The organism is Serratia proteamaculans (genome assembly GCF_013337185.1).
Classification (GTDB): domain Bacteria; phylum Pseudomonadota; class Gammaproteobacteria; order Enterobacterales; family Enterobacteriaceae; genus Serratia; species Serratia proteamaculans_D.
In genome coordinates this window covers 283222-340892 of record NZ_SWDE01000001.1, presented here as the reverse complement: position 1 = coordinate 340892, position 57671 = coordinate 283222, and the positions used below count along the sequence as shown (strand labels likewise).

Here is a 57671-nt window from a genome sequence, read left to right as displayed (position 1 = left end):
GCCAGCGGTAAATACCTTTCGACGTCGCTGTCCGGGCCTTTTTCACCCAACAGATTATCGGCGGCGTCATACACCAGCCGGTTACCTGGCTTGCCGAGGCTCTGCTCGCGGTGCTGCAACAGACGCCCTTCGGCATCATAACCGTAGTGCACCTCGCCGCGCAGCGCATCACTGACGCCCTCAATCTCACCCCGACCGGTATAACGGAATACCCGCCACAACACGCCGTCTTCCGGTTTGGTTATCTGACCGTGGCTGAAGGTGCTGCTCTGCCAGGTTCTGCGCCCTAACGCATCATACTGGCGATGTTGCTGCAACGCGCCCTGCGTGCGGCCGGTTTCCCGGTGCAGGCGGTCACGGGTGAATTCACTCACCAGCTGCTGGTTAAACTTTGCGGCACTGGCGTGGCCGGAACCATAGTACAACCACTGCAACTGGTCTCCCTGTGGCAGGGTCAGCGTCTGCAGGTTGGCCAGCGCATCCCACTGATACTGCAACTCGCCGTTGACGCCCTGTTCCGTCAGCAGATTGCCGGCAGCATCGTATTGCAACTGCACGCGGTCGGTTTCAATACCCAACGCCGCGCCGACGGCGGTTGGCGTACGCGTCAGCGTATTCAGCCTGCCCGCAGCATCATAGTGATACTGCCATTGGGCGCTGTCATTCCCGCGCCAGACCAGTTGGCCCGCTTCGTCATATCGGAGTTGGTGCAGGCGCTGAACTGGAGATACCGACGTGTCCAGTGGGCCGGTTTCCCGATGCTCGGTCAGTTGGCCATCGGGGCCATAACGATAAAAGTGGTCGGTATTGTCTGGACGCCTCTCACCCATTATCCGGCCGACGGCATCGTGGCTGAAGTGATAGTTCCCACCGTTGCCGTTCTCAATGTTCGTCAACCAGCCCCGGTTATTGTAATGGTAGTGGCGCGTCCGGTTGATGCGGTCAGTGATGCTAACGGGTTGGCCCAGCAGGTTATACGCCCAGCGGGTTTCGCTGCCGAGCGAGTCCTGATGGCGAGCCAACTGGCCTTGCGCATTCCAGACGAACCGCTCTTCGCTGCCGTCCGGATGAAGCAACGCTTGCAGGCGACCGGCAGCATCCCAACGGTATTGGGTCAGGTGGCCTTCCGCGTCGGTACGCTGTGTCAACTGGCCGAGCACGTCATACGCATAGGCGGTGACGCTGCCGGAACAGTCGGTATAACGCGTCAACAGCCCCTGACTGTTCCAGTCAAGTCTCACCACGCCCCCCAGAGCGTCAGTGATGCGCACCGGCAAACTTTCTTCCGTATCGGGGTAGTCGTAGGAAGTTGTATTCTCCAGCGCATCAATCTGTCTGGTTAGCCGACCCTGAGTATCCCAATGCTGAAACGTCTGGCTACCGTCTGGGGAGATCACAGAGAACAAGCGGCCGCTGTTGCGGGAATACTGGTAGGTCGTTTTACGGCCGAGCGGGTCGGTTTCACTCAGCAAGCGACCATAGTTATCCCATTCGCTGTATCGTTGAGCGCCGCCCGGCAATACCACGCCACACAACTCACCCCGCTCATAGATAAATGCCGATTTACGGCCGTCAAAATCCGTAAACTGCGCCACGTTGTTGTCGTCATCCAGTTGCCACAACGCTTGTTTACCGTCATCCCGTACCGCTCGCCGCACACCACCGACAAAATCGTAGTGCAACGTCAGTTCTTCGCCGGCGCTGTGACGCCAGGCGGTGACCCGGGGTAATCCTTCAATCTCCTGCCACAGGTATTCATTGAGCAACCCATTTTGATCCTGATGGCCGGCCATCAGCCCATCACGCCAGCTAAAGCGCCGGGTGATTTCACCGGCACCATTGGTCACTTTGATCAGTTGTCCTTCATCGTCGTAGCCGTAGCTGACCAGCGACCGTTCGCCGTTTGGGGTATGCAGCAATACGCCGCTGAGGCGCAGCAGACCGTTAGCGGTAGTCAAATAGCGGCAGGTTAAGCGCTGGCCGGCACTGTCGACCAACTCAATCAGTTGGCCGTGGTCATCATAAAACAGCGAAGTGGTGTTACCGGTGGCATCGGTCAGCATAGATAACCGGCTCGGCTGTTCACCGTCCAGGCGCGGGTAGTGGTAGCTTTGCTCGCCAACATCGAACAGTTGCCAACTGCCGTCGGAGTTGTGCATCAGCCAGCATTTTTCGGCTTCGCAATAGGTTTTGTGCCCGCGCGGCACCATAGGGAAGGAAACGTAATCACCGGACGGCGCGCGCCACACCAGGCCGTCCTGGTACGGCTGCAAACTGCTCTCCCAGAACAGACTCCAGCCGCGCCCCAACACGCTGTCACCGGGGTTGCCACTGCGCCAGTAACGTTGCCAGGTTACCGGCAGACGTGATGGCAGCACAAAATCCAGTTCGTCATCGCCGGATAAAAACTTCTGGCCACTGATGATATCCACCGGGCGGGCAATGATGCCTGCGGCGGCCGTGGCGGTCATCAAGGTGCCAAAACGGCAGGCAATCCGCCCCAGTTTGTTGATGCCGGGCAGCTTGCTCAGCATTTTACCCAGTGCACCCAGTTTGCCTGCTGCACCACCGACGCCACCAACCAGTCCGGCAAACAGCAGTGTCAGGTCAGAGGCTTTGTACAGCCAGTCCGGCACTTCGGGTTTAATTGGCAGCGTGGTGACGGTTCCGCCACCAATCAACACATTGGGCGAACCCTCCATCACCTGCGCGTCGCAGTTGGTTTTGTCGCCCACGCGGGAAGCAGGTTGGTCGTTGATACTGACCTTGTCGGAGCCCTGCGCCATCTGCATGCTCGGGCCGTCATCGCTGCAGGCGACCTGGCTAAGGGTAGCGATCGCGGCAGGTTTGCCGTTGATAAATACATTGGGGGAACCGGTAACGATCTTGCCTGTCGGCGACAAGCTGCCGGCACCGGCATCGGCAATGCCGTCTCGGGCCGCGGTGGCCGCCTCCCCGGTGAGATAACCCACCGCCAGGCTGGCACCAATCAACAACACACCGACTCCGATACAGGATGCGGCCAGCCCGGCGACGAACAGGGCACCGGCCGCTACCGCTCCGGCGGCGGCGATCAGGCCACCGACTATTGTGCCGCCAATCATACCGGCCAGGGCATGAGAATGGCCGATGGTATCGCCGACGCGTGCCGCTTCACTCATAAATGTTCCTTATGGCTGACCGCTTACGTCCGGTGTCTGCTGATAGCTCTCCAAAACCTGGAGCAATAAGGTTTCATCTTGAGGAGCCAGTTTACGGGGTTGCGCAAGGGTAAATACCAGTACGCGCCCATCCGTCAGCGCGAACACCGCCTGTCGTTGCCAGATACGTTTGCCATCACGCAGATAGCTGGCATGCACAGACTCTCCAGGCAAGCCATTGCGACCTAAAGTCACAGGCTCCCGCCCCTTCAGCACCCAGCCTTTCAGGCTGAGGGACAGGGTTTCAAGCTGACGCGTAATGTAACCGTTCAGGGTTTCATCAGGTTGCAATGCATCACGGGAAATATTCAGAGAGGGGGAGATATCATCACCGGCCAACAGCACGTTGACGGTGCGATCGCTGTAACCTTCCGGCAGAGCAACGCTGCCTTCGGTAAAGGTACAACGGGAATAATCAGGCATCACGCAGAGTCCTTTTGCTTAACGAAGTCTTAAGCATCGCATAACAAAAGGACAAATGAAAATTCAATATTAATCGGCACGATTAACATTAATAGAGGGGGAGAGGATGAGGTTCCGCACCATGCCAGACCGAGTCTGGGCATCGGAACCCCTCTGGATACTGCGTTTAATGAAAGGAGATGGTAAACGCAACGCCGCTTATCAGCGTTTTTTCTTTTTATTGAAATCCAATTCGAAAGCAAACACCGCGCTCTGAATTTTTCTTTCCATTGCCAGGCCCAGCTTCATAAAACGGCACGACAGGCGCGAGAAGTGCACCATGTTGTCGTCTTCATCGAGTTCGTGATCTTCGTTGATCACCACCAGTTCCATATTAACCTTGAAGCTGCCGTAGCTGCCGAGATCCAACATGGCCTTTTTAAACTGAAAACCGGGCTGGAGGTTTTCCGGCAGTGGGCCGTCAACTCGCAAACCAACGCCACCGGCGGACAGGTCGTGGATCCTCAACTGGTACTCACTGCCATCGGCATATTCGCCGCTGCAGAGAAACTCACGCCAGTGGGGAGTGGTGACACGAAATTGACGACGACGCTGGATGTAAACCAGTTCTTTCGGCAATCGGGTTGAACAGGCGTTAACCCCTTGATGGTCGGTAAACTCGGCCTGACCTACGGAGAACTCGATCTTCGCGTCATGACTTTCAATCACAATGGTACATTCGCCGTCGACCGTCGTGTCCGCCTCATCGCCGCTGAACACAATGTTATCCGGTCCGACGCTCAATAGCACACTTTGAAACTGCTGCTGATCATTGACCACCTTCAGTGGCGTGCGCTGTTTACAAATTTCACGCAGTATCGCCAGTACTTCGAAACGCTCCTGCTTGATAAACAATCCGTTATCATTCTGCTCCACTCGTCGCTCCTGACTCTTCCCAATGACGCTTTACACGTTCCTTACAGTTATCATCACTGGGAATATTCCTAAAGTCAAATTTGCCAGCGATGCCAGGCCTGTGGCAGCAGCCTGGCGAAGCGTTTTGCCCAGGCTTGCTGCCCCTGTTGGTCGGCGATTAAATCCTGACGGATCTCAATGCCAACGTAAGGCAGCTGGCGGCGTTCCGCATGCACCGGCAGAGTGTAATCGGTGGCGTCGGTCATGGCATAAGGCTCATTGACGCCGACCTGCAAATCCCCTTCTTCCCGCAGCAGTTCTGCCAGCAGCAAGGCAAACTCCGGCTGACGGTTAAACAGCAACCCCACCTGCCACGGCCGTTCGTTACCTTTAAACACCGGCGTGAAGCTGTGCATGGCGATAATCACCGTAGGCAATCCGCTACGCTGCCGTTCATCCAGATGGTCGGTTATCGCCTGATGATAAGGCCTGAAAATAGCGTGCTCACGCGCCTGCGCATGATTCCCATCAATACCGATATTGCCGGGAATCGGTGTCAATTCCGACAGCGGCGGGATAGAGCTGGCGATACCCGGCGTGCGGTTACAATCAATCACTAACCGTGAGTAACGCTGATGAATCAACGTACTGTCCAACTGGCGGCCAAGATGGCGTGAAACATTTAATGCGCCAATGTCCCAGCCGATATGACGGTCAATTTCTCCAGGCGGCAGGCCGAGATCGCCCAACTGCTGGGGTATCGCCTGGCCGGCGTGATCGCAGAGTAATAGAAAGGGTGCGGCACCCCTGGGCGTTTCAATCGCCACGGCAGCGGGATCTTCGGCGGATAACAAAGGCGAGACAAACGACTGTGGCATGAAAAACTCCGGCGGTGGAACAAAGCCTTATCTTAGGCCATACCCCACCACCGTTGCCAAGCTTCAGGTTAGATCAAAAAGGCATGAAGGCCACGCCAATCATTCTATACAGGCATCCTGTGGCTGATGCACCGCAATATAACGCTGGAACCGCGCCGGTTTAAGCCGGGAAAGATCGACCAGCACCAGGCCGTCAATACAGTTGTTGAAGGCCGGATCGGTACCGAAATCAATAAACTGCACCCCGCCGGGCTCACACAACTCGGTATATTGTTTATACAACGTAGGGATTGAACAGCCGATGTTGCTCAGCAGGCTTTTCAACCTGACCAAATCTTCCTGATAGTTATCGCCGGCAAACTGCGCCAATACCTGCGGTAACGAGGCAGGATAAGGCTGACGCGACTGCGCCAACGCATGATTAGGCGAGAAGTACAGTCGGTAGAAGGCAATCAACAGGTCACGCGCCGTCACCGGCATGCCGCCGGAAATGGAAACCGGACCAAACAGATAGCGATACTGCGGATATTTTGCCAGGTAAGCGCCAATCCCCAGCCACAGGTAATCCAGACCGCGTTTGCCCCAATAGGCCGGCTGAATAAAGCTGCGTCCCAGTTCGATGCCTTGCGCCAGAATCGGTGCCATATCGCGGTCATAGTGGAACAGGCTGTTGCTGTAGATGCTCTCCAGGCCCTTCTGTTCCAACTGTTCGGCCGTAGGAATAAAGCGGTAAGCGCCAACAATCTCCAGCTCATCCGCATCCCACAGCACCAGGTGGTAATAGTCGTCGTCATAGCTGTCCAAATCACGACGGCGACCGGAACCTTCACCCACCGCGCGGAAAGCAATCTCACGCAGCCGACCGAGCTCACGCAGGATAGGCGCTCGCGCCTCACCCTGACGGCGATACAGGAAGATAATTTTCCCGTCCGGCGTCACCCCAAGACGCTCACAGTTTGCCAGCGCCTTCTTCAATTCCAACCGGTCCTCTGGCAAGGCAATCGGTGACTCACTGGCAAACAATCCTTCTTTGCCCTGGCCCAGACGGTAAACGTGACGGCGGAAACGCTCGGCCAAATCTTTGGCGCTGGTGTGGCCATCGTGCCAGTTGGTAAACGGAATACGGCCGCCCACGCGGATTTTGATACGTCCACCCTGCTGCTGGAACATTTCACGTACCAATAAGAGTGTGGAGAGCGGTCGGTAAACCAGCGAGGTGAAATAGAACAGGTTGCTGTTACGCGCGCTAATGTGGATCGGCACAATGGGCGCCCGGGCCTTGGCCGCCAGACGCAGGAAGCCGGTATGCCAGTGGCCGTCACGAATGCCTTTCGGGCTCATGCGCGACACCTCTCCGGCAGGAAACAGGATCAGAGCGCCCTGCTTGTCCAACTGGGCCTGCATGCCTTCAATTTGCTTGCGGTTGGTCTTGTTGCCGACGTTGTCCACCGGCACAAACAGGTTGCGCAGCGGCTCTATGTAGGTCAATAGTTGGCTGGCGACCACTTTGACATCCGGGCGCACTGCCGCCACGGCACGCAGCAGCACCAGACCGTCCAGCGAGCCAATCGGGTGGTTGGCGACCAGCACCACCGGCCCCTGGCTCGGAATATTTTCCAGGTCACCATCGACCAACTCACAGCTGAGGTTAAAGTAATCCACCACCTGCTCAATCAAATCCAGCCCCTTCAGGTGCGGATAGTCGGCGGCAAACTGTTTGAATTCTTTTTCGAAGAGTAAAGTTCTCAGCAGGCTACGCTGCCAGGCAGGGGTCTTGCGGTGTGGAAATGCATCATGCAACAGAGAGTCCAAGCTAAACATCGCGTTATCTCCTGGCTTAGTCGCTGCAAACTTAAGCCAGCGCTATGACCCTAACATGTCAGAAACATGACAGAAAAATGAAATCCCTCAACTATCAGGTATAGCAAATTATTGAAAACTTGGTGGCGAAGAGAGGCCTGTCGCCACCAAAGCCGCATTTTATGCCACCGAAATTAAGGTTTCGATGCGCTGATTCACCACTTCCCGCAACCGCAACAGCGGCTCCGCCTGATGCGGATAACGTTTAAAAGTGATGTCCATCCCCAACTGTTGTTCAATCAAAGCCTCCACCGTCGCGCGGTCAGTCAGGCTTTCCAGCAACTGTAAGGCACGCATGTCCTGCAGGCCCTGGTGCAGTACCCGCAACCGCAGTGACTCCACCGGCATCAGCTTCTCACCGGGGTAAACCACGAAGGCATCGCCGGAGGGAAAGGCATTGCGGCAATCCGTCACCGCGTAGGGGTTGAGTCGCTCCCGCGAATGGCCGCTGTTATAAAAATTGAAGCCCCAATGCAAAAAACCGGTGATGTTGTAGCGGTATAATTGGATCCCCAAAATGCGGTTGCGCGCAGAAGGCTGGGCAAAGAAGCGGTTGGCCACCTCGGTTTTTTGTACACAGCAGTAATAGGCCCACAGGCCGGGCACCTGGTTCTCAATAAAAGGCTCGATATGATCGGTGGCAGCCACCGGCGTTTCCACCAGTCCCTGTTGGTAAAATGCATAATCAGATAGCGCATCAAAAGTACGAAACCCGGCCAACAGCGGGCGCAAGGTAGCGCTGGCACGCTGGTAAACGCCGATATTGTCCAACGTCGGCTCGTCAGAGATATGGAACCACACCCGCTGTTGCAGCTGTCGCTCGCGAAACCAGTCGGTCAATGCAGGCAACAGTGCCTGTAGAAACTGTTGATACTCTTCGCCGTGGGCGTCGGTATGCCAGCCGAACAGCGGACTCAGCGTGCCGTCTATTTCCACCATGATTTTCGGTGCGTGTGCCGCCCCCCACTGGGTAAACAGCGGCGCTATCTCAAAATGTTCAATGCCCTCTTCCTGCGCCATTGCCACCCATTGCGCCAGACGTTGGAAATCAAACCGGTAACCCTGCGCTGACCGCTGTACGCCCACCAGTTGTACGGTGGTACGCTCGCCGCCGATGGCGGTATCCAGCGGCGGCGTGAATATCGGCGTCAGCAACATGTTTACCCCACCGTTAACCGCAGTACGGACAAAGTTGCGTACCGCCAGCCAGTATTCCGGGCTGAACACCGCCAGCTGGTAATAATCCGCCAGACAGTCGGAATGCAGCCATTCGGTGTGCAGCAGGGTTTGCGGTGGCAGCGCGGCCGGGACGATATGCAGCGTCAATGTAGCACTGGCCAGCACTTCCTCGCTGGTCACATCAAACAGCGTCAGCTCAAGTGGATAGTCCCCGCCCGCCACTGGTATTGCCGGTGGGGTTAAGGTCAACCACAGGCTGCCGTAATAATTGCAGGCGGCAAAGAAACGCTCATCGACCAGGGGCATCAGCGGATCGGGAAATAACCCCGGTTCGGTGCGCAGATAGTTCTCGTCGGTCTCGGCATAACAGGGGAAGTGGCTGGGTACTGATTGCACCTGACGCACGCTGATATACTCCGCCAATGGCCCCTCAATACGATAGCCTAATTCACGGCGCGTTTCGTTCCCGCGCCGTTGCAGGCAATAAATCCCCTGCCATGAAACAGTTTCATTATTAAGACTACTGAGTTTATTTATCTGTGCAATCTGCGGTGAATTATGGCTGTGGAATATCTTTTCCAGGCAATGGGTAAAGGTCAATGAAAGGCGCATAACGGTGAGCTCTCTTTTATTGGGAAATACCGACGAGTGATTTTCAGGCTAAACCCTTTTATCGCTGCAAACAATAGAGTCCATTCAAAAATCGGCAATACGCCGTGACAAAGGCTGCCCTATACGATTTTTTTGTTTATTTGCATCACAAAAATGAAAGATAACCCGGCATGCACAATAAAAATGTTTTTAATCCCCATTATGGTGCAAGGGTTATCATTTATTCCTATGCCCCCAGCAGCCCGGAATTGCTGCATGGCAGGGCCAAAACCGGCCCAAAAGGTTAACAGATTGTGAACGGGTAACGCTTTCAGTTTAGGCTTCAACCCTTTCGATTTTAACAACAACGAAACATTCCTGCCCCTTTTTTGGGCAGATCGGGGCGTATTGACACATTGAAAGTTAAGGGATAGAAAGAATTCACGTTACGAAAATATTTATTCGTCGTTCACCGAGGGGAAAGCAATGTCACCGATAAAAAATACCGGCCGTCTTCTGGCGCACTCTGCCATTGCGGTTGCATTATTATTGCCGACCATGTTATATGCCGCCGATCAAATAACTTTGCGTTACGCCGTATGGGACAGAAATCAATTACCTGCCGAGCAGGAGATTGCCAAGCGATTTGAAAAAGAAAACCCTAACATTAAAATCGCCATAGAATTAACCCCATCGGCACAATACTTCGTTAAATTGGATTCCGCTGCTGCGGGTGGCGTCGCACCAGATATATTCTGGATAAACATGCCTTATTTTGTTCAATACGCCAAAAATGGCATCATGCAACCCTTAACGCCATATATTACCGGCAGCAGCGTGCAATTAAATAATATCGTCGCCAGTTCGGTTAAAGCCTATCAGTATGATGGACAGCAAATGGCCATCCCCCGCGACGTTGACTCGATCGCCGTGTGGTACAACAAAAAACTGTTCGACCAGGCCGGCGTCAGCTACCCGACCAACGACTGGAGCTGGGATGACCTGAAAAACAAAGCCACTGCGCTGAAAACCGGCTTGAAAGGCAGTGCCTTCCCATTGGTGATGGATCTGAGCATTGACGGTCAGGACAGCTATATGAACCTGCTGTTCCAGAACGGCAACCACATAGTCCCGAAAGACGGCCAACCCACCGACATTGCTAACGATAAATCCATCTGGGTCTATCAACAACTGCAAGCCATGATGAAAGATGGCTTGATGCCCAGCGCCCAACAGATGAGCGAAGTCAAAACCGAAAACATCTTCCAGTCCAACCGCGCGGCGATGGTGTATGCCGGTTCATGGTTGGCCGCCCCCTTCGCCAACAATCCGCTGATCAACGACCATATCGGCGTGGTCATGATGCCGAAAATCGAGCGCCAGTCCGGCGTGGCACACAGCCTGGCCTTTGCCATGTCCGCCAACAGCGCCCACAAGCAGGAAGCCTGGAAATACATCGAGTTTATGAGCTCCGAAGCCTCGCAAACCGAGCTGGCAAAAGCGGTGATCCCGGCCAACAAACTGGCGGCTAAAGCCTGGGCGGCGGAGATCAAAAAAGTCGATGTCACGCCTTATATTGACACCCTCAACGTGACCGAAGCCTACCCTACGGCCGGTACCAATACGCCGAAATGGCAAAACATGTGGATTGCCAGCCTGAAGAAAATCTTTATGGGCGCGGATGCCAAAGCCGAGATGGACAAATCGGTCAAGAAGATCGAACGCGTGATGGAGCAGTAATCACCCCGAGCCGGTAGCGCCTGCCCGAAGGCGCACCGGCTGCGGAATACCGCAGAGCAGTTACCGGTGAGGAAAGGCAACATGTCGCTGGCAGAAACAACCAGGGTCCCCCTACAACAAAAAAGTGTCCCACGCCCGGCACTCAGCCGCCTGGAGCGCGCCGAGCGTTTCTGGGGCTGGGTAATGATTTTACCGCTGTTGATTGGCTTGACGGTGTTTTATCTGGTCCCCTTTTTACAGAACATCTTTTACAGCTTTACCGATCTTAACCAGTTTATGCGCTGGAGCACCCTCAGCGTCGATAACTACGTCAATCTGTTTGAAGACGACGACTTTTACACCGCCGCCGGAAACACCCTGTTCTACGTGGTGGTGTGCGTACCCATCAGCCTGAGCCTGTCGCTGCTGCTGGCGATTGGCCTGAACCAGAACATCCGTGGCAAGGCAGTGCTGCGCACCCTGCTGTTCTTGCCGGCCGTCACCATGCCTGCCGCAGTGGCGATGGTCTGGCAATGGCTGTTCAACAAGGATTTCGGTCTGATCAACCAGGCGATTGGCCTGCTGGGGATTTCGCCGGTGGCCTGGCTGTCCGATCCGGACGTAGTGCGCATCAGCGTTTCCATCATCATTATCTGGTCGTCGCTGGCGTTGAAGATCATCATTTTGCTGGCCGGGTTACAAAGCATTCCACGTCAACTGTATGAGGCCGCCGACATTGACGGTATCAGCACCCTGCGCCGCTTCTTTTGCATCACCCTGCCGATGATGGTGCCAACGCTGTTCTTCGTTTCGGTGATGAGCTTTATCGAGATCCTGCAAATATTCGACGTAGTGTTCCTGATGTTCGACCGCGCCTTGGTGGAAAGTGACGTGATGACCGTCACCAACCTGTTCTACAAGTATGCCTTTTACCTGCAGGAGAAAGGTTACGCCTCCGCCATCACCGTGGTGCTGTTCGCCGTCACCCTGCTGATCACCCTGATTCAAATGATGATTGGCAAACGCCTGAAAGTCAGCTGAGGAGCCACGACGATGAGCATAAGTAAAAGAACGCTGGTGTATCTGTTTATGGTGTTGGCGGCGCTGGCCTCGGTGGTACCTTTTATCTGGATGCTGGTGACCTCGCTGAAAACCCAGGCTGAAAGTATCCAGATCCCGCTGACGCTGCTGCCGACCCACCCCAGCCTGCAGGCCTACGGCAAGATCATGCATGAAATTCCGTTCACCGACTTTTATCTGAACTCGCTGCTGGCGACCTTTTTCACCGTCACGCTGCAAATGGTGGTCGCCACCATGGCCGCCTATGGCTTCTCGCGCTTGCACTTTCGCGGCCGGGATGCGGTGTTCCTGGTGTGTATCTCGATCCTGATGGTGCCTGGACAGGCCTTTTTGATCCCGCAATTTTTGGTGGTGCAGAAACTGGGGTTGGTGAACAGCATCACCGGGCTGGTACTGCCGGGGATTTTCAGTATTTACGCCACCTTCCTGCTGCGCCAGTTCTTCCTGGCGGTGCCAAAAGAGATGGAAGAAGCGGCGCTGATTGACGGCTACAGCTACTTCGCTATCTTCTGGCGCATCATGCTGCCGCTGATCCGTCCCGGCATTATCGCCTGCATCATCATCAACGGCCTGTGGAGCTGGAATAACCTGATGTGGCCGCTGATCGTCAACACCACCACCGAGAAACTGACGCTGCCGGTCGGGCTGGCATCGCTGTCGAGCCGTGCCGGGGTGGAATATCCGCTGCTGATGGCCGGTGCACTGATGGCGGTGATCCCGATGCTGATGCTGTTCATTCTTTTCCAACGCTACTTCATCCAGGGCATCGCCAGCGCTGGGGTAAAAGGCTAACCGCGTACACAAGGTAAATAATATGGCCGGTATACAGTTAAACAGTGTGAAGAAGGTTTATCCCAACGGGTTCAATGCGTTGCACGGGATCGATCTGGATATTAAAGACGGCGAATTTATGGTGTTTGTCGGGCCATCCGGCTGCGCCAAATCCACCCTGCTGCGGATGATCGCCGGGCTGGAGAGCGTCAGCGAAGGCCAGATATTAATCCACGATCGCTGCGTCAACGACACCATGCCGAAAGATCGCGGTATCGCCATGGTGTTCCAGAACTATGCGCTGTATCCGCACATGACGGTCTACAAAAACATGGCGTTTGGCCTGATCGGCAAGGAAAGCAAAGCCGAAATTGACCGCCGGGTGCGGGATGCGGCCGAAAAACTGGAAATCACCAACCTGCTGCAGCGCAAGCCGGGCCAGCTATCCGGCGGCCAGTGCCAGCGTGTAGCGGTCGGCCGCGCCATTGTGCGCAAACCCAAGGTGTTTTTGTTCGATGAACCGCTGTCCAACCTTGATGCCAAGCTGCGGGTCTCGATGCGCGTTCAACTGATCGAACTGCATAATCAACTCAAGCAGGAAGGTGCTGCCGCCACCATGGTCTACGTCACCCACGACCAGGTGGAGGCCATGACCATGGGCGATCGCATCTGCGTGATGAACCGGGGGGCCATTATGCAGGTGGATAAACCGATCAATCTCTACCACCAACCGGCCAACCGCTTTGTCGCCGAGTTTATCGGCAGCCCGTCGATGAACCTGCACGATATGGCGATTACCCGCAGCGCGCAGGGTATCGGGCTGCGCATTGGCGACGAACATCCGCTCGAACTGCCGGCGACGCTGCAAGGGCAGTTGGAAAATTACCCGCACCCACGCGTTTGCCTTGGCATTCGCCCGGAGTCTCTGCGGCTGTGCGCGCCCGGCAGCAGTAATTGCTTCCCGGCAAAGATTGTCACCATCGAACGCATGGGCAATGAAGAGTTGTTGCACTGCGAACTGGCCGGACTGCGCTTTGTTTTGCGCATGGCGTCGCAGCCTGACTGGGAGCCACGCCTGGGGGAACAGATCCACCTGGCTTTCGACCTGTCCCGCGCTCACCTGTTCGACCAGATCAGCGGCCAAAACCTCAAATAATTAGATCGGAGAATGTGCAATGTCGTCAGCTCAACAAAATGGTTTTGCCGGTCGTCCGGTTCGGGTTCTGGTGATTGGTGCCGGGGCGCGTGGAGAAATTTATTCGCGCTACGCGTTGGCACACCCGGATTTAATGCAGGTGGTGGCCGTGGCCGAACCGCGTGATGTCTACCGTCAGCAATTTGTCGAACAACATGCCATCGCGGCGGATAAGGTGTTCACCGACTGGCGGCAGGCCGCCGACGCAGGAAAATTGGCCGATGCCGTGCTGATCTGCACCCAGGATACTCTGCACCTCGAACCGGCACTGGCCTTCGCCAAACAGGGTTATGCCATGCTGCTGGAAAAACCGCTGTCGCCGGACGCCAGTGAATGCCGCACCATCGTCGAGGAAGTGGTGCGCCAGAAGCTGATTTTCTCTGTCGGCCACGTACTGCGCTATACGCGCTACACCCAAAAGCTGAAACAGCTGCTGCGCGATAACGTGGTTGGCGACATCGTCAGCCTGCAGCATCTGGAACCGGTGGGCTACTGGCACCAGGCCCACTCCTTCGTGCGTGGTAACTGGCGTAACGACGGCGAAGCCGCTTTTATGCTGCTGCAGAAGTCCTGTCACGATATCGACTGGATCCGCTACATCATGGAGTTGCCCTGCGAGCAGATCAGCTCATTCGGCGGCCTGCGCCATTTTCGCCAGGAAAACCAACCGGCCGGGGCCGCGGATAACTGCCTGGACTGCGCGGTGGAAGCCAGTTGCCCCTACTCTGCCAAACGCATCTACCTGGGCGACAACCACAAGGCGACACCGGGTTTCCTGCGGGTGTTAACTCCAGAAGTCAGTCAGCAGCATCTGCAGGCGGCGCTGCGTGACGGTCAATATGGCCGCTGCGTCTATCGCTGCGACAATAACGTGGTCGATCATCAGGTGGTCAACATGCAATTTGCCGGTGGCCGCACCGCCTCCTTCACCATGACCGCCTTTACCCGGCTGGAAGATCGCCAGACCCGTATTTTTGGCAGCCATGGCTGTCTCGAGGGAGACGGACGCTACATCCGCATTACCTCATTCGTCGACGACAGTGAAAAGGTCTACGACGTCGATGAGGCCGAAGATCTGCACGCCATGTCCGGTCATGGCGGTGGCGATTACTACCTTATGCAGCATTTCATCGACGCCATTCGCACCAACGATCCTTCACAGGTGCTGTCCGGACCGGCAGAAACGCTGGAAAGCCACCTGATGGTATTTGCGGCGGAACGCGCACGCCGCGAATCTGCGGTGATCACCCTGAGCGGAGCCTGAAAACGTGGAAATATCACAGATGCGCTACGGTTTCGATATCGGTGGCACCAAGATCGAGATGGCGGCCTACGACCGGCAGCTCAGGCAGGTCCTGTGCCAGCGAGTCACGACTCCCACCGGCGATTATCGCGAGTTTTTGTCCTGCATCCATCAATTGGTCAACAGTGCCGACAGCCAACTGCACACCCAGGGCAGTATCGGCATCGGTTTACCGGGCGTGACGGATCCACGCAGCCGCCGGCAACTGGCGGTTAACGTCCCCTGCCTGACCGGACATTGCCTGGCAGACGATTTGGCACAAGAGTTGGCGCGACCGGTTGAAATTGAAAACGACTGCCGCTGCTTTGCCCTTTCCGAGGCCAGTACGCCGCAAACCGAGCATCTGGCGCTGGTGTTCGGCGCCATTATCGGCACCGGGGCCGGCGGCGGCCTGGTGATGAACAAGCAGTTGCATAAGGGCCGCAATGGGCTGGCCGGAGAATGGGGCCACACGCCGATCTCCGCCCAGTTGGCGCAGCGCTACGACTTGCCGTTATTCACCTGTAATTGCGGGCTGACTGGCTGCTTTGAACGCTATGTTTCCGGCAGCGGTCTGCTGGCATTAAGCCGCCATTTCGGTCATCACGCCGACCACGTACCGGCGTTGATCGCCAGTTATCGACAGGGCGACCCGCTGGCGCGGCGACTGATGTCCATGTACGTCGATATTCTGGCCAGCGCACTGGCCAGCCTGCAACTGTTGCTGGATGTTGATGCTTTCGTGCTGGGTGGCGGGCTGTCCAACGTTGGCGAGCTGTATTCACTGCTGCCCCCGGCCATGAGCCATTGGCTGTTGCCCGGTACCGAACCGGCGGCAATCTACCCGCCGGTTCACGGCGACAGCAGCGGTGTACGAGGAGCTGCGTTATTACGCCAAAGCTGGCAATAAAAAATAGTGAAAAGACCACCAGGAAAAAATCAGTGGCGCAGCTTTCATCCTGCTTTTGACAAATTAACCCAGGCGGCAAGTTGTCGCCTGATAAATAACGGATTACGGCTTTTCACTTTATTCCCCAACGCCTTTCGATTGAGGGGCAACCGAAAGGCATTTTAAATATAAACAACTGATACATATGGATTTTTATAAAATAACCGATTGCATTTCACTGTTTCGTTTGCTGTAATTCGCCACGAACAACTGAAAGCACTCCTGCCAGATTAACTGCGACGCATAGCGCCGCGGCCGGGTATGGCTACAGCTAAATCAGGAGTCACGCGTTAATGATCAATACCCTAAAACGACGGGAATTAATTATCGACCAGCTTTGTCGCGAAGGCTCAGTGCGCGTCGAGCAACTCAGCGCCCAGTTTTCGGTTTCCAGCGTCACTATCCGCAGCGACCTGCGCCAACTGGAGAAAAGCGGCTGTGCGGTCCGTGCCTATGGCGGCGCGATGCTCAATAAACAGTTCGCCTTCGATCGCCCGTTACAGGACAAGGGACGTCTCAATCGCGACGTGAAATACGCCATTGCCTGCGCGGCTGCGGGACTGGTCAACGACGGCGATGCCATCATTCTCGACTCCGGCTCGACCACCAGCCAAATGGCGCAGCAACTGGTCGGTAAAAAGGATCTGGTGGTGATGACCAATGCGTTGAATATCGCTTTCGAACTGGCCAATAACGAACAGGTTGATCTGATGGTGGTCGGCGGCAGCGTACGACGCAAATCCTGGTCACTGTATGGCCCGGCCGCTGAGCAACACATGCGTCAGTTCCGTTTCGACAAGCTGTTTCTTGGCGTCGACGGTTTTGATTTGCAAAGCGGTATCACCACGCCGGATCCCGGTGAAGCACAACTCAATCGCGCCATGTGCGACGTAGCGCGTGAAGTGATCGCAGTGGCGGACGCCAGCAAGTTCGGGCGCACCAGCTTTTGCATGATCCGTGAAATCGGCCAAATCCAGCGTTTGGTCACCGACAGTCGCATCCCGGAAAGCTACCTGCATGCGCTGAACCATTTAGGGGTCGACGTGCTTATCGCCGACCGTTAACCGAGGTTTTTAAGGAGTTTCAACATGAACGGTTATTTTGCTTACGATGCGGGCTGGCTGGAACAACGACATGCGCTGCATACCGCACGTGAGATCTGGCAGCAGCCGGACTTATGGGCCGCCCTGCACCGGCAATTGCAGGAGCAACAAACGCTGTGGCAGCCTTTCCTGGCCCCATTGCTGGCTAACCCGCGCCTGCAGATTATACTGTGCGGCGCAGGCAGCTCCGCCTTCGCCGGCCGTGCATTGGCACCCTGGCTACGCGAGAAAACCGGCCGTGACGTAGTGGCCTACGGCACCACCGATATTGTCGCCAACCCGCACCAATATCTCGACCTGACTCGCCCTACGCTGCTGGTGTCTTTCGCTCGCTCCGGCAACAGCCCGGAAAGCGTGGCAACGGTGGAACTGGCCGATCAATTGCTGCCGGAAAGCTATCACCTGATGCTGGTATGCAACCCGGACAGTCAGTTGGCGCAATACGCCCATCAGCGCGATAACGTCTGTTCGCTGGTGATGCCGCTGGGATCCAACGATCAAAGCTTCGCCATGACCTCCAGCTTCAGTTGCATGATGCTGTCCGCCGCGTTGTTGCTCGGCCCCTATTCCCTTGCCGAGGCCCAGCGGCCACTGACGGCAATGGTAGCGCGCTGCCATGAACTGCGTGACAGCCTGCAACCTCAGGTGAAGGCGTTGGCTGCCAGCGGTTTCCGGCGGTATATCACGCTGGGCGGCAGCTGTTTTACCGGGCTGGCGGAAGAGGCTTCGCTGAAGATGCTGGAGCTGACGGCCGGGCAGATTGTCACCCGCTACGACTCGCCGCTCGGCCTGCGTCATGGGCCAAAATTTATGGTCGACAACCAAACGCTGGTACTGCTGATGTTCTCCAGCGGCGACTATGCCCGTCAGTACGATCGCGATCTGTGGAACGAGCTGCAACGTGACGGCCTGGCAATGCAGATGATCGGCTTGGCCGGCAGCACCCAACCGCTGTGTGAACAAATGCTGAACCTGCACCACGCCGAAGATGACGTCTGGTTGCTGTTCCCTTACCTGTTATTCACCCAGATGCTGGCATTTGAAAGTTCGCTGGCACTTGGCCTGACGCCGGATAATCCGTGCCCGACCGGTGAAGTTAACCGGGTGGTGAAAGGCGTCACCATTTACCGTTACCCGTCTTCTGTGGCGTAAGGAATCTCTATGTACCTGATATCCAATCGCGAAATGCTGCTAAAAGCACAGCGCCAGGGTTATGCCGTGCCGGCGTTCAACGTCCATAATCTGGAAACCGTACAGGTGGTGGCAGAAACCGCCGCCGAACTGGGCTCACCGGTGATTATGGCCGGCACGCCCGGCACCTTTAGCTATGCCGGTACCGACTATTTGATCGGTATCTGCCAGGCAGCCGCCCATCGTTACGATCTGCCATTGGCGCTGCACCTGGACCACCACGAAGAAATGGATGACATCGAATATAAAGTCAAAAGCGGTATCCGCTCGGTGATGATCGACGGCTCACACCTGCCATTCGCGCAAAATATTGCCAAGGTGGCCGAGGCTGTGGCGCTGTGTCACCGCTACGGTGCCAGCGTGGAGGCAGAGCTGGGCCGGCTCGGTGGCCAGGAGGATGACCTGATTGTCGATTCTACCGACAGCTTCTTTACCGACCCGGCCGCCGCACGCGAATTTGTTACCGCGACCGGCATCGATTCACTGGCGGTGGCGATTGGCTCCGCCCACGGACTGTATCACGGCGAACCCAAACTGGATTTTGATCGTCTGGCGCTGATCCGCGAACAGGTCGATATCCCGCTGGTACTGCACGGCGCTTCCGGCATTCCTGAAGCCATGGTCAAACGCGCCATTTCACTGGGTGTCTGCAAGGTCAACGTAGCTACCGAACTGAAAATCGCCTTTGCCGATGCGGTAAAAAGCTATTTCTCCCAGCACCCGGACGCTAACGACCCGCGCAAGTATATCGTGCCCGGAAAACTGGCGATGAAAGAGGTGGTAGCCGAGAAAATTCGCATCTGTGGCAGCAGTGGCATGCTGTAACTCAGGATAAAGCACCAGATTTGGCCGCCGTTTTAGACTCAACTGCGGCCACAACCCTCTTTTTAACGTGACGTAGCTCACAGTACATCCGCTACATTCGCCTGCTAATCATTAAGCCACCTTCACCATGATCTAAATCATAGTTTTTCCCACCTCCCTCCCTATTATCAAATCTATCGGCGATAAGAATTAAGAATAGTATATAAACCATTTAAGACGGAGATTCGGAAGTTTTTGTTTACGGATAACGCCTGGCATATCTGTTGAACTTTATTTAATTGGAAACACTTATTTTATCACTTCATTTTAAAAAGGAATTAATAATGAACTATTCTCGCATAGCTTTGGTACTCCTGGCCCTTCTCCCCGCGACCCTGCAGGCAGCACAAAGCCCCAGCGGCCGTGTAGCTTCTGGTACCATCCGTTTTACCGGCGAAATCACAGCGCCAGCCTGCACTATCAAACACCAGAATGAAGGGATCATTTCCAATTGTTATGGCGTAAATTCGGCACACAGCAATGCTCTTGTCACCACATCATTAAAAAATATGCCACCAGAACTGGTTTCCAGCGTGACAACTGAAATGATTAATAATAACGAAAATCTAAAGAACGTCACAATAAGCTATAAATAACCTGCGTTATCTTTATTAATAACCCAGGTTACTTTTATTAGTCACCTGCGGTATTTGTTTAGTATTAATTTTGACTCAATTAAATAAATTTATTGAAGATTTATAAATTTATTTTATACATTTGAGGCATAAAGCGACACACCACATTCATGCTCACAGTATGGGCAACCTCAGGTTGCTCATCTTCATGTCCGGAATCCGCCATCGTTCACACGCATTTCATGTAATAATCCGCTCATCAAACGAGAGGAGTGTTCACATGCAAACTTTTTTTATTGACCGTATGGCGACGCCAGTGGGTGAACTGGTGCTGATTGCCGATGAGCAGGACCGGTTACGCGCCATTGACTGGACAGAGCATGAAGCGCGTCTGATGAAGCTGCTGAATACCCACTACCGTGCCGATCGCTTCCAACTGGTAGACAAATCCAACCCTGGCGGTCTGACCGATGCCATGCAGCGCTATTTTTCAGGTGAGCTGGATGTCATTAATCAATTGCCGGTGATGACCGCCGGTACCGAATTCCAGCGTAGCGTGTGGCAGCAACTGCGCCAGATCCCCTGTGGGGAGATCATTACCTATGGCGAATTAGCGAAACGCATCGGTCGCCCAACGGCATCACGAGCTGTGGGTATGGCCAACGGCTCCAACCCCATCAGCATCGTGGTGCCCTGCCACCGGGTGATTGGCTCGCAAGGCGCATTGACCGGCTATGCCGGTGGCGTCCAGCGCAAACAGTGGCTGTTGAAACATGAAGGGTATTTACAGAACGAACTGCTTTAATCCCCTACCAGCCGGGGCATCGCAAAGATACCCCGGCTGCGGTAAGCGTTACGTATTGATGTAAGTGGTAAAGAAATCAAAACATTTCAATCAGCTACAGAACAATCGGCGGTATGATTGCACAAATTTCGCACAGAATGCCCCCGTTGTTATTAATGCTACCCTTATCACCTGCCGGAAAAGATGTTAAAATTGACGCATATCAATTATTGAATGAGCGTAATCTATGATCCCGGAAAAACGCGTGATTCGTCGTATCCAGTCTGGTGGTTGTGCGATCCATTGTCAGGATTGCAGTATCAGCCAGCTGTGTATTCCTTTTACTCTTAATGCTCATGAGCTGGACCAGCTCGACAACATTATCGAAAGGAAAAAGCCTATCCAGAAGGGCCAGACCCTGTTCAAGGCCGGCGACGAGCTGAAATCGCTGTACGCTATCCGCTCCGGGACCATCAAAAGTTATACCATTACCGAGCAAGGTGATGAGCAGATCACCGGTTTTCACCTGGCGGGCGATCTGGTCGGTTTTGACGCCATTGGCGGCCTGAAGCATCCAAGTTTCGCCCAGGCGCTGGAAACCTCCATGGTTTGCGAGATCCCGTTCGAAACCCTGGATGACCTGTCCGGTAAAATGCCTAACCTGCGCCAGCAAATCATGCGTCTGATGAGCGGCGAGATCAAAGGCGATCAGGACATGATCCTGCTGTTGTCGAAGAAAAATGCCGAGGAGCGCCTGGCCGCTTTCGTCTATAACCTGTCGCGCCGCTTTGCGGAACGCGGTTTCTCACCACGTGAGTTCCGCCTGACCATGACCCGTGGCGATATCGGCAACTACCTTGGCCTGACGGTAGAAACCATCAGCCGTCTGCTGGGCCGCTTCCAGAAAAGCGAAATCCTCAGCGTCAAAGGCAAATATATCACTATCGAAAACGTCGACGCCCTGTCGATGCTGGCCGGTACGCCACGCATTAACGTGACCGTAAACGCCTGATCCCAAGCTGGGTTAGTAATTCAACAGAATTATTGACCCGGCTCATCTCTGCTGCTGTTCTGTTTTTCAATGTTGGGTTACTCTGTAAATTGACAGACTGTTGATTTTCAGCTGTAAGGAGGCCCTATGGCGAAGTATCAGAATCTTCTGGTGGCTATTGACCCCAACCAGGATGACCAGCCGGCGCTGCGCCGGGCGGTGTACCTGATTAAACGAAATGGCGGGCGCATTAAGGCCTTCCTGCCTATTTACGACTTCTCTTACGAGATGACGACCTTGCTTTCCCCGGACGAAAGGACGGCGATGCGACAAGGTGTTATCAGCCAACGTGCCGCATGGATCAACGAGCAATGCCGTTTTTACCTCGACGAAGGCGTTCCTATTGAAATCAAAGTGGTCTGGCATAACCGCCCTTATGAAGCGATTATTCAGGAAGTGATCGCCGGCAAACACGATCTGCTACTTAAAATGGCGCATCAACACGACCGGCTGGAATCCGTTATTTTCACCCCAACCGACTGGCATCTGTTACGAAAATGCCCTTGCCCGGTGTGGATGGTCAAGGACCAACCCTGGCAGGAAGGCAGCAAAGCGGTGGTGGCGGTCAATCTGGCCAGCGAAGAACCCTACCATGACCCATTGAACATCAAGCTGGTACAGGAAACCGTTGAACTGGCGCAAAACGTCAACCAAACCGAAGTTCACCTGGTCGGCGCCTACCCCGTTACCCCCATCAATATTGCTATCGAACTGCCAGACTTTGACCCTAGTGTCTACAACGACGCCATTCGCGGGCAGCACCTGATCGCCATGAAGGCGTTAAGGCAGAAATTCTGCATTAAAGAAGAATTTACCCACGTTGAAAAAGGCCTGCCGGAAGAGGTGATCCCCGATTTGGCCGAGCACCTGCAGGCGGGTGTGGTGGTATTGGGCACGCTCGGTCGTACCGGCATTTCGGCAGCGTTTATCGGCAACACGGCAGAACATGTGATCGACCATCTGAAATGTGACCTGCTGGTGATTAAGCCGGAAAACTTCAATTGCCCGATCGAAGCCGACGAAGACGATGAGCATGACGACGAGGATTGATGTTTGACGCATAAAAAAACGGGCCTTATTGGCCCGTTTTTATTTGTTGGCGTTACGCCTGCAGCGCACGCAGTATCGCTTCCACACTCTCTTTGGCATCGCCAAACAGCATCTGGGTGTTCTCTTTAAAGAACAGCGGGTTCTGCACGCCGGCATAGCCGGTGTTCATCGAGCGCTTAAAGGCAATCACGTTCTGCGCTTTCCACACTTCCAACACTGGCATACCGGCGATTGGGCTGCGCGGATCTTCCAGTGCGGCCGGGTTCACCGTATCGTTGGCGCCGATCACCAGCACGGTGTCGGTATCCGCAAAATCGTCATTGATTTCGTCCATCTCCAGCACCACGTCATATGGCACCTTGGCTTCGGCAAGCAACACGTTCATGTGGCCCGGTAAACGCCCGGCAACCGGATGAATGCCGAAACGCACCTTGATGCCGCGTGCCCGCAGTTTCTCGGTGATTTCCGCCACCGGATACTGCGCCTGCGCTACCGCCATGCCATAGCCTGGGGTGATGATCACCGAAGTGGAGTTCTTCAACTGCTCGGCAACTTCTTCCGCGGTGGTTTCGCGATACTCGCCCATTTCTTCCGCATTACCGGTCGAAGAGCCATCGGTACCGAAGCCGCCGGCGATCACGCTGATAAACGAACGGTTCATCGCCTTACACATGATGTAAGACAGGATGGCCCCCGAAGAACCCACCAACGCACCGGTCACGATCAGCAAATCGTTGCTTAACATAAAGCCCGCTGCCGCTGCTGCCCAACCCGAGTAAGAGTTGAGCATCGACACCACTACCGGCATGTCGGCACCCCCGATGGAAGCCACCAGATGCCAACCAAACGCCAGTGCGATAACGGTCATCAGCACCAGCGCCACGGCCTGCCAACCCACGCTGTCGGCGCGAATAAACACCACCAGCAGCAGGAAGGAGACCACCAGGGCCGCCAGGTTCATTTTGTGCCGATTTGGCAGTGCCAGCGGTTTGGAGGAGATGATGCCACGCAGCTTGCCGAACGCAACAATCGAACCGGTGAAGGTGACCGCACCGATAAAGATGCCGAGGAACACTTCGGTCAGATGGATATTCTCCATCACCGGCTCCATTGGCGCGCCGTGATCCAGGTAGCTGTTTAACCCCACCAGAACCGCCGCCAGGCCAACAAAGCTGTGCAGCACCGCCACCAGTTCTGGCATTTCGGTCATTTCGACCTTTTTCGCCAGGTAAACCCCGATGGAGCCCCCGATAATCATCGCGATGATGATCCAGCCCACGTTGCCGGAATCAGGCCCGAGGATGGTGGCAATCAGCGCAATCGCCATCCCGGCAACGCCAAACAGGTTGCCCCGTTTGGACGTTTCATGGCGCGACAGGCCGGCCAGACTACAAATGAACAGGATAGCGGCAACAATGTATGCAGCTGTAACTAATCCTCCAGACATATGCTACCCCTTAGTTCTTGCGGAACATCTTCAGCATGCGCTGAGTGACGGTGAATCCACCAAAAATGTTGATGCTGGCGATCAGCACGGCGATAAAGGAGAGGAAACTCACCCAGCCGCCATGGCCAATCTGCAATAACGCACCGACCACGATAATCCCTGAGATCGCATTGGTGACCGACATCAACGGGGTGTGCAATGCATGGCTGACGTTCCATACCACGTAGTAACCCACCACGCAGGCCAGCGCAAACACGGTAAAGTGAGACAGAAACTCTTTCGGTGCGGCGTTGGCCAACCAACCAAACAGGATAATGGCCAGCGCCATCAGGCCATATTTCAGCCAGGGTGAAACCGGTTTTGCTGCCGGTTTGGCAACCGGCGCTGCGGCCTGTGCCTGTTTAGGCTGGGCAGAAACCTGGATTGGCGGTGCCGGCCAGGTGACTTCGCCACTGCGCACCACGGTAACGCCGCGGATTACGGTGTCTTCAAAATCAACGTCAATTTCGCCGTTTTTCTCTTTCGACAGCAGCTTCAGCAGGTTAACCAGGTTGGTACCGTAAAGCTGTGAGGATTGAGTCGGCAGGCGGCTTGGCAAATCGGTATAGCCGATGATTTTCACGCCGTTGTCGGTAACGGTCACGCGGTCGGCTACGGTCAGCTCACAGTTGCCGCCGTTTTGCGCCGCCAGATCGACGATCACGCTACCCGGTTTCATCGAAGCCACCATCTCTTTGGTGATAAGCTTCGGTGCCGGCTTGCCCGGGATAAGCGCCGTGGTGACAATAATGTCGACCTCGGCCGCCTGGGCGGCGAACAGCGCCATCTCGGCCTTGATAAAGGCTTCGGACATGACTTTGGCATAGCCATCGCCGCTGCCCGCTTCTTCCTCAAAATCCAGCTCGAGGAATTCCGCGCCCATGCTCTGTACTTGCTCTTTGACTTCCGGACGGGTGTCGAAGGCGCGAACAATCGCCCCCAGGCTTCCTGCAGCACCGATGGCCGCCAGGCCCGCTACGCCGGCACCGATGATCATGACCTTGGCGGGTGGAACCTTGCCGGCAGCGGTGATTTGCCCGGTGAAGAAGCGGCCAAACTCATGCGCGGCCTCAACAATCGCACGGTAACCGGCGATGTTGGCCATTGAGCTCAGTGCGTCCATGGATTGTGCGCGTGAGATACGCGGTACAGAATCCATCGCCATTGCAGTGACGTTGCGAGCGGCCAGCTGCGCGATCAGCTCCGGGTTTTGCGCCGGCCAGATAAAGCTGACCAGGGTGCTGCCCTCGCGCATTAACGCGATCTCGTCCTCAAGCGGTGCGTTAACTTTTAAAATCAGATCCGACTGCCAGACATCAGCGGTGTCGGTGATTGTTGCCCCAGCGGCTTCATAAGCGCTATCGTCAAAACTTGCCAGTTTACCCGCCCCGCTTTCAATCGCGACGGTAAAGCCCAGCTTCAGCAGTTGTTCCACCGTTTTCGGCGTTGCTGCGACCCGGGCTTCATTGGCCAACCGTTCTCTTGGTACACCAATACGCATAATGTTCCCTTCTCACCTGTCTATGATGATGTTTATTATCTTCCTACCCATAGCGATGGCCCCGGCTGACAGATTTTTATTAACCTTGTCGGCAACGAATTAAGGCGCCATCTATAACCTACTGAAAATATGATCGATGATCCATAATTGCTTACGCATTCAGGTCTGTTTTTACATAAAAACTCAGACAGTGACATGATAAATCGCAAATTAAAGTTAAAAACCCCAGTGGAATGCCGTTTTTGCGGCCATATTGGGGCTGACGAAGGTTGGCGACTTTCCAGTGACACACGGCCAAAGCGCATAAAAGTTATAAAATTGTGAATAATTAACACTTATGACATCAAAGGCTTTATTATTGAAACTTATGGCGATTCTGCGCAGAATATCGGGCACAATCCTTCTGGGGGGTTGTCTCACGGGATGACATAAAATGCTGAGACACTGGTCGAGATTACATGTAATAATCGGCGGCTGAATTACACCTAAACAGTTCAGCACGTTATAAACGTTAATGCGCTAGGCGAAAGGATTTTTTATGAAGCTGAAGAACACGATCATCGCATCAGCCTTGTTATCACTCACTGCGCTGTCTGCTCAGGCGGCACAAGAGTTAACTCCTGAAAAAGCAGCGGCGTTGAAGCCGTTTGATCGCATCACGATTACCGGCCGCTTTAATGCCATCAATGAAGCCGTTGATGCCGTATCCCGCCGTGCAGACAAACTGGGTGCAGACTCCTTCTATATCCAGGATAGCAACAACAGCAACAATGGCGGCAACTGGCGCGTCACCGCAGATCTTTATCATAAAGATGCGCCGGAAGTGAGCAAAGACCCGAAATACCGCGTAATTAACGGGGTGACCGAGCTGCCGAAAGAACAGGCCTTCCTGCTGGAGCCGTACGATACGGTGAGCGTCAGCGGTTTCTACCGCAGCCAGCCGGACATCAACGATGCCATCAGTAAAGAAGCGAAAAAGAAAGGCGCAGCCTCTTTCTTTATCGTGCGTCAGGTTGATGCCAACCAGGGCGGTAACCAGTTCATTACCGCTTATATCTATAAAGCCGATGCCCCTAAACGTGTCGTTCAGAGCCCGGATGCCATTCCGGCCGACTCTGAAGCCGGTAAAGCCGCACTGGCTGCCGGTGGCGCTGCTGCTGCCAAGGTTGAAATTCCGGGTGTTGCCTCTTCTGGCTCACCAAGTCGCGACGTAGGCCGTTTCTTCGAAACCCAGTCTTCTACCGGCAAACGTTATACTGTCACTTTACCGAACGGTACCCAAATTCAGGAAGTGAACAACGTGACTGCCGCGCAGATGGTGCCGTTTGATTCCGTGACCTTCACTGGCCACTTCAACAGCATGACTGACGTTTCCAGCGAAGTCGCTAAACGCGCAGCCGAGAAAGGCGCCAAATACTATCACGTGACCCGCCAGTGGCAGAACAAGAGCGGCGGCAACCTGACCGTCAGCGCCGATCTGTTCAAATAAGTTTCAATTTGCGGTTTACCATCGGGCAGCCATTGAGCTGCCCGTTTTTTTGTCGTTCACCGCCCTGCCAGTTGAATAGTTTTTTGTAAATCACGCATAGTTAATCATTGCATCCACACGCATCCAGCCGTAGAATTTGCGCCAATTTTTAGGGCTATTGTCTACTCGTTCAGTAATTGTCATTAGGTTATTACTGCCAAGCAGTTCCCTTCCAGTTGTTTATTCTGCGCTCAGGATCCGTCATTGGAAAAAAAACTAGGTCTTACCGCGTTAACCGCATTGGTGCTGAGCTCAATGCTGGGCGCCGGGGTTTTCAGCCTGCCACAAAACATGGCGCAGGTTGCCAGCCCGGCTGCCCTGCTATTGGGTTGGGCGATTACCGGCGTTGGCATCCTGTTTCTGGCTTTTGCCATGCTGTTGCTTACCCGCCTGCGCCCCGATCTGGACGGCGGCATCTTTACCTATGCGAAAGAAGGTTTTGGCGAGCTGGTGGGATTCTGTTCCGCCTGGGGTTACTGGCTGTGCGCGGTGATCGCCAATGTCTCTTATCTGGTGATCGTATTCGCCGCACTGAGTTTATTCACCGACCGCGGCGGCAACGTCATTCTGGGCGATGGCAATACCTGGCAGGCACTGCTGGCGGAGTCCGTATTGCTGTGGATCGTCCACGCGCTGGTGTTGCGTGGCGTGCAAACCGCAGCCAGCATCAATCTGGTGGCGACCCTGGCCAAGCTGTTGCCGCTGGGGATGTTTGCCGTGTTGGCGGCAATGGCGTTCAACATGGACGTCTTTACGCTGGATTTCCACGGCGTCGCTCTCGGTAAACCGGTGTGGGAACAGGTAAAAAATACCATGCTGATTACCCTGTGGGTATTTATCGGTGTGGAAGGCGCAGTGGTGGTTTCAGCGCGGGCGCGTCATAAAAAGGATGTCGGCCGTGCCACCATGCTGGCGGTGATCTCCGCACTGGCGGTTTACCTGCTGGTGACTTTGTTGTCCCTGGGGGTGGTACCGCGCAGCGAATTGGCCGAAATGCGCAATCCTTCCATGGCGGTGCTGATGGTCGACCTGATTGGCCCCTGGGGTGACGTGATTATCGCTGCCGGGCTGATTGTTTCGGTCTGCGGGGCCTATCTGAGCTGGACGATTATGGCCGCCGAAGTCCCGCTGCTGGCAGCACAACACGGCGCCTTCCCAAAGATTTTCTGCAAGCAGAACAAGAATCACGCGCCTTCGGCTTCACTTTGGCTGACCAATATTGCCGTGCAGTTCGCCCTGGTGCTGATCTGGCTGACCGGCAGCAATTATAATTCTCTGCTGACCATCGCCTCGGAAATGATCCTGGTGCCTTATTTCCTGGTCGGTGCCTTCCTGTTTAAGGTGGCGATCCGTCGTCAGGACAAACGGCTGATGTTCGCCGCCACAGGTGCCTGCCTGTACGGTATTTGGCTGCTCTATGCTTCTGGGTTAATGCATCTGCTGATGTCGGTGTTGCTGTATGCACCGGGGCTGCTGGTGTTTATCTATGCCCGAAGCGGACATAATGACGTCAAATTGCTGAATCGGCTGGAAAAAAGCAGTATTTTTCTGTTGTTGATGGCCACGGTCCCGGCCGGCTGGTTTATGCTGCAGTAAGTGAAGAATGGCCGGGTGGGATCACCCGGTCAGTTACTTTGAGATGTGCGCAGGCTGATGGTCATGCGTTCCCCAACCTGAGAGATAATCACTCCCTCGACGCACTCTTGTTGAATGGTCGCCAACTGCTGCGAGTCCAGAGCGTAAGGCAGCTTAATGTCGAATACTGCCAGCCCCTGCTGCTGGGCCAGATCGATCAGGCGCACGATGTTGGTTTCGTCGCTGACCTGGGTGGAAACCACCTGCAGCGCCAACGCTTTCAACTGTTCTTTCCGCGTTTGCGAAGCGGAAGCCTGTGATTTCAATACCATGCCAAAAAATGGCATCACGCCATAAATTGCATCAACAAAGCGCCAGTGCTTCTTGCACGATGCGGACAGAAAATCCATGTAATCAAAACAGATTTTCTCACTGCGGGCGACGGGTGCAAGGTGACTGCTGTTCATCCCTTCCTCTCATTGCCGTGTATTACATCCTGAAATGGATAATCGATGCGAAGCTTTAACGAATTTCCGCCGTATAATGGCATAATTCCCCTATTGTTTGCCAGTCTGTCCAGGAGCTTTAATCAATGGAACTTCACAACTCTGCACCGGTGCTGATTACCGGCGGCGCACGCCGGATTGGACTGGCGTTGGCAAGGTCATTCCTGCAACGCGATATTCCCGTGATCATTGCCTATCGCAGCGACTACCCGGCGCTGGGCGAACTGAAAAGACTGGGAGCAACCTGCATTCAGGGCGATTTCTCAACGCACGACGGTATCTACCGTTTCGCCGAGCAGGTCCGCCAGGCAGCGCCCAAACTGCGCGCGGTGATCCACAACGCCAGCGCCTGGCAGGCCGAATCGCCGGAAGTACCGCCGGAGCAAGTGATGGCGGCCATGTTGCAAATTCACGTTTATACGCCTTATCTGCTCAATCAACTGCTGGAAGCTTGTCTGTTGGGCCAGGGGCAAGCCGGCGCGGATATCATCCATCTGACCGACTATGTGGTAGAGAAAGGCAGCGACAAACACATTGCCTATGCCGCCAGTAAGGCCGCGCTGGACAATATGACCCGCTCATTTGCCCGCAAGCTGGCGCCCGAAGTGAAAGTCAATGCCATCGCACCGGCGCTGATTATTTTCAATCCGGGCGACGACGAGCATTATCGGCAACAGGCGTTGGCAAAATCCCTGATGAAAATCGCCCCTGGCGAGAGCGAAGTGGTCAATCTGGTGAACTATCTGCTGGACAGCCGCTATGTCACCGGCCGCACCCATGGTGTCGACGGCGGACGTCCGCTGCGCTAACGCACAGATCTGCATGGCGTATCGCGGAGCCCCGCGTTATGCTGAATTTCGTTATTCTGATAAAACCGCTGAATATGCATAAAATTGTTTTTGTAGAAGACGATCCCGAAGTCGGCAAACTGATTGCCGCCTATCTGGGCAAGCACGACATTGAAGTGTTGATTGAGCCACGCGGCGACAGTGCACAGGCACGCATCGAGCTGGAACAACCGGATCTGGTGCTGCTGGATATTATGTTGCCCGGCAAGGACGGCATGACGCTGTGCCGTGATTTGCGCCCAACCTTCCCCGGTCCGATCGTGCTGCTCACCTCACTCGACAGCGATATGAACCATATTCTTTCGCTGGAAATGGGTGCTAACGATTACATCCTGAAGACCACGCCACCGGCAGTGTTACTGGCGCGACTGCGTTTGCACCTGCGTCAGCATGGCGGCCAGCCAAAGGAAGAGTCGACGCAACCGCTCACTCAACACAACGCCCTGCACTTTGGCTTGTTATGCATTGACCCGGTCAACCGGCAGGTGACGCTGGGTGAAGAGGTCATCACCCTTTCCACCTCAGATTTTGATCTGCTGTGGGAACTGGCTACCCACGCAGGCCAAATAATGGATCGCGAAGCCCTGCTGCAAAACCTGCGTGGCGTGAGTTACGACGGCCTGGATCGCAGTATCGACGTGGCGATTTCCCGCCTGCGCCGCAAGCTGTACGACAATGCCCTGGAGCCTTTCCGCGTCAAAACCGTCCGTAATAAAGGCTACCTGTTCGCTCCAAATGCCTGGGAGTTCGTGCAGCAATGAGAAAGCTCTTTGTGCAGTTCTTCCTGCTGCTTTTCGTCTGTTTCCTGGTGATGGCGATGCTGGTGGGCCTGGTGTACAAAGTCACCGCCGAACGCGCCGGCCGCCAGTCGATGGACGACCTGATGAAAAGCTCGCTGTACCTGATGCGCAGCGAACTGCGGGAAATTCCGTTGAAAGACTGGAACAAGACCATCGCCACGCTGGACCTGAACCTGTCATTTAAACTGCACATCGAGCCGCTCGGTAAACAGGACTTGAGTGAAGATTTGAAAAAACGGCTGCGCCTTGGGGAGATCATCGCGCTCGACGACCAATACACCTTTATGCAGCGCATCCCACGTAGTCACTACGTACTGGTGGTCGGCCCGATCCCTTATCTGTTCTACCTGCACCAAATGCGGCTGTTGGATTTGGCACTGCTGGTGTTTATCGGCATGTCTCTGGCACTGCCGGTATTTCTGTGGATGCGTCCGCACTGGCAGGACTTGCTGAAGTTGGAAAATGCGGCCCAACGCCTGGGGGCCGGGCATCTCGATGAGCGAACCCATTTCGACCCTACCTCCAGCCTGAACCGGCTTGGCGTGGCGTTTAATCAGATGGCGGATAACGTCAATACGTTGATCGCCAGCAAGAAACAGTTGATCGACGGTATCGCCCATGAACTGCGCACCCCGCTGGTCCGGCTACGTTACCGTCTGGCGATGAGCGATAACCTTTCCGACAGTGAACAGCAGGCGCTGAATCGCGATATCGGTCAGTTGGAGTCACTGATCGACGAACTGCTGACCTATGCGCGTCTCGACCGTCCGCAGGTCGCGCTCAATATAGAACCGCTGGATTTACCCAAGTGGCTGGAAGACAAGGCTGACGACCTGCGCCTGATCCACCCGGAACGTGAAATCGAATTGAACATCCCGCACGTCGGTGATTTTGGCGGCGTCGATTTACGGCTAATGGAGCGGGTGCTGGATAATCTGGTGAACAATGCGCTGCGTTATAGTGAACAACGCTTGCGCATCGGCCTGTGGTTTGACGGTGACAACGCCTGCCTGCAGGTAGAAGATGATGGCCCAGGTATTCCACCGGAAGAACGTGAGCGGGTATTTGAGCCCTTTGTGCGTCTGGATCCCAGCCGCGATCGCGCTACCGGCGGCTGTGGACTGGGTCTGGCGATTGTTCATTCCATTGCCGTGGCCTACCAGGGCCAGGTCTACGTTGACGCCAGTCCTCTGGGCGGTGCCAGCTTCCGCTTCTGTTGGCCGCTCAAGCCCACTTTCAATTTAAAAGCAGACCCGGTGTAACCCCGTTGACGTAGCAGCATAAAAACGCCAAAGAGTTATCCGGTTTACAAAAAATGGAGCTAAACGATGACATCTGCACATTCCCCTTCTTCCTACGACGAGCTGCGTGCCATTTTCACCCGCCTGTCACGCTTCGGCCACCTCTCCGCCATTGCCGGCTGGGATATGCAGACCATGATGCCACCGGGCGGCAGCAAAGCACGCTCCGAGGCACTGGCTGAGCTAAGCGTATTGCAACACCAGATTTTAACCTCGGATAAAACCGGTCGTCTGTTTGAACGCGCGCAGCAAGAAACGCTGGACGACGTGGACCAGGCTAATTTGCTGGAAATGCGCCGCCAGTATGACAATGCGGTACTGGTACCAGAATCATTGGTCGAGGCTAAATCCCTGGCCGGCGCCCGCTGCGAGCACGCCTGGCGCTCCCAACGTCCCGCCAACGACTGGGAAGGCTTTGCGGAAAATCTGCGTGAAGTGGTCAAGCTGAGCCGTCAGGAAGCGCAGATCCGTGCCGAAGCGGCAGGTAGCAGTCGCTATGATGCCCTGTTGAACCTGTATGAACCGGGGATGCGTAGCAGCGACATTGACCGCATCTTTGGCGATTTGAAAACCTGGCTGCCCGACCTGCTGCAGAAGGTAGTGGCCAAACAGGCTCAGGAACCTTGTCTGGTTCCCCAGGGGCCGTTCAATGTGGAAACTCAACGTCAACTGAGCCTGAGCGTGATGAAGCTGCTCGGTTTTAACTTCGACGGCGGTCGCGTGGACGTCAGCGCCCACCCATTCTGCGGTGGCGTACCGGAAGATGTTCGCATTACCACCCGCTACAACGACAAAGAATTCCTGACCGCGTTGCTCGGTATCGTGCATGAGACCGGCCATGCTCGTTACGAACAAAATCTGCCACGCGAATGGTTGGGGCAGCCGGTAGCCCAGGCACGTTCTACCGCGATCCATGAGTCACAAAGCCTGCTGTTTGAAATGCAACTGGCACGCGGCAGCGATTTCCTGAAGATCCTGCGTCCACTGGTGATCAAACAATTCGGCGAGCAACCGGCACTGGAAGAAAGTAACTTCATCCGACTAAATCAACGCGTGAAGCCAGGTCTGATCCGCGTAGACGCTGACGAAGTGAGCTACCCGGCGCACGTGATCCTGCGTTATGAAATCGAGAAGGCTCTGGTCGAAGGCGAGATTGAGGCAGAAGATATCCCGGCGCTGTGGGGCGAGAAAATGCACGGCTACCTGGGCCTCGATACCATCGGCAACTACCGTAACGGCTGTATGCAGGATATTCACTGGACCGACGGTGCCTTCGGCTACTTCCCGACTTACACTCTGGGTGCCATGTATGCCGCACAACTGTTCCACAGCGTACGCAAAGCCCTGCCAACGCTGGACGCTGACATTGCCGAAGGCAACCTGGCCCCGTTGTTCCATTGGCTGAAACAGAATATCTGGCGTCACGGCAGCCGTTTCCCTACCGCAACCTTAATCACCAATGCGACCGGCGAAACCTTGAATCCTGACTATTTCCGTAAGCATCTGGAAAGCCGTTACCTGTAAGAACCCCAGGCACGGCTAACCCCGTGCCTTTTCCCCCCTGCTTTGCCATGAGTATTCCATAGCGCACTTTCCCTATCCAAGGCACCCAAGCCGCAGAGTGCGGGTTGGCTATTCACTATTAGTATGTTGTAACTAAAATAGGCTTGCCTGGGCGACAAACTCGCTTGGTTTAGCGGCCTGTTTTCGCGATGTACATTAGGTTACACGCCGAAACCAATCACTCACGGAAAGCATCACGATGATTGCCTACTATCTTATCACCGGCCCCGCAGTGGGCTTGATACATGATGAGTAATTTGAGGAATCAACAATGAAAAAAGTATTAGCTCTGGTTGTTGCCGCTGCAATGGGTCTGTCTTCTGTTGCCTTCGCTGCTGACGCTGCCACTACCACCACTACCGCACCAGCGGCGACGGCTACTACCACCATGGCTGCACCAGCCAAGACCACTCACGTGAAAAAACATCACGCGAAGAAAGCGCCGGTTCAAAAAGCCCAGGCCGCCAAAAAACACCACAAAGCTACCGCTAAAAAAGCACCGGCTCAGAAAGCCCAGGCAGCTAAAAAGCACCACAAAAAAGCCAGCCATAAAAAAGCGGCGTAACAGCAACTAATGTGAGGCTCCCCTCACCAGTTCAGGCTTGAGTTATCCAACACCCGGTTCGCCGGGTGTTTTTTCATCGGGGGTTCTCATCATGCTGCGTCGCTACTTATTTGAAATCATTTTGACCACGCTGATCCTCTGCGGACTGATTGCCGCCTTTTTTTATCTGTAGCTGTACAGCCCCTCTGGATTAGAAATTATTGAAAAATCAATCACTGCCCATCCACACGGCGACTAAATCAGTCTATAGTTACCATTCAGTGTGTTTATGGATGACCCGTATTTTCCAGGCAAGAAACCTATGCGCATAACCGTTTTGCTGTTGCTGTGCTCATTCCCGCTCGCACTCTCCCTCTCAGCACGGGCCGACAGCCCTTCCGATGCATCGAGCGCTGAGCAAACCCGCTTATTTTTTGGCAAAGATGAACGTATAAAAGTAACGGAAACCGACGGTTGGCCGTGGCAGGCAATTGGACAGGTGGAAACCGCCAGCGGTAACTTGTGCACCGCCACGCTGATCTCACCGCATCTGGCGCTCACCGCAGGTCATTGCGTGCTGGCGCCACCGGGGCAACTGGACAAAGCCATTGCACTTCGTTTTGTGGCCGGTAATAAGACCTGGAAATACCAGACCGACAACATTGAAACGCTGGTTGATCGCAAACTGGGCAAAAAACTCAAGCCTGACGGTGAAGGTTGGATAGTACCGCCTGCGGCGGCGGCCTATGATTTTGCCCTGATCCGTCTGAAGGATAAAAAAGCCTTGCCGATTAAGCCGCTGCCGTTGTGGCAAGGCGACAGCAAGGCGCTGACCCAGGCAATGAAACAAGCCAAACGGCTGATTACCCAGGCAGGATATCCGGAGGATCATCTGGATGACCTCTACAGCCACCAGAACTGCAAAGTGACCGGCTGGGCGCAACAAGGCGTCCTGTCGCACCAGTGCGATACTCTGCCCGGCGATAGCGGTTCGCCGTTACTGCTGAAAACTGCCGACGGCTGGCGGCTGATTGCCATTCAAAGTTCTGCACCGGCAGCCAAAGATCGTTACCGCGCCGATAACCGTGCGCTGGCAGTGACCGGTATTCGCGATGCGCTGGATGCGCTGGCTGCAGGAAAATAAACGCTTAACTCCCCCTTGAATAAAACGTCTGGGTTATCGGGCAGCCTGCAATCCAGGCTGCCCACGTCGCTTAACCCGAAAGCTGCTCGATAGTCTGCAGGATACGCTTGTCCGAGATCGGATAAGGTGTGCCCAGTTGCTGAGCGAACAGACTGACGCGCAGCTCTTCGATCATCCAGCGCACCTCTTTCACCTCGTCATCCTGCAGGCGTTTCGGCGGCAGTTTGTTCAGCCACTGCTGCCAGGCCTGCTGCACCTGCTCCACCCGTATCATTTGCGCGCGGTCACGGTGCGGATCGATGGCCAGCTTCTCCAGCCGACGTTCAATCGCCTGCAGATAACGTAGCGTATCCGGCAGGCGTTTCCAGCCGTTGTTGGTGACGAACCCACGATAAACCAGAGCGCCGAGCTGAGTTTTAATATCCGACAGCGCCAGCGCCAACGAGATATCAACCCGGCCTTTCAGGCGCTTGTTGATGTTAAACACCGCCGTCAGGATTTGTTCGACCTGTTTGGCGACGCCCACCACCGTTTCATTCAGTTCGCCGCGCACCAGCTCCTGAAGGCGGGCAAAGTTTTCCTCCTGCCACACCGGCCCACCGTGTTCTGCGATCAGCTTGTCGATGCCGCACGAGATACAATCGTCGATCAGATCCAGCACTCTGCCGTAAGGGTTAAAGTACAGCCCCAGCTTGGCCTTGTTCGGCAGCTTTTCATGCAGATATTTGATAGGCGAAGGAATATTCAACAGCAGCAGGCGACGCGTGCCCTGCCACATAGCCTGTCGCTGCTCTTGCTCGCTGTCGAACAGGCGGATCGCCACGCTGTCTTTTTCGTCCACCAGCGCCGGGTAAGCCTTCATCGAGTAGCCACCGCGTTTCTGCTCATAAAACTCCGGCAGTTTGCCAAAGCTCCAGATATGCAGATTGCTTTGTTCCAGCCCATCGTCTGCCACCGCCGACAGCGTTTCCTGCACCTTGTCCTTCAATTGCAGTTTCAGCGCCGTCAGATCTTTGCCTTCACGCAGGGTTTTGTGTTTTTCACCCACCACCCGGAATGTCATCTTGAGGTGATCGGGCACCTGATCCCATTGCCAGTCTTCACGTGACACCGTCACACCAGTCATACGACGCAGTTCGCGCTCCAGCGAATCCAGCAGCGGCATTTCCAGCGGCGTCGCCCGCCCCAGGAAAGCTTCGGCGTAGTTCGGCGCCGGTACAAAGTTGCGGCGTACCGGCTTCGGCAATGACTTGATCAGAGCAATGATCAGTTCCCGTCGAATACCCGGGATCTGCCATTCGAAGCCCTGTTGCTCAACCTGATTAAGAATAGGCAGCGGAATGTGTACCGTAACGCCATCGGCGTCGGTGCCCGGTTCAAACTGGTAAGTCAGACGCAGCTTGAGGTTGCCCTGGTACCAGGTGTTTGGGTAGTCCAGCGCACTGACCTGATTGGCACCGTCCTTGATCAGCATTTCTTTTTCAAAACTGAGCAGGTCTGAATTTTGCTTACCGGCGTTTTTCCACCAGTTATCGAAATGACGCCCGGACACCACATCGTTCGGAATGCGCTGATCGTAGAAGGCGAACAGGGTCTCGTCGTCCACCAGAATGTCACGGCGACGCGATTTATGTTCCAGCTCCTCCACTTCGGCACGCAGTTTCAGGTTAGCGGCAAAGAACGCATGGCGCGTCTGCCAGTCGCCTTCCACCAACGCATGGCGAATAAACAGCTCACGGCACAGCAGCGGATCAATGGTGCTGTAATTGACCGCGCGCGCGGCAACGATCGGTAACCCGAACAGCGTCACTTTTTCGCTGGCCATCACCGCTCCCTGCGATTTAGACCAGTGGGGTTCACTGTAGCTGTGCTTCACCAGATGCTGAGCCAGCGGTTCTATCCACTCCGGCTCGATACGTGCGGCAATGCGCCCCCACAGGCGGCTGGTTTCCACCAGTTCGGCCACCATGGTCCACTTCGGCGGCTTCTTGAACAGGCCGGACCCCGGGAAGATAGAGAAACGCGCGTTGCGGGCACCGGTAAACTCCTGCTTGTCGGCATCTTTCTGGCCGATGTGCGACAGCAACCCGGTCAGCAGCGCGGTATGCACGCTGCGGTAATCGGAAGGCTCGCTGTTAACCGGCAGCCCCAACTCTTTCACCACCTGGCGCAGTTGGGTGTAGATGTCCTGCCATTCGCGCACCCGCAGGTAGTTCAGGAAGTCATTGCGGCACAGCCGACGGAACTGGCTGGAGGAGTGCTCTTTTTGCTGCTCTTTCAGCCAGTCCCACAGGTTCACGTAGGCCAGGAAGTCCGAGTCTTTATCCGCGAAGCGACGGTGCTTTTCATCCGACGCCTGCTGTTTGTCCATTGGCCGCTCACGCGGATCCTGGATCGACAACGCCGCGGTGATAATCATCACCTCACGCACGCTACCGCTCTTCTGCGCTTCCAGCACCATACGCGCCAAGCGTGGGTCGATCGGCAACTGTGCCAATTGACGGCCCTGCGAAGTCAGCTGGTAATGGCCATTTTCTGCCGTTTTAATCGCCCCCAATTCTTCCAGCAGGCGCACGCCATCCAGAATATTGCGCTTGTCCGGCGCCTCGACGAACGGGAAAGCGGCGATATCCCCCAGCCCCAGCGAGGTCATCTGCAAAATCACCGACGCCAGGTTGGTGCGCAGGATCTCCGGATCGGTAAACTCCGGTCGCGACAGGAAATCCTGTTCCGCATACAGGCGAATACAAATACCGTCCGACACACGGCCGCAGCGGCCCTTACGCTGATTGGCCGAGGCCTGAGACACCGGCTCGATCGGCAGGCGCTGGACCTTGGTACGGAAGCTGTAGCGGCTGATGCGCGCCGTCCCCGGATCAATCACATACTTGATACCCGGTACGGTTAATGAGGTTTCCGCCACGTTGGTGGCCAGCACAATGCGCCGACCGTGGTGTGACTGGAACACCCGGTTCTGTTCGCTGTTGGACAGCCGGGCATACAGCGGCAAGACTTCGGTATGCGGCAGATTAAGGCGGTTCAATGCATCTGCGGTATCACGGATTTCGCGCTCACCGCTCATAAAGATCAGGATATCCCCCGGCCCTTCGCGGCCAAGTTCGTCCACCGCATCGAAAATCGCCTGCAGTTGATCGCGGTCGGTATCGTCGGCGTCGTCCACCACCGGGCGGTAACGGACTTCCACCGGATAAGTGCGGCCGGAAACTTCAATAATCGGCGCGTTGTTGAAGTGACGCGAAAACCGCTGCGGATCTATGGTTGCCGAGGTGATGATGACTTTCAGATCCGGGCGCTTGGGTAGCAGTTCGCGCAGGTAGCCGAGGATAAAGTCGATATTCAGGCTACGTTCATGCGCTTCATCGATGATCAGCGTATCGTACTGCATCAACAGCCGGTCCTGCTGGATTTCCGCCAGCAGAATGCCGTCGGTCATCAGCTTGACCAGGGTATTTTCCCCGACCTGATCGTTAAAACGCACCTTATAACCGACGCTGCCGCCCAATGGGGTTTCCAGTTCGTCGGCAATACGGTTGGCCACGGTGCGCGCGGCCAGACGCCGGGGTTGGGTGTGGCCGATCAGCCCTTTGACCCCACGCCCCAGTTCCAGGCAGATCTTCGGTAACTGGGTAGTTTTCCCCGAACCGGTTTCACCGGCAACAATCACCACCTGATGGTCACGGATCGCCTGCAGAATATCCTGCTTTTTCTGGCTGACCGGCAGGTTTTCAGGATAGGTTATTTTCGGGCAGGTCGCAGCGCGAGATTGCACCTTACGCAACGCCAGCGCCATGTCACTTTCGATTTCAACGGCAGCCGCCAATTGAGCATCGGGATTTTTGATTTTTCGTGCGCCCTGCAGCCGACGTTGCAGGCGCTGTTGATCACGGAGCATCAGCTCGCCCAGTTGGGCAGACAATGCCACGAGCGGAGATTTCACGTTCGGTATTCCTTGTTTCATCGCTGCTGTATCAAGCGTTAGCAACGGTTTGGTAATGAGTTAGCCAGTTTTCAGCTTTGGACGCGAAGAATATCACAAGCCGCTTTTTCCCCATAATCCCGCCGCTTAAGGCCGAAAAGGTTATTCAATAAAATCGAACAAAGGTCTCGAAATATTGCGCTATCACTGCCGGAAAAATGTGAATACAGTGTACTGCATGCAAGGGACGCACCGTCCTGATGTCACTGTCTTAACCTAAGGAATTACCGATGAGCAAAGTATTGGTTCTTAAATCAAGCATCCTGGCGGGCTACTCTCAGTCTAACCAACTGGCCGATTTCTTCGTTGAGCAATGGGCAAACGCTCATGGCAACGACACCATCACCGTGCGTGATTTGGCTGCTCAGCCAATCCCGGTACTGGACGGTGAGCTGGTTGGCGCACTGCGCCCTTCCGATACCCCGCTGACCCCACGTCAGACCGAAGCGCTGGCTCTGTCCGATGAGCTGATTGCTGAGCTGCAAGCCAATGACACCATCGTTATGGCGGCACCGATGTACAACTTCAACATCCCAACCCAGTTGAAAAACTATTTTGACCTGATTGCCCGTGCCGGCGTCACTTTCCGTTACACCGAAACCGGCCCTGAAGGCCTGGTGAAAGGCAAACGCGCAATCATCCTGACCAGCCGCGGCGGCATTCATAAAGGCACCCCGACTGACCTGGTAGAACCTTACCTGCGTCTGTTCCTGGGCTTTATCGGTATCACCGACGTTGAATTCGTGTTCGCAGAAGGCATTGCTTACGGCCCGGACGTTGCGACCAAAGCACAGGCCGACGCCAAGGCCTTACTGACTCAGGTAGTTGCCGCCTGATGTCTCTCGCTGGGGCGTAATGCCCAGGCGAAGCCACCACAGTATGACTAAAGTCCTGTCACACCTGCACTACCCTCATAAAAATCCAATGCTGTATTTTATTGCGCGCCCAAACGGCGCGCTTTTTTTATTTCTTCAGCCACTGGCCGTTGATACCACGCACGTATTCCCCAGCCGGGGCTCGCGTTACCAGTTTCTGCCCCGCCATGCGTGCCACATCGTCAATGGTGATATGGTTGCTGTCTGCCACTTGCTGGTATTTTTCGGTACGTCCGGCATTAATGTTTTTCACCAGCGTCAGCGTTTCCGCATCCTGCTTCACCGGCGCGATATAACCGCTGAGCGTTTCCCCCACGCGGCCCTGCTGCTTGGCCTCATCGAGCGTCAACGCCATCGCCATGCTGCTGAACATCCAGGCGGCGGCCATCAAGCCTAAATAACGTTTTTTCATGTTGGCTCCTAGAAAAGGCCGCTTTGGGTTTTCAGCAGATTATCGACGTCCTTATCCACCTTGATGTGGATCTCATGCTCGATCTTCACGTTCATGTTGATGGTGATCGGATCTTTAGGCGTTGCGACCTCGATGCGCGGCACGCAGCCGCTCAGCAAAAACGTGCCCAGCACGGCGACCAGCAATGGCCTGCTGATGATTTTCATGGTTGTTCCCCAGGTTTTGAGAGGGCCTGTTCCAGCCACTCCTGTAAATTGTCGCCAAAGCGCAGACTGCGCCACAGCTGAAACACGTTTTCCTGATGGCTATAGTTCAGGATAACTTCTCGTTTGGCACTTTTTTGCGGATTAACCCCATCAATGCGCGCCTTCAGCGTCAGCTCACCGAGGTTGTCGAGATCAACCCTGGCTTTCGAGCGGTTAATCTCCATATAGCGCAGCCAGTCGATCGCCGCGCCGGTCGCCAGATTATTGCTGCCGATGGCATCGGCCATATCCTTGTCCAGCCGCAGCGTCAGCATGCCCGAGTTGGCGATCCACCCATTGCGCACCAGCCATTTGGGATGATTCAGATACAGCGGCAGTTCGCCATCCACTCGCCCGGACATGGCAAACTGTTTTGGCTTCAGCGCGGTAAACAAGGCGCTGAGATCGACTTTATCCAGTTTCAATACAGCGGCGTCATGCTGCGGCATACGCAGCGCCGACAGGCTGATATGACCGTTTAACGCATCCATCCCCACGTTGCTCAGCGTCAGCGGTGCCTGTTCGCTGTAAGGGTAAGTCCCCTGCAAATCGGCAGTAATATTCTGCATTTCAAACAGGTTGCTAATCGACTTGATGCGTAACATCACCGGCTTTTTGGCTCCCAACTGCCAAAGATGATTTTTCAGTCGGTAGGACATCACAAAGTCCAGGCCGCTCATCTCGCCGTCTTTCAGCCACATGCCGCCGTTTTTCACCACCCAGTGGCCACCGGCTTCAAAGCCCTGTACCCGGGCAGCAGAAAAAGCAGACTGGGCATAAAACTCGCCGTCGCGCAGTTTGATATTCAGATCCGGTGAGATCAAGGGTTGGAACACTTTCAGCGATTGTTTCGGCCACCAGCCTTCTCCGCGCAAACGCTCACCATCCCAGCGGCCCCGCAGTGCTATCGGCCCAATCTGTTCCGCCTGCAGTTTGCCCTGTAGCTGGAAGCTGTCCGGCGCCTTGCCCTTGAGCTGCAGGGCCAGCACCGGCGCCGGCAGGTAACCCCCATTGGTGAAGCTCACCTTGCCGGAAACCAGTTGCAGTTCACCATTGAATGCCGGGGCCAGCTGGTCACGCTGCCAACGCAGCGGTTGGCTAAGGCTGAGGCGCGGTGCGTCTACCGTCACCATGCTGTACTTCAACTGATCAAAGCCGGTAGAGAGACGATCGAGCACCAGGGTACTGTCCTGCCAACTGCCGCTGCCGGCAACGTCCCAGGCGGCCTGTAGCGGCGGTAACTGGCCGTTACCCCAGTAGCGCCATTGCCAGTTGCCGTGGTCCGGCCAAAAATCCTGGGCCTTGCCATCCAGATGCAGTTTAAAACGGCCCCAGTAGCTGTCGCTGGCATTAATGATCGCCTGCAGGCGGCCGGTGATGCCGCCCGCGGTGACCTTTACGCCGGCCAGCGGCAACCGCGCCTCTTCCAGTTTCATTTCCGGTGTGGCGTTGCCCCACAAACGCAGCAGTGACCCAGACTGCAACACCAGCGTCGGGTTAAGAATAGTGCCGCTGATGATGCCAGGGATTGAAGCGGTCATGGAAAAGTCGGCCATATTCGCCTGACCGGTCAGTTGGAAGCGTAAGTCGCTGTCAATCAGCCCGACCTTACCCGGCCCCAGCGTCAACACCGCGTTGCCTTTGCCGTTGTGGCCGTCGGTGATCACATTTAAACGGGCGCTGATCTGGGCTTCATCAAAGCCTTTGCTCCAGTCATGCAGCGCGATGCTCAACCCGCCGTTAAGCGGTTGCTGACTGTAGGGCCAGCGCCACTCGCCCTGCTTGATACTGACCTGCTGCGGATTGATTTCCCACGGCAAGGTGGCCAAAGGTTTCTCTGCCCCCTTTTCCGTCAGCGTCATCACCCCCTGCTGCTGTTGCCAACGCATATCCACCAGCAAAGGTTTTTCCAGATAAGCGGTCTGCAGTTCGCCCTGCAGTGCGCCTTGCGTCGGCATGCTGTCCAAATCCAGCGGAATGCTGATTTTGCCGGTCAGATGCAGCGGCTGCGGGCTGTTGGGCGCAGTGAGAGTCAAGCTGTTCAGCGTCAGTTGCTGATGTTGATCCAGCAGCGCGTCAACGCTGATGTTGGGTCCTTGATATTGCAGGCTCTGGCCTTCTGGCGTGGCATGTATCTGCAGTTTACCGGCATAGAATTGCCACGGCAGCACCGAGAGATCCTTGATGGTGATATCCAGCAGCGGTAGTTGTTTTTGCAGTTGGTCCAGCGCCAGGGGGGCACTGTTAGCCTCATCGGCAGGCAATTTTGATAAACATGCAGTATCGATATGCAGTTTGTCGCTGATCAGTTGCCAGCGGCCCTGCTGATAAGCCAATCGGGTTGGGCCGGCGCTGGCAAGCAGGCAGTCTTGCGCTAAAAAGCGGGCGCCATCCAGCTGCAAAGCGCCTTGCCGCCACTGGGGTTTGCCCTGCAAAACCAACTGGCTGCCCTGCGGTAACCAGTGCGAGAGCACACGCGGCAGCCAGCGCGGCAGAGTTTGCCACAGCGCCACCAGCAGGATCAGCACACTCACCACAATCCCTATGAATACTTTCAATCGCTTAGTCATTAAATGATTGTTTCATTCCTGAGTTAGGCGCCCTTTACCCGGGCCAAAGGCCATTTAGGCTAAGTCTATGCCTGAATTGGCAATAATGATGGCATGAATTTGACATAGGGTGAAGCCGAGACCGAAGAAGATGCCTTGTACCGGGGCTTTTATAGCCATTGCTGCGGATGCTGTAAGCTTTAGTTACATATTCATCACATGAATATGACCTGTTTCAGACTTTTGTTATTGTCGTTGCATTTGATCATTAATAGTCTTGCAAGCATTCTAACAAAAGTCAGCTGCTAGCTAACTATACTGAGAAGCCATTCCCCACCCCCCGTGGGGATTTTTTTTGCTCAGACCGAAAGAGCTTTGCGCCGCACATCGCCTTGCCAATCTACCCACCACGAATATCCGTCATGTTTCGGCGTCGCCAGCTACCCTTAATTGATATCGCTTCGAACGATAGTCGTTACCCCTTTTTAGCGTTACCGAAACCGGCTAACCAATTGTAGAATTTACTAAAATCTGTTAAATTGATCACAAAAATGACGCTGGAGAAACCACGATGAAATTGGCGATATACAGCACTAAACAGTATGACCGTAAATATCTCGAACTGGTGAATCAGCAGTTTGGCTACGAGCTGGAGTTTTTCGACTTCCTGCTCAGTAAAAAAACCGCCAAAAACGCCGCCGGTTGCAAAGCCATCTGTATCTTCGTTAATGACGACGGCAGCCGTGAAGTCCTTGAAGAACTGGCGGCGCTGGGGGTAGAAACCCTGGCCCTGCGCTGTGCCGGTTTCAATAACGTGGATCTGGACGCCGCCAAAGAATTGGGCATCAAAGTGGTACGCGTACCGGCCTATTCGCCGGAAGCGGTCGCTGAACACGCCGTGGGTATGATGATGTGCCTGAATCGTCGTATTCACCGCGCCTATCAGCGCACCCGCGATGCCAACTTTTCGCTTGAGGGGTTGATTGGCTTCAATATGCATAACCGCACTGCCGGGGTGATTGGCACCGGTAAAATTGGCATCGCCACCATGCGGATCCTGAAAGGGTTTGGCATGAAGCTATTGGCCTATGACCCCTACCCAAGCGAGCAAGCGCTGGAGATGGGGGCCGAATATGTCGATCTGAAAACGCTGTACGCACAGTCCGACGTGATCACCCTGCACTGCCCGTTGACGCCGGAAAACCATCATTTGCTGGACAGCGATGCTTTCACCCTGATGAAAAACGGCGTGATGATTATCAACACCAGCCGTGGCGCACTGATTGACTCCTCGGCGGCGATTGATGCCTTGAAACAGCAGAAAATCGGCGCGCTGGGCATGGATGTGTATGAGAATGAACGCGACCTGTTCTTTGAAGACAAATCCAATGACGTGATCCAGGACGATATCTTCCGCCGCCTGTCAGCCTGTCACAACGTGTTGTTTACCGGTCACCAGGCTTTCCTGACCGAAGAGGCGCTGACCAGCATCTCGGAAACCACGCTGAAAAACATTCACCAATTGGAACAGGGCGAGAACTGCCCTAATCGGCTCAATGCCTGATATTTTAAACAAGGAAAGTCGATGAAAAAGTCCATCTCAGTGGCGTTAACGGCGCTGCTGTTAGCGGGGTGTGGAATGAGCCAGAACGGTAAAACGGTGACAGAAAGCGATCTGTTGCATCACAATTTTGCGCTGCAAAGCGTCGATGGCGTGGCGGTGAAGTCTCGCCCCGGCAACGGACCCAACCTTGAGTTCGGTGAGAAAATGCACGTTTCCGGCGCCATGTGTAACCACTTCTTTGGTGGCGGCCAGTTGCAAGACGGCGTGTTGACGGTGCCAGGGCTGGCTTCGACCCGCATGGCCTGCTCTGACCCGCAGCTCAACCAGTGGGATTGGCTGATTGGCGACGTGCTGGGCAAAGGGGCAAAAATCACCCTTGACGCTCAGAAATTGACACTGAGCGGCAGCGGCCACGTCCTGGTCTATACCCAGCGAGACTGGGTGCAGTAACCCCCTGTTCACCAGGCCCTGGCGGCCTGGTGTGCTTTCCTGTTTAACCGGCGGTTGAGCAGGCTCCCTGACCCAGAGTCCATTCTTCGCATTGCTTGCCATTCGGCATCTGGCACATTCTTACCGCCTCGCCATTTAAATTGTGCGTCACGGTAGTGGTACCGCCCACGCTGGCGCAGTTCGCGCTGGTCTGTAAGGTATTGATTCTGGCACTGTTGCCCTGCTGCACTGGCTCTTCATTTTTGCTGCTGCATGCGGCCAAAAGCAATACGGCGCTGGCCAGCAACCATTTCGATGTTGTCATTATTCCACTCCTGAACCCGAGACTACGCTGTGTAAAATCGCCATTGCCGATATACCCGTCGTCTTTCAAGCCGCAGCGTTGTTACCTGCACTCGCTCACCCCAGTTACTTACTCAAGTAAGCGCCTGGGGATGAGCGAGCTGGTCGCCTAGCTGCAACTCGAAACCCAAAGGGTATAACTCGCGTCACTTTATGCGGACACGTTTCGTTATCTTTGATGCAAACCTATTTAATCTAGCCTGATATATAAATAATGAAAATATATTCCTGCAATTATTTGGCGTTTATTTGAACGTTGTGATCATTCTTGGGGCCATCGGGGCTTTCACGCGGCTCAAGGAGCAGCCACCGTGCGGTCTGGGTGACAAGAGCGATGACAGGTTTGAAGGAAGGATTTGGGAGCAATGGACGGACTGGGAATTGTCAGACAATAGTAAAAAAACAGCGCCGACTTTGTTACTGGATGGATATAACTGATTCATTATTTTCAGTTATTATTACTGCGGCTTTCAGCCAGCGTCACTGAATGTCACGCTGGCTATTTTTACTTTAAAATAACAATTAGTGCGCCGCCGTTTTCGACAACAAATTAATCACCAGTACACCGGCAATAATTAACCCCATACCGAAAACTGCCGGCAGATCCAGTTTTTGCTGATAAACAAATACTGCCGCAATTGACACCAGAACAATGCCCATGCCTGACCAGATAGCGTAGACAATGCCCAGAGGCATGGTTTTAACCACCATCGACAGTCCCCAAAAAGCGACCGCGTAGCCGACCACCACCACCAGCGATGGCCACAGGCGGGTAAAGCCCTCTGAGGCTTTCAACATGGTGGTGGCGACCACTTCCGCCACAATCGCCATGGCTAAATACATAAATCCGCTCATCGTTTTTTTCTTCCGTAAGTTCACCTGCTCAACAGTATGACGTGCCGGAAATAAATTGTCGTTAAACAACCATGACAATTCGTCTTCGCGGCGTGATTTTAATACGGGAAATATCAATTTACAGTAACTCTGGTCGATTTTCCCACCGTCACACAAATGCGATAAAGGGCCAATATATCCCTCTGCTAGACTTTGTTAATTACTGCAAGAGGCGACTTTTGCAGCTTTTTGAGCAATGAAAGGTAAAGTCGATGATTACTACAGATGGTAATAATGCAGTCGCTTCCGTCGCCTATCGCGCCAGCGAAGTGATTGCCATCTACCCGATTACCCCCAGTTCGACCATGGCGGAACAGGCGGATGCCTGGTCCGGCGACGGCCGTCAGAATATCTGGGGCGACGTACCGCGAGTGGTGGAAATGCAGTCGGAAGGCGGTGCCATTGCCACGGTGCACGGTGCATTGCAAACCGGCGCACTGTCGACCTCATTTACCTCGTCGCAGGGCCTGCTGTTGATGATCCCGACGCTGTACAAACTGGCCGGTGAACTGACGCCGTTTGTCCTGCACGTCGCCGCACGTACCATCGCCACACACGCACTGTCGATTTTCGGCGACCATTCCGACGTGATGGCGGTACGCCAGACCGGCTGCGCCATGCTGTGCGCCAGTAACGTACAGGAAGCGCAGGACTTTGCTTTGATTTCTCAAACGGCGAGCCTCAACAGTCGCCTGCCGTTTATTCACTTTTTTGACGGTTTCCGCACCTCGCATGAAATCAACAAAATCGTCCCGCTGAGCGACGATGTCCTGCGCCAGATGCTGCCGCAGGAGGCGATTGATGCGCACCGCAGCCGCGCGCTGTCGCCGGACCATCCCGTGGTGCGCGGTACCTCCGCCAATCCGGATACCTACTTCCAGTCGCGTGAAGCCACCAACCCCTGGTACGACGGGGCCGGCCAGCACGTGATTGATGCGATGGACAAGTTTGCCCAGATCACCGGCCGGGCATATCAGCCTTTTGAATATTACGGCCATCCGCAGGCCGAACGCGTAGCGATCCTGATGGGGTCCGCTATCGGAACCTGCGAAGAAGCGATCGACGCCCTGCTGACTCGCGGTGAAAAAGTCGGCGTACTGAAAGTCAGGCTGTTCCGGCCATTTTCCGCGCAACACCTGCTCAGCGTGCTGCCGGAAAGCGCAACCAAAATCGCCGTACTGGATCGCACCAAGGAGCCAGGCGCGCTGGCGGAACCGCTGTATCTGGATGTGATGACCGCGCTGGCCGAAGCCTTCAGCAGGGGTGAACACGCCAGCATGCCAATGGTGATCGGTGGCCGTTATGGGTTGTCCTCAAAAGAGTTCGGGCCAGACTGCGCGTTGGCGGTATTTAAAGAACTGACGCTGGACAAACCGCGTCCGCGTTTTACCGTCGGTATTTTTGACGATGTGACCGGCCTTTCCCTGCCCCTCAGTGAAGAAACCCTGCCGCAGCGAGCCTCTCTGGAGGCGTTGTTCTACGGTCTGGGCAGCGACGGGTCGGTTTCCGCTACCAAAAACAACATCAAAATCATCGGCAACAGCACGCCGCTGTACGCACAGGGCTATTTTGTCTACGACTCGAAAAAGGCCGGTGGCCTGACGGTGTCGCATCTGCGCGTCAGTGAGCAGCCGATTAACTCGGCCTATCTGGTCAGCCGCGCTGACTTTGTCGGCTGTCACCAATTGCAGTTTATCGATACCTACCAGATGGCGGAGCGCCTGAAACCCGGCGGCATTTTCCTGCTCAATACCCCCTATGGTGCTGAAGAAATCTGGTCGCGGCTGCCGCAGGAAGTGCAGGCGGTGCTGCAACAGCGCCAGGCACGATTTTATATCATCAACGCCGCCAAACTGGCGCGGGAATGCCGACTTGGCGCGCGTATCAATACCGTGATGCAGATGGCGTTTTTCCACCTGACCCAAATCCTGCCGGGCGATGTGGCGCTGCAGCAATTGCGCGATGCCATTGCCCGCAGCTACAGCAGCAAAGGCCAGGATATTGTTGAACGCAACTGGCAGGCACTGGCCGCTACGCTCGATGCACTGATTGAGATCCCACTGCAGCCGATTGACGACAGCAGCCCAATGCGACCGCCGGTGGTGTCCGACGCCGCGCCTGACTTTGTCAAAACCGTCACCGCCGCGATGCTGGCCGGATTGGGCGATGCACTGCCAGTGTCCGCCTTCCCGCCGGACGGCACCTGGCCAGTGGGCACCACTCAGTGGGAAAAACGCAATATCGCCGAGGCGATCCCCATCTGGCAGCCGGATCTGTGCACCCAGTGCAACCACTGCGTTGCCGCCTGTCCGCACTCCGCCATTCGCGCCAAAGTGGTTCAGCCGGAGGCGATGCAACATGCCCCTGCCTCGCTGCAATCGCTGGATGTAAAAGCGCGCGATATGCGCGGCCAGAAATATGTGCTGCAGGTGGCGCCGGAAGACTGTACCGGTTGCAACCTGTGCGTTGAGGTGTGCCCGGCGAAAGACCGCCAGGATCCGGACATCAAGGCCATCAACATGGCGCCACGGCTGGAGCATCTGGCAGTGGAGAAAGAGCACTACGACTTCTTCCTGCAACTGCCGGAGATCGACCCGGCGCAGCTCGAGCGGATCGATATTCGTACCTCACAGTTGATTTCACCGCTGTTTGAGTACTCCGGCGCCTGTTCCGGCTGCGGTGAAACGCCGTACATCAAGCTGCTGACCCAGCTTTATGGCGACCGGCTACTGATTGCCAACGCCACCGGCTGTTCATCCATTTACGGCGGCAACCTGCCCACCACGCCTTACACCACCAATGCCGAAGGGCGCGGCCCGGCCTGGGCCAACTCGCTGTTTGAGGACAACGCCGAATTCGGTCTGGGCTTCCGCCTGACGGTCGACCAGCACCGCAGCCGCGTATTGCGCCTGTTGAACACGCTGGCACCACAGTTGCCGGCGCAGTTGGTTAATGCCCTGCAAATGGAGGATATTGCACCGGAACCGCGCCGCCAGCAGATTGCTGAACTGCGCGGCCTGTTGGCAAAAATCGAAGGCAACGATGCACGCCAACTGGCAACCGACGCCGATTATCTGGTGGATAAGTCCATCTGGCTGATTGGCGGCGATGGCTGGGCTTACGACATCGGGTTCGGTGGGTTGGATCACGTCCTCAGCCTGACCGAGAACGTCAACGTGCTGGTGCTGGATACCCAATGTTACTCCAACACCGGTGGCCAACAGTCGAAAGCCACCCCGCTGGGCGCAGTCACCAAGTTCGGTGAGCACGGCAAGCGCAAGGCACGTAAGGATCTGGGCGTCAGCATGATGATGTACGGCCATGTGTACGTGGCGCAAATCTCGCTGGGTGCGCAGCTCAACCAGACGGTGAAAGCGATTCAGGAAGCCGAGGCCTATCCGGGCCCATCGCTGATTATCGCCTACAGCCCCTGCGAAGAGCACGGTTACGATCTGGCGCTCAGTCACGACCAGATGAAACAACTGACCGCCACCGGTTTCTGGCCACTGTATCGCTTCGACCCGCGCCGCGCCGATGAGGGCAAACCTGCGCTGGCGCTGGACTCCCGACCGCCAAACAGCAACCTGACCGAAACCCTGCTAAAAGAGCAGCGCTTCCGTCGCCTGAACTCACAACAGCCGGAGGTCGCCAGTGCGCTGTATCAGGCCGCAGAGAAAGAGTTGAAGGAAAAGTACGACTTCCTCAGTCTACTGGCCGGCAAAGGGGAAAAATCCTCCGCCGAGTAAATCATCGGGGCGCGACCGGTTCGCGCCCCGCTTCCAGCCAACTTTGCCGCTGCGCTTCTTTCACCGCTCCCCGCACGTAGCTCGCCTTTCCCTGCCATTGCGCAGCATCAAATTGCGCCTTTTCAATCACCGCTTGATAACGCGTGGTTTTCAGCATGCTGTCGGCCTGGATCAGAAGTGGAACAAGGCGAACCCCAACCCGATCCAGACTCGGGTAAGGCCATGGCTGTGCCACATCAACATAGGGGGCCATAAAATTCAGCGCAGCCAACAATGAACTGCCTTGTTCGGTTCGGTAGTGCCAGAGATCAATCCCCTGACGTTGCGCCAAACCGGCCATCAGTACCAGGGCTTGCAAGTTAAAATAGCTGTAGTGGAACGACCGGGTGCGCAGCAACTCCTGCGGCTGCGAACCATTGACGGCAAGCTGCAAGTCCAGCTTTTGCTGCGTCAGCGTCGCCATATTGCGTACGACCTGATCACGCCCGAGCCAGGTAGCAATGCCCGCCACCTGTACCACATACCAACTGCCGTGATTATTCTTTGCAGCGGCCTCCTGCTTGCCGGCCGGGCTGTGCAGTAGCCAATCGAGATAACGGCCAAACCATTGCCGCAGTTGGCTTTCATCTTGCGCCGTCCAGCCCGGTGTCTGCTGCAGCAATAACAGGCTGTCGACAATGCGGGTGGAAAAATAACGTCCGTCCAGAATACCGTTACCCCGACCGTTGTCACGGCCCGGAATACCTTGGGCGTAAGTGAGATTCGGGTTCATCCGCGTTGCCGGGTTGATAAACCAGGTACGGATCAACTCAATCGCCCGGTCGCTATAGCGCCGTTGACCGGAAAAATACCCCGCCAGTGCCAGCGTCTGAACCCGCTGGGTGAACTCCGCCAAACGCACACCGTCACTTTGCTCATTCTTACTGGCCGGATTCACCTGTCCATCGCGGCGGATCCAGGGCAGCCCGTTGTCTTTGCTCGCATCCGGCCACCAATAAGCCCCCAGGCTCAGATAGTCATGCTTGTCTCCGCTCGGCGGCGTCAAACCTTTATCCGTGACGCTGAGCAACGGCTTTTGCAGCGCGCTGTCGGCGTCATGCATCAGCAGCCGGTAGTTTGCATCCCCTTGAGTCTGTGCTTTTACCTGTAACAGCTGCGGATGCTGCAAGAAAATGCAGCATTCAGTAGCGCTGGCGGCCAGCGGTGTCAGGCAAAATAACAGGCCAGCCTGCAGGCAGATGCGGATCATCAAACTGTTTCTCCATTATGATCAGACGTGACACTTATAATTTAATTCCTTAGCAAGAATCAGAGATAGTTTATTATTTTTAACAGCCATTATTCACCTCATGAGAATATGAATAACCACGAGGTGAATATGAGTGTCAATACCCTTCAGCTCCGCGAACAAAAATTTAGCAACACCATCGTTTCAGAGCCTTTACTGAAAAGAGATTTTTTACAGTTTAGTCTTATCAATGAATTGGCAATAAAAGACGACCCGAAACAGGAGTTGATGTCAGAAGCAGAACAACAACAGTCCATTTACGAGCTGATGAAATCCAGACCAGAGGGCGATTTATGGATTTTTGGCTATGGTTCTCTGGTTTGGAATCCGGCGATTCGATATGAAGAAAGGAGATCTGCCAGAATTAGTGGATGGCATCGAAAATTCTGTCTTTCAATTACCGCACTAAGAGCAACAGCCCGGCAGCCGGGACTAATGCTGGCCCTTGATAAGGGCGGGCGCTGTGATGGTACGGCGTACCGGATCTCGGAAGACAATATTCATCAGGAATTATCGCTGCTCTGGCGCAGAGAAATGATGTGCAGCGGTTATATACCGCGCTGGGTACCGATAACAGATCACAATGACATGCCCTTTGGCTGGGCTCTGGCTTTCACCATTGATTCTGAACACCCTAAGTACGTTGGGGATCTGGTTGAAAACGCTATTGCTCAACATTTATCTGTAGCGTCAGGCAGTCTCGGAAGCGCCGCAGATTATCTTTTCAGAACCTTTGAAGGACTTCAGGCCAATGGTATTCGTGATGGCCATCTTGAAAGACTCACCCGTCTTGTACGTAATTTAATTAATTAAAAAGCAAGAAACAGAGTTTTATTTAATGACCTGAGAATTAATTTATAGCCAAGCCGCTGAAATACGCCGGTGATGAATCAGAACATTAACAGAGGGATCCAAAATGAGTTCGAAACAAGAGCAGAACAAAGCCATCGTCGGACGTTGGTTTACTGAATTCTGGGGAGAAAACCCGGACCTGTCTGTGGTGGATGAATTGGCGTCTCCGAATATGGTACTGCACTACTCATTGCATCAACCACGACACGGACATGCAGATATCAAAGCGTTCATGACGGATTTTCGCAAAGCATTCCCCGATCTTAATTTTTGGGGAACAGCAGAGCTTATCGCTGAAGGTGACTACGTAGTAGGCCAATGGGAAGGCGGCGGTACCCACACCGGACCAGCACATAATGATTTTCTTGTGGGCGGGTTACCTGCAGCGACCGGTCGTAAAATGCATTTTACCGGGATCACTATTCTGAAAATCGTCGATGGCAAAATTGTCGAGGAACGAGGGCTGGACGACGGGGTTGCAGCCCTGACTCAGCTCAGTTTAATTGTTCCGACACGAGATATTTCCTGAGTCGTTACTCTGTTGATGAAAAAGCCCGCTATGCGGGCTTTTTCATCAACAGAGTCTTGTACTGACGACCATTATCTGGCCGTGGCTGATCTGGCTTCCTCGAGTTCCTAACCACTTTGCGATGGTAAAAAAATTTGATCGCAATAAGCGGATATTTAACACCGGTGGCCATCGTTATGCTGAAAGTGTCAATCAGACATCGAGGTGAAAAATGAAACGCGAAACGAATACCACAATACAGCATCTGTTCCGAGCCAAAAACGACGTCATTAGCGAGCCCATACTTTATGCCGTGACAACCAGTCTGTTTGGTCTGGTTCTGGTCGGATGTACTACTCGCGGGATTTGTGCCATTTTTCTGGCCGATGACAAATCTAATCTCCTTACGCAACTCAGACAGGCGTTCCCGAGCGCGGAGACTACGGAATCTCCCGAAACGCTGACTCGTCAGGTGAAACAGGTTAAGGATCTGCTTGAAAATAACGTAGTCGAGGGAGAAATGACTCTCGATATTGGTGGAGCAGCGTTTGAACAGCGGGTCTGGAAAGCGCTCTGTGATATTCCTGTCGGCACGACCCGAAGCTACAGCCGGATTGCGGCCATTATAGGCTCGCCTGATGCCGCCCGCGCGGTTGCCGGAGCCTGTGCGGCAAACATTCTGGCGGTAGCGATCCCCTGTCACCGCGTGGTCCGTCAGGACGGTACCCTGTCCGGATATCGTTGGGGCGTGGAGCGAAAACGCGCACTGCTGGCATTTGAGGCTGCTCACAGCGCCCCGGGGGCGCGGCAATGACCATCCATCATTCTCCCCTCATGTCTCCGGCACAAATCTATAACTGGGAGGCTGCAGCCCGTTCACTTGACGAATTTGGCAACGCGGTGTTACCGAAGCTCTTATCCCCCGAACAGTGTGATGCACTTTCTGCGTTATACGGACAGAAAGAAGGTTTCCGGTCCCGGATCATTATGTCCCGCCACGGCTTTGGTCGTGGCGAATACAAATATTTTTCTTATCCCTTACCAAGCCTGCTCGATGAACTACGCCATTCCCTCTATGCCCGCATAGCACCACTGGCGAACCGATGGAACCGGTATTTGGGCATAGGGGAAGAATATCCCGCGGAACTGGATACCTATATACGACACTGTCATTCCGCCGGGCAAATCCGTCCCACCCCGCTACTTTTGCAGTACGGTGTTGGTGATTACAACTGCCTGCATCAAGATTTGTACGGCGAGCATGTATTCCCGATGCAGGTTGCTATTTTATTGTCTGAGCCGGGTGTTGATTTTGACGGAGGCGAGTTTGTGATGACAGAACAGGCATCGCGCAGCCGGCGGGCTGAGGTTGTGGCACTGAACAAGGGGGATGCCGTGGTGTTTACCGTCAACCAGAGGCCGATATCTGGCAGGCGCAGGCCGGCAAAAGTCGCGATGAGGCACGGTGTCAGCCGAATCACCCGGGGCCACCGGTATACGATGGGGATTATATTTCATGATGCGAGGTGAAAATGCAGTTTCCTGAAATGTTTGGATAAAGACCTTCACGGCAATTTACCAGACGATTTCAGGATACAACCTTGAGTAATACCAGCAAGAATCGGAGTGTTTGCGGTTGAATTAAATTCTACTCTGTCTCCGCTACTCTAATGATGGGACATTGATTATGAGCAAAACCTCGGCATATCAGACCGACGACGAACGTTGGATGGCCGTTCAGTTGCGTGATGCGGGTGCGGATGGGCATTTTGTGTACGCTGTGCGTACCACGGGTGTTTATTGTCACCCCAGCTCGACCGCCCGCCTGCCAAAACGTGAGAATGTAGTATTTTTCCGCACGCAGGAAGACGCTGTGGCCGCAGGTTACCGGAGCAGTCGCCGGGCGGTAGCGGACAAAACCAGTGCAGCAGAAGGACGTGCAAAATTGATTGCCCGAGCCTGCCGCATGGTTGAAGCCGCCGAGACACCTCCGCGCCTGGAAGATATAGCGCAAGAAATCGGAATGAGCCCGTTCCATTTTCACCGCCTGTTCAAGTCTGAAACCGGACTGACTCCCAAGGAATACAGTTCAGCTTACCGTGCCCGTAAACTGCGTGAGGAATTGACCCAGCCGGGGGCTTCAATTACCGATGCCATCTATGATGCGGGATATAATTCAAACAGCCGTTTCTATGAAGAATCGAATAAGTTACTTGGCATGCGCGCTCGTGATTATCGAGCGGGCGGGATCGGGGCCATTATCCGGTTCGCCGTTGGGCAATGTTCGCTGGGCGCGATTCTGGTCGCACAAAGCCAGCGAGGGATTTGCGCCATTCTGCTCGGTGATGACCCGGAAGCATTACTTCGTGGTCTTCAGGATCAATTTCCGAAGGCTGAGCTTATTGGTTGTGACAGTGAGTTTGAATCACTTATTGCACAGGTAGTGGGATTCATTGAAGCGCCGTCTCTTGGGCTGCACCTTCCTTTAGATGTCCAGGGGACAGCGTTCCAGGAACGTGTCTGGCGGGCCCTGCGGGATATTCCGCCCGGCACCACCGTCAGCTATGCGGACATTGCCCGGCAGATCGGTTCGCCCAAAGCGGTTCGGGCCGTTGCTCGTGCATGTGCCACTAACCACATTGCGGTTGCCATTCCCTGTCACCGTGTCGTCAGGCAGAACGGTGACCTGGCAGGATACCGCTGGGGAATTGAGCGCAAACGTGAATTGCTGCGCCGGGAAACGGCTACAGATATCTGATGGAGAGCCTCACCATGCTGAATATGTTGACCCGGCTGAAAGAGATTGACTGGAACGACATTAACCATCAACTGGATGCTGAAGGCTACGCGGTGCTGCCCGGGATGCTGGATGCCGATAACTATCATGAACTGAGCGATGCCGGCCATAGGGCCGAAACGCTGGAACAACGTGATTCAGGTTGCGGAACCCTGCATTGCTATCCTTCTGGTTTGCCTTCCTCACTCGCGGCTTGGCGGGAAAACCTGTATCGCTATCTGGTACCCACGGCCAACCGCTGGAATGAGATCCTCAACGCCGGGTTTCGTTATCCTGGGGAGTGGGCAACATTTCGGAAAATCAATCAGGATGCCGGGCAGATCCATGAACTGACTCACCTGAACCTGCTGAGTGTCGGGGACTATGCCTGTCTTACCCAGCAGAACGAGGGGGATCATCGGTTCCCTCTCCAGATCGTGGCCGTACTGTCCAATGAATTTACTGGCGGTGAGTTTATCATGACAGAACAACGTCCCCGGATGCAGTCACGGCCTCTGGTGGTTCCGCTCAGACCGGGAGACATGGCCATTATCGCAGCTGCAGAAAGGCCCTTTCGCGGGACGAAAGGCTATTACCGGGTGACCAGCCGACATGCCATCAGCCGTGTTCGTTCCGGATTGCGGGTCGGGCTGGAGATGTCTTTCCACTGCAAGGCTTGACTAAAGGTCACAACGGATATGAATCAAAACCGGTACCAGCAATATGACTGGCCTCTTTGATATTCGGCTCAGTGATCCACACCCTAAAAATTTTCCGAGAGGATCATCTTGCCCAACAAGGGGATAGCTGTGGATCGTCTCGCCCCTGACTTTCTTTATGGTTGTAATGGCTAAAACTCGCTTATACTGTATATAAAAACAGTATAGAGAAATGCACCATGAAACACTTTTTCCCCACACCAACCCCAGAGAAACAGTTCTTTCCACTTTACGCCGATAACGTTCCCGCGGGCTTCCCCAGCCCCGCGCAAGACTATATACACGCGCGGATCGACCTCAACGAGTACTGCATTAGCCACCCTTCGGCGACTTACTTTCTGATCGCTTCAGGAGAAAGCATGATCGAAGCCGGGATCACCGATGGATCCATGCTGGTAGTCGATCGAAGCATTGGTGCCTGCCACGGCGATATCGTGATCGCCAGCATCGCAGGCGAGTTCACGGTTAAACGCCTGTGCCTGCACCCTGTCAGACAGCTTGAGCCGATGAACCCGACATTCAGGCCGATTCCACTCCCCGATGATGGTGAAGAACTGGACATTGTCGGCGTGGTGGTTTCAACCATCACCAGGCTGAAATAATGTACGCCCTGGCCGATGTAAACAACTTCTATGCGAGTTGTGAAACGCTGTGGCGTCCGGACCTGCGTGGCCGACCGATTGTTGTGCTGTCGAACAACGACGGCTGCGTGGTGGCACAGAGCAAAGAGGCAAAGGCTCTGGGTCTGAAAACAGGCGCGCCCTATTTCAAGATAAAGCATGATTTTGAGCGTGCCGGCGGCATCGCATTCAGCAGCAACTACGAGCTGTACGCCGATATGTCGATGCGAGTGATGGCCGTGCTCGAAGAAATGGCGCCGCGGACCGAAATGTACTCTATCGACGAAAGCTTCCTTGATCTTGCCGGGGTAGAAAATTGTGTCGATCTGGCTCAGTTCGGGCGCCAGGTACGCACCCGCGTTCTGCAATGCACCGGCCTCACCGTCGGCGTCGGTATTG

The 57671-nt window shown here is 54.9% G+C and carries 49 protein-coding genes (2 of these 49 only partly in view); 33 read left to right on the top strand and 16 right to left on the bottom strand.

Annotation, left to right across the window (positions count from 1 at the left end):
• The 6 genes from FCL49_RS01650 to FCL49_RS01625 all read right to left on the bottom strand — a co-directional run.
• On the bottom strand, positions 1–3161 hold the 5' portion of the coding sequence (locus tag FCL49_RS01650; protein WP_174352140.1) for an RHS repeat-associated core domain-containing protein. 1102 nt of this gene lie to the left of the window's left edge; 3161 of the gene's 4263 nt are visible here — the first part of the coding sequence; it begins with the start codon at positions 3159–3161; its stop codon lies off the left edge, out of view.
• A 9-nt stretch (positions 3162–3170) separates the two neighbouring features.
• Positions 3171–3623, bottom strand: coding sequence for a DcrB-related protein (locus FCL49_RS01645; RefSeq protein WP_174352139.1), 453 nt, complete (start codon positions 3621–3623; stop codon positions 3171–3173).
• A gap of 201 nt (positions 3624–3824) precedes the next feature.
• Positions 3825–4538 carry a flagellar brake protein gene (locus tag FCL49_RS01640; RefSeq protein ID WP_174352138.1) on the bottom strand — a complete coding sequence of 238 codons (714 nt, stop codon included), beginning with the start codon at positions 4536–4538 and terminating at the stop codon, positions 3825–3827.
• A 74-nt stretch (positions 4539–4612) separates the two neighbouring features.
• Positions 4613–5395 (bottom strand): N-formylglutamate amidohydrolase, encoded by a 783-nt coding sequence (locus FCL49_RS01635; protein ID WP_174352137.1) that lies wholly within the window; start codon positions 5393–5395, stop codon positions 4613–4615.
• 99 nt (positions 5396–5494) lie between these two features.
• Positions 5495–7216, bottom strand: coding sequence for an ornithine lipid synthase OlsF (gene olsF, locus FCL49_RS01630; RefSeq protein WP_174352136.1), 1722 nt, complete (start codon positions 7214–7216; stop codon positions 5495–5497).
• A gap of 159 nt (positions 7217–7375) precedes the next feature.
• Complete coding sequence (locus FCL49_RS01625; RefSeq protein WP_174352135.1) at positions 7376–9046, bottom strand: DUF4091 domain-containing protein; 1671 nt, start codon at positions 9044–9046, stop codon at positions 7376–7378.
• A gap of 465 nt (positions 9047–9511) precedes the next feature.
• Between FCL49_RS01625 and FCL49_RS01620 the strand changes: the two genes are divergently transcribed.
• The 13 genes from FCL49_RS01620 (at position 9512) to uspE (ending at position 22639) form a co-directional block, all read left to right on the top strand.
• Positions 9512–10765 (top strand): ABC transporter substrate-binding protein, encoded by a 1254-nt coding sequence (locus FCL49_RS01620; protein ID WP_174352134.1) that lies wholly within the window; start codon positions 9512–9514, stop codon positions 10763–10765.
• A gap of 81 nt (positions 10766–10846) precedes the next feature.
• Positions 10847–11785 (top strand): carbohydrate ABC transporter permease, encoded by a 939-nt coding sequence (locus tag FCL49_RS01615; protein WP_174352133.1) that lies wholly within the window; start codon positions 10847–10849, stop codon positions 11783–11785.
• Between the two features lie 12 nt (positions 11786–11797).
• Positions 11798–12616 (top strand): carbohydrate ABC transporter permease, encoded by an 819-nt coding sequence (locus FCL49_RS01610; RefSeq protein WP_174352132.1) that lies wholly within the window; start codon positions 11798–11800, stop codon positions 12614–12616.
• Positions 12617–12638: 22 nt separating this feature from the next.
• On the top strand, positions 12639–13751 hold the full coding sequence (locus tag FCL49_RS01605; protein WP_174352131.1) for an ABC transporter ATP-binding protein: 1113 nt from the start codon (positions 12639–12641) through the stop codon (positions 13749–13751).
• Between the two features lie 19 nt (positions 13752–13770).
• Positions 13771–15054, top strand: coding sequence for a Gfo/Idh/MocA family protein (locus tag FCL49_RS01600; RefSeq protein WP_174352130.1), 1284 nt, complete (start codon positions 13771–13773; stop codon positions 15052–15054).
• Positions 15055–15073: 19 nt separating this feature from the next.
• Entirely contained in the window at positions 15074–15982 is a 909-nt protein-coding gene (locus FCL49_RS01595) for an ROK family protein (RefSeq protein WP_174353430.1), read from the top strand.
• 332 nt (positions 15983–16314) lie between these two features.
• Positions 16315–17085: a transcriptional repressor AgaR gene (agaR, locus tag FCL49_RS01590; RefSeq protein ID WP_174352129.1), complete on the top strand. Its 771-nt coding sequence runs from the start codon at positions 16315–16317 to the stop codon at positions 17083–17085.
• 24 nt (positions 17086–17109) lie between these two features.
• Positions 17110–18276, top strand: coding sequence for an SIS domain-containing protein (locus FCL49_RS01585; RefSeq protein ID WP_174352128.1), 1167 nt, complete (start codon positions 17110–17112; stop codon positions 18274–18276).
• A gap of 9 nt (positions 18277–18285) precedes the next feature.
• Entirely contained in the window at positions 18286–19140 is an 855-nt protein-coding gene (locus tag FCL49_RS01580) for a tagatose bisphosphate family class II aldolase (protein WP_017892969.1), read from the top strand.
• Between the two features lie 323 nt (positions 19141–19463).
• Positions 19464–19775, top strand: coding sequence for a hypothetical protein (locus FCL49_RS01575; protein WP_174352127.1), 312 nt, complete (start codon positions 19464–19466; stop codon positions 19773–19775).
• Between the two features lie 259 nt (positions 19776–20034).
• Positions 20035–20559, top strand: coding sequence for a methylated-DNA--[protein]-cysteine S-methyltransferase (gene ogt, locus FCL49_RS01570; protein WP_174352126.1), 525 nt, complete (start codon positions 20035–20037; stop codon positions 20557–20559).
• A 226-nt stretch (positions 20560–20785) separates the two neighbouring features.
• Positions 20786–21550 (top strand): FNR family transcription factor, encoded by a 765-nt coding sequence (locus FCL49_RS01565; protein ID WP_174352125.1) that lies wholly within the window; start codon positions 20786–20788, stop codon positions 21548–21550.
• 126 nt (positions 21551–21676) lie between these two features.
• Positions 21677–22639: a universal stress protein UspE gene (gene uspE, locus FCL49_RS01560; protein ID WP_099062933.1), complete on the top strand. Its 963-nt coding sequence runs from the start codon at positions 21677–21679 to the stop codon at positions 22637–22639.
• 52 nt (positions 22640–22691) lie between these two features.
• On the opposite strand, the gene pntB is transcribed toward uspE, so the two are convergent.
• Positions 22692–24086 carry a Re/Si-specific NAD(P)(+) transhydrogenase subunit beta gene (gene pntB, locus FCL49_RS01555; protein ID WP_174352124.1) on the bottom strand — a complete coding sequence of 465 codons (1395 nt, stop codon included), beginning with the start codon at positions 24084–24086 and terminating at the stop codon, positions 22692–22694.
• Positions 24087–24096: 10 nt separating this feature from the next.
• Positions 24097–25626, bottom strand: a complete 1530-nt coding sequence (gene pntA / locus FCL49_RS01550) for a Re/Si-specific NAD(P)(+) transhydrogenase subunit alpha (RefSeq protein ID WP_017892974.1) — start codon at positions 25624–25626, stop codon at positions 24097–24099.
• A 538-nt stretch (positions 25627–26164) separates the two neighbouring features.
• Here pntA and ydgH point away from each other — a divergent pair.
• Both ydgH and FCL49_RS01540 read left to right on the top strand, forming a co-directional pair.
• Positions 26165–27115: a DUF1471 family protein YdgH gene (ydgH, locus tag FCL49_RS01545; protein WP_135316729.1), complete on the top strand. Its 951-nt coding sequence runs from the start codon at positions 26165–26167 to the stop codon at positions 27113–27115.
• Positions 27116–27358: 243 nt separating this feature from the next.
• Entirely contained in the window at positions 27359–28750 is a 1392-nt protein-coding gene (locus tag FCL49_RS01540) for an amino acid permease (protein WP_174352123.1), read from the top strand.
• A gap of 29 nt (positions 28751–28779) precedes the next feature.
• On the opposite strand, the gene FCL49_RS01535 is transcribed toward FCL49_RS01540, so the two are convergent.
• Complete coding sequence (locus FCL49_RS01535) at positions 28780–29196, bottom strand: hypothetical protein (protein ID WP_174352122.1); 417 nt, start codon at positions 29194–29196, stop codon at positions 28780–28782.
• A 125-nt stretch (positions 29197–29321) separates the two neighbouring features.
• Between FCL49_RS01535 and folM the strand changes: the two genes are divergently transcribed.
• The 6 genes from folM (at position 29322) to FCL49_RS01505 (ending at position 35435) form a co-directional block, all read left to right on the top strand.
• Positions 29322–30044 (top strand): dihydromonapterin reductase, encoded by a 723-nt coding sequence (folM, locus tag FCL49_RS01530; protein ID WP_174352121.1) that lies wholly within the window; start codon positions 29322–29324, stop codon positions 30042–30044.
• 74 nt (positions 30045–30118) lie between these two features.
• Complete coding sequence (rstA, locus tag FCL49_RS01525; RefSeq protein WP_135316823.1) at positions 30119–30844, top strand: two-component system response regulator RstA; 726 nt, start codon at positions 30119–30121, stop codon at positions 30842–30844.
• Positions 30841–32145 carry a two-component system sensor histidine kinase RstB gene (gene rstB / locus FCL49_RS01520; RefSeq protein WP_174352120.1) on the top strand — a complete coding sequence of 435 codons (1305 nt, stop codon included), beginning with the start codon at positions 30841–30843 and terminating at the stop codon, positions 32143–32145. Before rstA ends, rstB begins: the two co-directional genes overlap by 4 nt.
• Before the next feature lie 66 nt (positions 32146–32211).
• Complete coding sequence (locus FCL49_RS01515) at positions 32212–33708, top strand: carboxypeptidase M32 (protein WP_174352119.1); 1497 nt, start codon at positions 32212–32214, stop codon at positions 33706–33708.
• Between the two features lie 310 nt (positions 33709–34018).
• Positions 34019–34312: an acid resistance repetitive basic protein Asr gene (asr, locus tag FCL49_RS01510; RefSeq protein WP_135316734.1), complete on the top strand. Its 294-nt coding sequence runs from the start codon at positions 34019–34021 to the stop codon at positions 34310–34312.
• 301 nt (positions 34313–34613) lie between these two features.
• Positions 34614–35435: a trypsin-like serine peptidase gene (locus FCL49_RS01505; RefSeq protein WP_174352118.1), complete on the top strand. Its 822-nt coding sequence runs from the start codon at positions 34614–34616 to the stop codon at positions 35433–35435.
• A 70-nt stretch (positions 35436–35505) separates the two neighbouring features.
• Here the strand turns inward: FCL49_RS01505 and hrpA are convergent, their stop codons facing one another.
• Positions 35506–39393 (bottom strand): ATP-dependent RNA helicase HrpA, encoded by a 3888-nt coding sequence (gene hrpA / locus FCL49_RS01500; RefSeq protein WP_174352117.1) that lies wholly within the window; start codon positions 39391–39393, stop codon positions 35506–35508.
• Between the two features lie 269 nt (positions 39394–39662).
• Between hrpA and azoR the strand changes: the two genes are divergently transcribed.
• Positions 39663–40268, top strand: a complete 606-nt coding sequence (gene azoR, locus FCL49_RS01495; RefSeq protein WP_174352116.1) for an FMN-dependent NADH-azoreductase — start codon at positions 39663–39665, stop codon at positions 40266–40268.
• A gap of 127 nt (positions 40269–40395) precedes the next feature.
• Here the strand turns inward: azoR and FCL49_RS01490 are convergent, their stop codons facing one another.
• From FCL49_RS01490 to FCL49_RS01480, 3 genes are read right to left on the bottom strand one after another with little or no spacing between them, the layout of a single operon-like run.
• Positions 40396–40719 (bottom strand): YdbL family protein, encoded by a 324-nt coding sequence (locus FCL49_RS01490; protein ID WP_174352115.1) that lies wholly within the window; start codon positions 40717–40719, stop codon positions 40396–40398.
• An 8-nt stretch (positions 40720–40727) separates the two neighbouring features.
• Positions 40728–40925: a YnbE family lipoprotein gene (locus FCL49_RS01485; RefSeq protein WP_174352114.1), complete on the bottom strand. Its 198-nt coding sequence runs from the start codon at positions 40923–40925 to the stop codon at positions 40728–40730.
• Positions 40922–43534 carry a YdbH family protein gene (locus FCL49_RS01480; protein WP_174352113.1) on the bottom strand — a complete coding sequence of 871 codons (2613 nt, stop codon included), beginning with the start codon at positions 43532–43534 and terminating at the stop codon, positions 40922–40924. The genes FCL49_RS01485 and FCL49_RS01480 overlap by 4 nt, the downstream gene beginning before the upstream one ends.
• Before the next feature lie 550 nt (positions 43535–44084).
• On the opposite strand from FCL49_RS01480, the gene FCL49_RS01475 reads away from it, so the two are divergent.
• Both FCL49_RS01475 and hslJ read left to right on the top strand, forming a co-directional pair.
• A complete protein-coding gene (locus FCL49_RS01475; RefSeq protein ID WP_174352112.1) occupies positions 44085–45077 on the top strand; it encodes a 2-hydroxyacid dehydrogenase in 993 nt (330 codons plus the stop codon).
• Positions 45078–45098: 21 nt separating this feature from the next.
• Positions 45099–45527 (top strand): heat shock protein HslJ, encoded by a 429-nt coding sequence (gene hslJ, locus FCL49_RS01470; protein WP_174352111.1) that lies wholly within the window; start codon positions 45099–45101, stop codon positions 45525–45527.
• 43 nt (positions 45528–45570) lie between these two features.
• Here hslJ and FCL49_RS01465 read toward each other — a convergent pair whose 3' ends face one another.
• Positions 45571–45831 carry a DUF333 domain-containing protein gene (locus tag FCL49_RS01465; protein WP_174352110.1) on the bottom strand — a complete coding sequence of 87 codons (261 nt, stop codon included), beginning with the start codon at positions 45829–45831 and terminating at the stop codon, positions 45571–45573.
• A gap of 560 nt (positions 45832–46391) precedes the next feature.
• Complete coding sequence (locus FCL49_RS01460) at positions 46392–46724, bottom strand: SMR family transporter (protein ID WP_135316743.1); 333 nt, start codon at positions 46722–46724, stop codon at positions 46392–46394.
• Between the two features lie 251 nt (positions 46725–46975).
• Between FCL49_RS01460 and nifJ the strand changes: the two genes are divergently transcribed.
• A complete protein-coding gene (nifJ, locus tag FCL49_RS01455) occupies positions 46976–50509 on the top strand; it encodes a pyruvate:ferredoxin (flavodoxin) oxidoreductase (protein WP_174352109.1) in 3534 nt (1177 codons plus the stop codon).
• A 1-nt stretch (position 50510) separates the two neighbouring features.
• Here nifJ and FCL49_RS01450 read toward each other — a convergent pair whose 3' ends face one another.
• Complete coding sequence (locus tag FCL49_RS01450) at positions 50511–51755, bottom strand: alginate lyase family protein (RefSeq protein WP_174353429.1); 1245 nt, start codon at positions 51753–51755, stop codon at positions 50511–50513.
• A 132-nt stretch (positions 51756–51887) separates the two neighbouring features.
• Here FCL49_RS01450 and FCL49_RS01445 point away from each other — a divergent pair, with 132 nt between their 5' ends.
• The 8 genes from FCL49_RS01445 to umuC all read left to right on the top strand — a co-directional run.
• The gene (locus tag FCL49_RS01445; RefSeq protein WP_174352108.1) at positions 51888–52610 is read left to right on the top strand and encodes a gamma-glutamylcyclotransferase; all 723 of its coding nucleotides are present in this window, start codon (positions 51888–51890) and stop codon (positions 52608–52610) included.
• Between the two features lie 103 nt (positions 52611–52713).
• The gene (locus FCL49_RS01440; protein ID WP_174352107.1) at positions 52714–53178 is read left to right on the top strand and encodes an ester cyclase; all 465 of its coding nucleotides are present in this window, start codon (positions 52714–52716) and stop codon (positions 53176–53178) included.
• A gap of 211 nt (positions 53179–53389) precedes the next feature.
• Positions 53390–53971, top strand: a complete 582-nt coding sequence (locus FCL49_RS01435; protein ID WP_174352106.1) for a methylated-DNA--[protein]-cysteine S-methyltransferase — start codon at positions 53390–53392, stop codon at positions 53969–53971.
• Entirely contained in the window at positions 53968–54687 is a 720-nt protein-coding gene (locus tag FCL49_RS01430; RefSeq protein ID WP_254611033.1) for a 2OG-Fe(II) oxygenase, read from the top strand. The genes FCL49_RS01435 and FCL49_RS01430 overlap by 4 nt, the downstream gene beginning before the upstream one ends.
• Before the next feature lie 157 nt (positions 54688–54844).
• Positions 54845–55915, top strand: coding sequence for a bifunctional DNA-binding transcriptional regulator/O6-methylguanine-DNA methyltransferase Ada (gene ada, locus FCL49_RS01425; protein ID WP_174352105.1), 1071 nt, complete (start codon positions 54845–54847; stop codon positions 55913–55915).
• Positions 55916–55929: 14 nt separating this feature from the next.
• Positions 55930–56613: a 2OG-Fe(II) oxygenase gene (locus FCL49_RS01420; RefSeq protein ID WP_174352104.1), complete on the top strand. Its 684-nt coding sequence runs from the start codon at positions 55930–55932 to the stop codon at positions 56611–56613.
• A gap of 218 nt (positions 56614–56831) precedes the next feature.
• On the top strand, positions 56832–57254 hold the full coding sequence (gene umuD / locus FCL49_RS01415) for a translesion error-prone DNA polymerase V autoproteolytic subunit (RefSeq protein ID WP_174352103.1): 423 nt from the start codon (positions 56832–56834) through the stop codon (positions 57252–57254).
• On the top strand, positions 57254–57671 hold the start of the coding sequence (gene umuC, locus FCL49_RS01410) for a translesion error-prone DNA polymerase V subunit UmuC (RefSeq protein WP_174352102.1). It continues 851 nt past the right edge of the window; only the first 418 of its 1269 coding nucleotides appear in the window; the start codon lies at positions 57254–57256; the stop codon falls past the right edge of the window. Before umuD ends, umuC begins: the two co-directional genes overlap by 1 nt.

What these genes read in the sequence shown, in the direction of transcription:
- FCL49_RS01645 (WP_174352139.1), bottom strand. Translation starts at nt 3,623, where the DNA reads ATGCCTGATTATTCCCGTTGTACCTTTACCGAAGGCAGCGTTGCTCTG.
- FCL49_RS01635 (WP_174352137.1), bottom strand. Translation starts at nt 5,395, where the DNA reads ATGCCACAGTCGTTTGTCTCGCCTTTGTTATCCGCCGAAGATCCCGCT.
- olsF (WP_174352136.1), bottom strand. Translation starts at nt 7,216, where the DNA reads ATGTTTAGCTTGGACTCTCTGTTGCATGATGCATTTCCACACCGCAAG.
- FCL49_RS01625 (WP_174352135.1), bottom strand. Translation starts at nt 9,046, where the DNA reads ATGCGCCTTTCATTGACCTTTACCCATTGCCTGGAAAAGATATTCCAC.
- FCL49_RS01620 (WP_174352134.1), top strand. Translation starts at nt 9,512, where the DNA reads ATGTCACCGATAAAAAATACCGGCCGTCTTCTGGCGCACTCTGCCATT.
- FCL49_RS01615 (WP_174352133.1), top strand. Translation starts at nt 10,847, where the DNA reads ATGTCGCTGGCAGAAACAACCAGGGTCCCCCTACAACAAAAAAGTGTC.
- FCL49_RS01610 (WP_174352132.1), top strand. Translation starts at nt 11,798, where the DNA reads ATGAGCATAAGTAAAAGAACGCTGGTGTATCTGTTTATGGTGTTGGCG.
- FCL49_RS01605 (WP_174352131.1), top strand. Translation starts at nt 12,639, where the DNA reads ATGGCCGGTATACAGTTAAACAGTGTGAAGAAGGTTTATCCCAACGGG.
- FCL49_RS01600 (WP_174352130.1), top strand. Translation starts at nt 13,771, where the DNA reads ATGTCGTCAGCTCAACAAAATGGTTTTGCCGGTCGTCCGGTTCGGGTT.
- FCL49_RS01595 (WP_174353430.1), top strand. Translation starts at nt 15,074, where the DNA reads ATGCGCTACGGTTTCGATATCGGTGGCACCAAGATCGAGATGGCGGCC.
- agaR (WP_174352129.1), top strand. Translation starts at nt 16,315, where the DNA reads ATGATCAATACCCTAAAACGACGGGAATTAATTATCGACCAGCTTTGT.
- FCL49_RS01585 (WP_174352128.1), top strand. Translation starts at nt 17,110, where the DNA reads ATGAACGGTTATTTTGCTTACGATGCGGGCTGGCTGGAACAACGACAT.
- FCL49_RS01580 (WP_017892969.1), top strand. Translation starts at nt 18,286, where the DNA reads ATGTACCTGATATCCAATCGCGAAATGCTGCTAAAAGCACAGCGCCAG.
- FCL49_RS01575 (WP_174352127.1), top strand. Translation starts at nt 19,464, where the DNA reads ATGAACTATTCTCGCATAGCTTTGGTACTCCTGGCCCTTCTCCCCGCG.
- ogt (WP_174352126.1), top strand. Translation starts at nt 20,035, where the DNA reads ATGCAAACTTTTTTTATTGACCGTATGGCGACGCCAGTGGGTGAACTG.
- FCL49_RS01565 (WP_174352125.1), top strand. Translation starts at nt 20,786, where the DNA reads ATGATCCCGGAAAAACGCGTGATTCGTCGTATCCAGTCTGGTGGTTGT.
- uspE (WP_099062933.1), top strand. Translation starts at nt 21,677, where the DNA reads ATGGCGAAGTATCAGAATCTTCTGGTGGCTATTGACCCCAACCAGGAT.
- pntB (WP_174352124.1), bottom strand. Translation starts at nt 24,086, where the DNA reads ATGTCTGGAGGATTAGTTACAGCTGCATACATTGTTGCCGCTATCCTG.
- pntA (WP_017892974.1), bottom strand. Translation starts at nt 25,626, where the DNA reads ATGCGTATTGGTGTACCAAGAGAACGGTTGGCCAATGAAGCCCGGGTC.
- ydgH (WP_135316729.1), top strand. Translation starts at nt 26,165, where the DNA reads ATGAAGCTGAAGAACACGATCATCGCATCAGCCTTGTTATCACTCACT.
- FCL49_RS01535 (WP_174352122.1), bottom strand. Translation starts at nt 29,196, where the DNA reads ATGAACAGCAGTCACCTTGCACCCGTCGCCCGCAGTGAGAAAATCTGT.
- folM (WP_174352121.1), top strand. Translation starts at nt 29,322, where the DNA reads ATGGAACTTCACAACTCTGCACCGGTGCTGATTACCGGCGGCGCACGC.
- rstA (WP_135316823.1), top strand. Translation starts at nt 30,119, where the DNA reads ATGCATAAAATTGTTTTTGTAGAAGACGATCCCGAAGTCGGCAAACTG.
- rstB (WP_174352120.1), top strand. Translation starts at nt 30,841, where the DNA reads ATGAGAAAGCTCTTTGTGCAGTTCTTCCTGCTGCTTTTCGTCTGTTTC.
- FCL49_RS01515 (WP_174352119.1), top strand. Translation starts at nt 32,212, where the DNA reads ATGACATCTGCACATTCCCCTTCTTCCTACGACGAGCTGCGTGCCATT.
- asr (WP_135316734.1), top strand. Translation starts at nt 34,019, where the DNA reads ATGAAAAAAGTATTAGCTCTGGTTGTTGCCGCTGCAATGGGTCTGTCT.
- FCL49_RS01505 (WP_174352118.1), top strand. Translation starts at nt 34,614, where the DNA reads ATGCGCATAACCGTTTTGCTGTTGCTGTGCTCATTCCCGCTCGCACTC.
- azoR (WP_174352116.1), top strand. Translation starts at nt 39,663, where the DNA reads ATGAGCAAAGTATTGGTTCTTAAATCAAGCATCCTGGCGGGCTACTCT.
- FCL49_RS01490 (WP_174352115.1), bottom strand. Translation starts at nt 40,719, where the DNA reads ATGAAAAAACGTTATTTAGGCTTGATGGCCGCCGCCTGGATGTTCAGC.
- FCL49_RS01485 (WP_174352114.1), bottom strand. Translation starts at nt 40,925, where the DNA reads ATGAAAATCATCAGCAGGCCATTGCTGGTCGCCGTGCTGGGCACGTTT.
- FCL49_RS01480 (WP_174352113.1), bottom strand. Translation starts at nt 43,534, where the DNA reads ATGACTAAGCGATTGAAAGTATTCATAGGGATTGTGGTGAGTGTGCTG.
- FCL49_RS01475 (WP_174352112.1), top strand. Translation starts at nt 44,085, where the DNA reads ATGAAATTGGCGATATACAGCACTAAACAGTATGACCGTAAATATCTC.
- hslJ (WP_174352111.1), top strand. Translation starts at nt 45,099, where the DNA reads ATGAAAAAGTCCATCTCAGTGGCGTTAACGGCGCTGCTGTTAGCGGGG.
- FCL49_RS01465 (WP_174352110.1), bottom strand. Translation starts at nt 45,831, where the DNA reads ATGACAACATCGAAATGGTTGCTGGCCAGCGCCGTATTGCTTTTGGCC.
- FCL49_RS01460 (WP_135316743.1), bottom strand. Translation starts at nt 46,724, where the DNA reads ATGAGCGGATTTATGTATTTAGCCATGGCGATTGTGGCGGAAGTGGTC.
- nifJ (WP_174352109.1), top strand. Translation starts at nt 46,976, where the DNA reads ATGATTACTACAGATGGTAATAATGCAGTCGCTTCCGTCGCCTATCGC.
- FCL49_RS01445 (WP_174352108.1), top strand. Translation starts at nt 51,888, where the DNA reads ATGAGTGTCAATACCCTTCAGCTCCGCGAACAAAAATTTAGCAACACC.
- FCL49_RS01440 (WP_174352107.1), top strand. Translation starts at nt 52,714, where the DNA reads ATGAGTTCGAAACAAGAGCAGAACAAAGCCATCGTCGGACGTTGGTTT.
- FCL49_RS01435 (WP_174352106.1), top strand. Translation starts at nt 53,390, where the DNA reads ATGAAACGCGAAACGAATACCACAATACAGCATCTGTTCCGAGCCAAA.
- FCL49_RS01430 (WP_254611033.1), top strand. Translation starts at nt 53,968, where the DNA reads ATGACCATCCATCATTCTCCCCTCATGTCTCCGGCACAAATCTATAAC.
- ada (WP_174352105.1), top strand. Translation starts at nt 54,845, where the DNA reads ATGAGCAAAACCTCGGCATATCAGACCGACGACGAACGTTGGATGGCC.
- FCL49_RS01420 (WP_174352104.1), top strand. Translation starts at nt 55,930, where the DNA reads ATGCTGAATATGTTGACCCGGCTGAAAGAGATTGACTGGAACGACATT.
- umuD (WP_174352103.1), top strand. Translation starts at nt 56,832, where the DNA reads ATGAAACACTTTTTCCCCACACCAACCCCAGAGAAACAGTTCTTTCCA.